Raw genomic sequence first — 57671 nt, 5'->3', positions numbered from 1 at the left:
GGAATGCAGGTAAATTAGGAATAGGTTTAAGCAGTTTAGTGAGTGAGAAGTTAAAGTTATATGGTGAGGCCCATTATATTAAAGGGCGTAAAACAAAACAGTCCCTTCAGGGAATTATAGGTGTACGCTATAGTTTCTAAGTATATGGTTATTTTTAATTGATCTCAATGTGTGTAGAAGGATTTTCAAACCAAGTGTCTAGGTTCGTCCTCTTTAAAGAAGAAGGCTTTCAAAAAGATATATTTTTTGCATGTGAGTTTTTTCTTATGACTTTTTATTGCTTAAATGATAATTTTGATGGGAAGCATTTAAGATTATGAAAGAAGGTTCAATATTTATTGAGAGTCGGTAGCGCATCTTTATGATGGGATGAGCGATTGCAGGTATTTTTATTAAAGTTTTCTTTATAATTCATTCTATATTTTGAGAATTTGTGTAGATTTTTGCAGAGTCACTTGGCAAAGGGCTCCTTGCTCGCTATAGAAACAGTCAGAGAATGTTATAAATGAAATAAAGGTGAGTAAATGGCTTTAGAGCGTACTTTTTCGATGATTAAACCAGATGCAACCCGTCGTAATTTGACTGGCGCAATTACTAAAATGCTTGAGGATGCGGAGCTACGTGTTATTGCGTCTAAACGTGTTTGGATGAGCAAACGTGAGGCTGAAAAATTTTATGCTATTCATAAAGAACGCCCTTTTTTTAGTGAATTGGTTGAATTCATGTCTTCTGGTCCAACCGTTGTACAAGTTTTGGAAGGCGAAAATGCAATAGCTAAAAACCGTGAAGTAATGGGGGCTACGAATCCTAGTGATGCAGAAGAAGGGACAATTCGTAAGGTTCATGCTTTATCGATTGGCGAAAATTCTGTCCATGGATCCGATAGTGCTGAAACGGCAAAAACAGAAATCGCCTTTTGGTTTTCTGAGATAGAAATTGTTGGTTAATAAAGCGTTTATAAGAAGCAAAAATCCGAAACACTATATTTCGGTTTTTTGCTTATAAGATTATAGACTTTTTTGAAAGCATATGGAGCATTAATTGTTTTTTAGCTTTTAATATTACAGCTGCTTTTACGAAAATATAAAGCCTATTTACTCTTTTTTGAAGAGCTTTTATCTATATACCACCCTTACTTGTAATGTGCAAAAAAGTGCTTGATTGATTTATCATTAATAAAAATAAATCAATCTTATGCTATTCTTATCTCTTATTTAAGTACAAAAAGATAAATTATCATTATAAATCTCCATACTCTTCATAGGATAACGTGTTTTAAACCTGCACGAAAATAATCCCACCCTGTCCACAATGTAAGGAGGGCAGAAATCCACAGCATAGTAATGCCAAACTCTACTGTGTAAGGGAAAATTTTATTACCGGCTGGTCCAGCTAAAAGAAATACAATAGCGATCATCTGTACAAAAGTTTTCCATTTTGCAAGACGAGAGACAGGAACACTAACTTTTAACTCAGCCAAATATTCACGTAATCCTGATACAAGAATTTCTCTGCAAAGAATGATAATAGCTGCCCATAGTGTCCACCCAGCGATGGTACTGTCTGCGGCAAGCAAGAGCAAACAAGCAGAGACGAGAAGTTTATCGGCAATTGGATCTAACATGCGACCAATATTGGATGTTTGTTCCCAAATACGAGCAAGGTAACCGTCAAGAAAGTCAGTAATGGATGCAACGATAAAAATGGAAACAGCAATCCAGCGAGTGATATCACTTGATTGTAGTCGCCCTTCTAAAAAAAAGCATGCAACAACCATTGGGACTGCAACAATTCGTGCATAAGTTAAAATATTTGGAAAAGAAAAAGTATGATTTTTCATGGAGCCATTTTTAATTCTTGTGAAAGAGAATATATTTCCTTAACGTAACAAGTCGAAGGTTATGAAACAAGCCTATTTTTCATGAAAATGGTTATGAATTTTTTGTGCAATTGTCATAGAAATTCCCGTAACTTTTTTTAAATCTTCAAATGAGGCACTAGCAACAGCTTTGGCACTTCCAAAATGATGAAGCAATGCACGCTTTCTTGTCGGACCGATATTTTCGATTTCATCAAGTGGGTTTTTGAATGTTGCTTTTTTTCGTTTTATCCTATGAGTTCCAATCGCAAAACGGTGTGCTTCATCACGCAGACGTTGCAAAAAATAGAGGATAGGATCACGTGGAGGAAGTGTAAAGGGGGGGATACCTTTTATAAAAAATCGTTCACGTCCCGCATGACGGTCAACACCTTTGGCGATTCCAACAACTGTGAAGAGATCATTTAATTGTAATTCAGCAAGTATTGCATGTACGCTGTTGATTTGTCCTTCACCACCATCGATTAAGATAAGGTCAGGCCAAATGGGAAAAAGATCATCATCTTTTATGTCATGACTTCTATTTGGCAGATCATACTCTTTGATAAGGCGTGAAAATCTTCGTTTAATCACTTCTTTCATCATGCCAAAATCATCGCCAGGCGTGATATCTGTTGAGCGAATGTTGAATTTTCGATATTGATTTTTAATAAATCCCATTTGACCAGCAACAATCATAGCCCCTACAGCATTTGTTCCCATGATATGAGAATTGTCATAGACTTCTATCCGGCGTGGAGGAACAGGTAGTTGGAATGTTTTAGCAAGACCTTGAAGCAATTTTGTATGGGTGGCTGTTTCAGAAAGCTTATGTTCAAGTGCTTCATGAGCATTGAGATAGGCACGATTAACAAGAGTTTTTCGTTCACCTTGTTTAGGTAAAGAGAGGGACACTTTGTGATTTGCTTTGAGACTAAATGCCTCTGTAAGAAGTGTCTTTTCTTCAATTTCTTCAGATAAAAGGATGCTTTTAGGAAGTGGTTTATCATCGTAAAATTGGGCAAGAAAACTCGCTAAAATTTCAGTGCGGGAAAAAGAGGGATCTGCTTTAGGAAAATAGGCACGGTTTCCCCAATTTTGCCCCATGCGAAAAAAGAACACTTGAATACAGGTCATTCCTTCTTTTTGCGCAATTGCAAATACATCCGCTTCTTTTATCGTTTGAGGATTAATACCTTGATGGCTTTGTATGTGAGAAAGGGCTGATAAGCGGTCACGATAGGAAGCTGCTTGTTCAAAATCGAGATTTTCAGCGGCTTTATGCATAGCTTGAACCATATCGCTTTTAATAGATTGATCTTTTCCCGAAAGGAACGCTTTTGCTCCTTTCACCAGTTCTTTATAATCACTGTCACTAATTTCATGAGTACAAGGTGCAGAACATCGCTTAATTTGATAAAGCAAGCAGGGGCGTGTACGGTTTTCAAAAACTGAATCAGTACAGGTTCGTAATAAAAAGACGCGTTGTAAAACATGAACTGTTTGTGTCACTGCACCAGCAGAAGCAAAAGGACCAAAATAGTGAGCTTTTCGTATTCGAGCACCACGATGTTTGTAAAGTGCAGGCACTCGATGATCATCTGTAATCATAATATAAGGAAAACTTTTATCATCACGTAGGAGTACATTAAAATGTGGATGCAATCTTTTGATGAGATTGGCTTCTAAAAGGAGTGCTTCTGTTTCTGTATGGGTGACGATAAATTCCATATGATATGTTGCACGAATCATGCGGGTAATACGATTATTGTGTCCTTGTTCACGTGTATAGTTTGAAACACGTTTTTTGAGATTACGGGCTTTTCCAACATAGAGAATATCACCATTTTCACCAATCATCCGGTAAACCCCTGGCTTATGCGGAAGGTGTCTAACAAACTCTTGTATGAACTTGATACCTTGGAATTGATTTTTCTCATAGCTTTGATTAGCATTATGCCATGTAATATTAGAGAGAAAAGAAAGTTTTTCCCGTTCATTTTGCGGACAATTTGTATTATTTTTCAGGACCATTCCGTTTATTACAAATATGTTGTTTGTTTAATATATGAAATATTCTTTTTTATTAAATAATGATTATTTATGTTTTTATAATTTTTTTCTATAAATAATATCTTATAGCATAAGAGTATGATTTTAGAGAGCCGATCTTTCATAAAAAATATGAGAGTTGTTATTCTAAGACAGCTTTATGAATTTGCCTAATTTATCCATTAAAATGATTGAATAGGAAATTCATGATGATTAAGAGGATAGACTTTCTAAAAGGAAAAAAATTAATTCACGCTGATCGTTATTAGCTTACCATTATAATATGTTGGTTTTATCCAAAGAATCAAAGAACTTTATCATTTAATGCCTTTGTATTTTACAACATGATATTTGATTTAGAAAAAATATAGAGAAAAGTCTAACATAATAGATGTTCTTTTTGAAGCCACTTATGCGTTATTTGGGCATTTTCATCTTGTCCCAGACGGTTGATAAGAAAGGGGCTGAGTTTTTTCATTTCTTCTTCCAAAAGGTAGGGAGGGTTAATAATAATCATACCACTTCCATTCATTGTCGGTGGACTTGAACTTTTTCGGATACGCATTTCAAGCTGTAGAATCTTAGGAATTCCGGTTTGATAAAGCGCGTGAAGAAAACTTTCAATTTCTTTGTCATATTTAACAGGATACCATAAAGCGTAGATTCCTCCAGAAAAGCGACGATAGGCTTTCGTTAATCCATCAATAAGGCGGGAAAACTCTCCAGTTTTTTCAAAGGGAGGGTCAACAAGGATAAACCCACGTTTTTCTTTTGGTGGTACATGAGCATTTAAGGAAAGCCAACCATCTAAATGCAGAACTTTTGTCTGATAATCTCCTGCAAAGTTTTTTGCTAAAATATGATAATCTTCATTGTGCAATTCTATTGCGGTGAGGCGATCTTGTTTCCGTAATAATTGACGAATAAGAACAGGAGATCCAGGATAAAATACAATTTCTTTTTCCCCTTTATTGAGGGCATCAATGATATCACACCATGGACAAAGGAGTGTTCTTAAATCTTCTGGGATAGGAGTTGAAAAAAGTCGTTGGACACCTTCGCGCCACTCTCCTGTTTTATATGCTTCTAAAGAAGAAAGGTCATAAATACCGATTCCAGCATGCGTATCTATAACGCGAAAAGCTTTTTCTTTGCGTTTGAGATATTCTACAATGCGAGTGACAATAATGTGTTTAAAAACATCAGCAAAATTGCCAGCATGATAAATATGCCGATAATTCATGGAGTAAACTCTATCATATGTATAACTGTACCGGATTATTAGCCTAGAATAATAGAATTGATATCCATAAAAATATTCTTATAGAAATCAAACAATACCCTCACTCCCACATTATACACTACAGAAAAAATATTAATGTCATCGGAGCATTTATTCACAAGGCTATTTTTATATTATGAGATTAATCGTTAAAATTTTAAATTTTTTATATGAAAGATAGACAAGAAGAGATCAAACATTTCAATAGAGATATTTATGTTGTAAGAGATTTTTCTTTATGATCGCGGACTCTTCCAGGAAGACTATAAAAAACACTCAATTAACGAGAATATTAGTGAAGTTTGTTGAAAAATTGAAGGGTATCTTTCAAATTCATTCATAAATTTTCTTGTTTAAAGATTAAAGAATTTCAAATGCTTGATAAAAACATTGTTACATTTATAAGTTTTTTTAGCGAGCGTAAAATTATGGATAGAGCAATAAAGTGCTGGTGTTATAGTGATAGATTTTTGTAAAAGTGTGAATGAATCTCATTGCTTTAAGCGGAGCCAAAGCTTTACATTATACACGCTAAATAGCTAGGTTATTGTGTATGATGCTAAAATAAAACTTTTAAAAATTGATATGTGCTCTGCAAGCTATCTCAATCAAAATGAGGAATTTTAAACTAAAGTAAATAGGTTTATCTATCTCTAACACTGTATTATCGAGCGGCTTTATGAGGTAATCTTATAAAAAAGGCTAGGATAAGAAATTCTTTTTATATGGATTATGCTTCGATACCATGCCTTTGATTGAATGTAATTTTCTATTCCTGCCCATTCTGTTTTCAATACTGAGATAGGTTAAACACATGATATTATGAGAACGCATGCCCAGAATCCGGAGACGTGTAATAGTTAGAGCATACAGTGGCTTAGAGAGCTGGTTATATGGAGGTATTTTCTGAATAAAGGCGCAAGCTGGTACCTTTTTTATTTTTTAGCAGTATTGCCATACCTCTTGGCACTTGAGTTAGTTCATAAAGTGCATTTTTACTCTTTCCGCTAATAGTTTTTATTTACACGCCAGATATTTAACTGAACGCGATGATGGCTCATATTTCGTATTGTACATAGAATAATGAATGATAAAATTCCTACCCCAACGCAAAGAATAAATGTTGTGCGTAAGATGATAGTTTTTGAAGAGACTGATGATGTGTTAAGAAAGTTTTTTAGAGATTTTTCTTTCTGAATTTTTTAATTGAATACGTAAAGTATTTTACAACATGTTATGATCTTTATCAGTAAAGGATAATTTGACGGAAATGTTTGTAATGATACGTAAAACATTGTGTAAAAGGAGAGACATTAGTTATAGTATTTACAGGAAGATGAGTAACCTAGGAGATCAGATGAAGTTATTTTAGAAAAGTTTTTAAGTGTTTTGAATTTTGTATGAGGCGGTTTATCATTGTTGAATGGTTTGTGTTATAGTACGCTAAAAAGGGATGAGAGGATAAAAAGTTCTTTTGCAATAAAAGCGTGTAATTGTTTTTAAGTTAAGAAGAAAATATACAAGTAAGATATTATTTTGATACATTCTTCAGAGGAAGCATGAATAAATGAAATCAAATTTAAAAGCATAAGTTAGAGAGAGTAATGGGTAATATTTTTTCACCAACGCATTTAATTATAATTTTATTGATTATCTTTGTGCTTTTCGGTCGCGGTAAAATTTCTGAATTAATGGGCGATGTTGCTAAGGGAATTAAAGCCTTCAAAAAAAATATGAAGGAAGAAGATGACAGCATTGAGGATAAAGTTGAAATGGCTCCTACTTCCCAAATAATTGATGTAGAATCTCAACAATCTCAGCCGTTATCGGTAAAACATGCAACAGCGCGCAGAAAGGTTTCTTCTGCTTCTAAAAAACGCAAAACATCTGTTGCTAAAAAACAGTAACAAAAACGCAATCATCATTGTGCATTATTTTTTGATGAGAAAGTCGAATTAAGAGATGTTTGGGATTGATGGACCAGAGTTTATCGTAATCTTACTTGTTCTCATCATTGTCGTTGGACCGAAAGATTTACCTAAAATATTAAAAACAGTAGCAAAGGTAAGAGCTCGTATGTGTTCAACAGCAAATGAATTGCGTCATCAGTTTGATGATGCAATAAGACAAATCGAGCTCGATGCTTTGCAAAAAACATGTTCGAATATTAGCGATTCAAGTAAGAAGTTGACAGAGACTTTTGATCCCATTCAAAATACATTAGAAGATATCCACGATAATTTGGATGTTAAGGCAACACACCATAAATCAAAAAAAGATAAAGAAATTTTGGAATGCGATCAAAACGTAACCAATAAAGATACGACAGTATCTATTGCTTCTAAAGATAAAGAAGATATGTCATGAATGTTAAGAAAGATGAAGTTGATGCCCATATGGCACCACTTTTAGAACATTTAATTGAACTTCGTCAGCGAATTATTGCTGCCTTGGTTGCATTTATGATCGCTTTTATGATGTGTTTTCTTGTTAAAGATTATATCTTAAATTTTTTACTATGGCCATATCAGTGGGCAATGAAAATAGCAGGGGGTAATCCTGAGGGTATTCGTTTGCAATCAACGCAAGTATGGGAAACTTTTTTAACGAAGATGAAGCTTTCTGCTTTTGGGGGAATTATTTTATCTTTTCCCTATACGGCTTTTCAGTTTTATAGTTTTATTGCACCAGGGCTTTATAAAAATGAGCGGATGGCTTTTTTACCATTTCTCATTGGGGGGCCTATTTTATTTTGTATTGGGGGAGCGTTTGTTTATGGTCTATTAGCGCCAATAATACTATGGTTTAGCCTTTCTCAACAATTTCTTCCAGATGTTCATTTAAAAATAGAGTTTATAGTGCGTATTTCTGATTATTTGGGCTTTATGACATCATTTATCCTAATTTTTGGTTTGATTTTTCAATTACCTCTTGTCATCAGTCTTTTAACAAAAATTGGATTTTTAACGTCTTATGATTTGGCGTCTAAACGAAAATGGGCTATTTTGCTCTCTTTTATTATTGCGGCAATCATAACGCCGTCGGATTTTTTTACGATGTTTGCAGTGGCTTTACCAACGATAGCACTTTACGAGATTTCAATTTTAATTGCTTACAGTATAGAAAAGAGAAGAAAATCCGCTTAAGAAAAGTGTATAATCTTATGCGATAAGGAATGAATAAAACAATATAAATGAGGAATTTTTATGCTTGATATTAAGTGGATTCGTGACAATCCTGAGAAATTAGATAAAGCACTCGTAAGTAGAGGTCTTGAGCCACAAGCTGAAAGGTTAATACAACTTGATCTTGCACGTCGGTCGCATATTGCTAAGGTGCAATTGGCGCAGGAACGTCGCAATGCTGTTTCAAAGGAAATAGGACAGGCTTTAGCGGTATCGGATCAGCAAATGTCTGAACGTCTTAGAGCTGAAGTTGAAGAGATTAAAGCTTTTCTTTCCTCTGCAACAGTGGAAGAAAAACAGCTGACGGAGAGTCTTGAGAAAATTCTTTCAGCACTTCCAAATATTCCATTAGATGATGTTCCAGAAGGTAAAGATGAAAGTGATAATGTCGTCATTCGACATTTTGGTACACCTCCAACATTTAATTTTACACCAAAGGAACATTTTGATCTTGGTCAAGATCTCAAGCAGATGAATTTTGAACGAGCTAGTCGTTTGTCTGGAACACGTTTTACAGTACTTTCAGGGGCATTAGCACGGCTAGAACGAGCATTAGGCCAGTTTATGCTTGATGTGCATGTCAATGAGAATGGTTACACAGAAGTCTCAATACCTCTTCTTGTTCGTGATGAAATTGTTTACGGAGCAGCACAATTACCGAAATTTGCTGAAGACCTTTTTCGTACAACAGATGGTCGATGGCTTATTTCCACAGCAGAAGTGCCATTAACCAATTTGGTCAACGATGAAATTCTTGAAATATCAGATTTACCACTGCGATTTTCTTCTTTATCTCCCTGTTTTCGTTCAGAGGCGGGAGCAGCCGGTCGTGATACGCGCGGTATGTTGCGTCAGCATCAATTTTGGAAAGTTGAAATGGTCTCGATTACCAGTGAAGAGCAGTCTTTAATTGAATTAGAACGTATGACGGAATGTGCAGAAGATATATTAAAGCGGCTTGGTTTGCCTTTTCGCACAGTGGTTCTTTCTACGGGTGATATGGGGTTTGCAGCGCGTAAAACCTATGACATCGAGGTTTGGCTTCCTGGTCAAGAATGTTATCGTGAAATTTCTAGCTGTTCAGTTTGTGGAGATTTTCAAGGTCGCCGTATGAATGCGCGCTATCGTAAAGAAGGCGATAAAAAATTGCATTTTGTTCATAGCCTTAATGGTTCTGGTACGGCTGTTGGACGTTGTCTTATTGCCGTACTTGAAAATTATCAACAGGCTGATGGATCAATTATTATTCCAGATGTTTTACAACCTTATATGGGAGGCATGCGCTGTATTACTGCTTAATTTTACGAAAGGAGAGACAATATGCGTTTATTGCCAAGAGGTGATGATACACAGACGCAAGTTTTTGCCATTTTAAAAGAAGCAGTTTGTCAGTATGATAAAAGTGTACCTCCATTGGAGATTGAATGATACTATGGGGCAAAAGGGTATTTTACAATTTCGTGAGGAGTTAGCCGCTCTTGTACTGAAAATGCGTAGCAAAGGCATTGATGACGTGCGATTTTTTTCGGCATTAGAGAAAATTCCGCGTCAACAGTTTGTTGCTGCTCCTTGGTTCAATAGTGCTTATGATAATAAAGTTATTCCCCTTGAGTGTGGTGAATATATGGAACGTTTGGAAGAACAACTCTTAATTCTTTCGGCATTATCGTTGAAAAAAAGGCATCGTGTCTTAGAAATTGGTACAGGATCTGGTTTTTGTACTGCTCTTATGGCATGTCTGAGTGACCGCGTGACAACGATTGATCGTTATAAAACGCTTGTTGATTTAGCACGCCAAAAATTTCAAACTTTAGGAATTGAAAATATTGTTATAAGGCAGATTGATGGAAGTCATAGTGTGACAGGCTTAGGATCATTTGATCGCATTCTTATTTGGCCATCACGTTTTGATGAACCAAAGGAATTTTTAGAACTTTTAGCTGAAAATGGAATTCTCATTCAGGCGATAGGACCTGACGAAGGGGTACAAACGGTGACGCGCTATACAAAAATTGGTAGTCGATTTGAGTGTTTAGAACTATTCCAAGTGCGTTACCAACCTTTTATTAAAGGCATTGCGGAGATACTTTAATTTTTAAAAGCTAAGAAGTTTCTGCAAATTGTCTACGTTAAATTCATTTTGATCTTATATAAAGATATTTATGAATAAAACATCTCATTTTAACTCTTCGGTAATTTAAAAAAGCTTTAATGGAGTGAGTTGATTATTGATGAGTGAGCAAAACGATGTATCTAAAAGCTTTGGATAATATTTTCCAGCATAATTTTCAGAGAATAACTTTTTTAGCGGTGGTAACTATTGTTGCTGGTTGTAGTTCTGGTACACAGCGTTTTTCCAATACGTTCTCTCATCGTACGGTATCATCTCAATCAAATATATCAAGCACTATGTATACAGACCCGCGAATGCTATCATACGGTAGTGGTATGATACAAAGCACTGAATTGCCACCTGTGGAATCAGGTGATGATTCGTGGGGAGATGACAATTCTCCCTATAATTTTCCACATCAAGATAGGATAACTTCTTCTGATGGTCGCGTTATGGGCTCCCCTCCACGTAATCTTGGAACACTTTCTCGTTCACAAATGGATAAATCTCCTATTTTTCGGCGGAATTCTTATATTGTCCAGAGTGGAGATACACTGCTCAGTATTGCACGACAAGTAGGGGTTAGTGTTGAGGCATTAAAATTAGCAAATGGTATAAACAGCAATTCCATTTATATCGGTCAGGTACTGGTTGTTCCAAGCAGGCGTACATTATCAGCTTCAAATGCACACAATAATAACGATTGGGCAGTGTCAACTACAGAATCTACATCCCAATCTCAAGTGATGTCCTCTATAAAAAACAAGAAGTCCTCTCCTATATATAAAGCTCCTGTAACAACGCCACCCTCTGCAAAGATGAACAAATCAAGTTCTGAGAAAAATTTTTCTAAACAGATGACGCAATTGAAACATGAGACTGGTTTGTCAAGTACTGTTACGAATACAGATAATATGACGACTCCGCAAGCCACAGGAATTTCTAAGATGCGTTGGCCAGTACGAGGGCGTTTATTAAGCCAGTTCGGTCAAAAAAAGGGAACAGTAATGAATCGAGGAATAGATATTGCAGTGCCTGAAGGGTCTTCGGTAAAGGCGGCAGAAAATGGTGTGGTTATTTACGCGGGAGATGGATTAAAAGAGCTTGGTAATGTTGTGATGATTCGACATGAAAATGATATTATCACTATTTATGGATGTAATAGTAAGCTTGTTGTTAACAAAGGACAAAGGATAAGGCGCGGTGATGAGATTGCTAAATCTGGTGTTTCAGGAAATGTTAAAACGCCACGTGTCTATTTTGAGATGCGTAAGAATTCATTACCTGTTGATCCCCTTAAATATTTAGAAAACTAATTTATTGATGACTTTTACATTTGAATAGTCTTACAGTTTATAGAAAATTCATGAAAAACAATTGATTTTCTTAAATCAATAACATAGCAGCAAAAAATCATTGGTTTCAGGAGAGTAGTTCGTGGGGGGCGTTAGATATTACCATCTTTGTATTTATGAAAGTGTAAGAAATAGTATCATACTATTTGTCAGCTTTGAGTGTTCCAATTGCTCTTGCATTTGAGAGAAGCATGAAAAAAAATATTTCACGCCTTTCTTAAAAAGTTTTTATCTACAGGCTCATTTCATATGTGTGACGTGCAAGAAAATCGTTTTGATTAATTCAGAAGGTTTGAAATAAGAGCGTTTTATTGTATTTAGATCTGTCGTTCGATATCAGAAACGATAAATTATCTATATAAATTAAAGTTTGTTCATTAGAAAAATTATCTTGTATAATTTATTGAGTTAGTGAAAAGATTTATATTGTAGGATATACAATAGGGGAAAGTGAATCTATTTTTTAAGATTTTTCTCATTGTATTTTGGTATTCTGCCTCTTAAGGATTTATTGTATTTTTGTAAAGCTGTGATTAGATTATGTAGTTATTGCTTTTTATGATAAATTCTTTAGGAATTTTTTCTGTATCGGAATTTCATTTTAATAGAGTGGGAAATACCTGAGGTTTAACTATAGGAGATAAAAATGTTTATTACGAACGCTTATGCTCAAGTTGCAGGCGATGTTTCCGGTGGAATTTCATTTGCTAACGCTGTCCCATTCATTTTAATTTTTGCAATTATGTATTTTTTTATCATTCGTCCACAGCGTGCCCAAATGAAAAAACGCCAAGAAATGCTTAATGCAGTACGTCGTGGTGATACAGTTATAACGGGTGGTGGTATTATCGGCAAGGTTACGAAGGTTCACGACGAGAGTGGTGAATTAGAGGTTGAAATTGGTGAGAGTATAAATATTCGTGTTATTCGCTCAACATTAGCTGATGTGCGCGTTAAAGGTGAGCCGATTGCAGAAAAAAAATCAAAACTTAATGCTAAAGCAAAAACACCACAAAAGTCTAAATCTAAAACGACAACAAAAGAAGATATGAGTATCTCTAAAGAGAAAAAAGCTATATCAAAGGAAAATGCATCTTAAGGTGTAATAGCAGTTTATTACATTTTTTAAGCATTTTTGTAAAAAGCTTGGCAAGATCAAGGCAATATCATTGGAAAAGGGGCTTTATAGTGGCTACAGAAAATGGAGTTTTGGTTTTCTTTAGATTATTAAAATAGTTGCTTTATTTATAGAATATTACGCAATTTTTTTCTGTTTTTTAAATAAGATCATTGTTTTTATAAAAAGAAATTTGTGAGTAAATAAGCTGAGGAAACTTTTTAAAAGATAGATTTATTGAAGCAGGTATAGCAATTTATCGCGATTTATTACCAAATTTTCCTATATTTGTTGTATGAGAAGATTAGGGTATTATATAAAAATTTTCACTTCAGTACTAGGTTATGGTTAACATATCAATGTTTATATCAGCCTTACTTTAATTTTTATGGTGAGAAGTAGCAAAGACAATTGGATTATTCAAAAATAAAAGGTGCTTATTCATGTTCGATGCAATTCAAATTCGTGAAGCACATTTTCCAAGTCGCGCACCTATTGATGCTTATGGAAATGGTGGGTTTCGTTTTGCTGATATGTCTCATAGAGGTTCTATTATTTGTGTACCATCAGGTATTTATGGCATTGACATGGCAGGGCCTATTCCCACTCAAGGGGATATATCTCGTATTTTAGAAGAAGCTTCTGAAATCGAAGTTTTATTAATAGGTACTGGAATTGAATTATTACGATTACCTGAAGAGTTACGGGTGCTTTTAGGGGAAAAACGTATTTCATCAGATACAATGAGTACGGGAGCGGCGGTGCGTACATTTAATGTTTTATTGGCTGAAGATCGCGCTGTTGCCGCGTTATTATTTGCGGTAGAATAGAGTATTGTTTAATAAAACAAATGCTCTCGTCTAGTATGAAAGACTTGTGCGATTATTTTTCTGCGCCGTAAAGTACCGTCGTTTAAGGCGGTGATATAAGGGTATAGAATATACATAACTTAACATATTAAAGTGTTTTTAAATACAAAAGTGTTTTTAAATACAGCGGCAAGTATTTAGGACAAAGCTTGCTCGTCGTTCCTAATGAATCACATGAGTGATCAACTCTTGGCACTTGAGACAGTTCATAAGAGGCATTTTTAATTCTTTCTTATACAGTTGTTACCTACAAGCCAGTTACGCTTGGGACGTGCAAGGGAATGGTTTTTATTAATTTAACATGGAATTGGTTTGAAATGAAAGCATATCTACGATATTTGGGATTCTAATTTAACATACAAAACAACAAATTATGATTATAAATCAATGTATTGATAGTAACAGAAACTCACCGAGAGCAATTGGACTTTTTACAAATTGGTGTTGGTAAGAACCTTTGTCTTTTAGGATGGGGAGGAGGTCAATGAGTTGATGAAGTTTTTGTGATTAGTGCATTTTTATAAAATAACATTGTCATCTATCCACTGAAAAAGTGTTTTTCGTTGTTTGTTGTTCAAGTTTTACTATGCATGTTACGATTGTTTTTTAGCTTTTTTACTGCAAATGAAAACTTGAAGTCCTATAAGATAAGTTTTATCAGAAAAATTATTTATTTAATTTTTTTCTTTCTAAAACGAAAAGTGACTAGAAAAGAAACTTTAATTCACAATACAGTTAAGAGACACATTTAAAAATCTTATTTTCTGAACTGTATTTGCTTATCCTTCATTTTTTAATATGAATAAAAAGAGGATATTAATTTAATTGCTAAAAAAGGGACGTTAATAGGTTCATAGAATGATAGGCTCTCTTCCTTATTGTCTTGATATTTTACGTACCATAGATCGTGATCGCTATATATCAGTTTTATTTGCACCTAAAAAAAAGCGCCAAGCATTGGCTGCTCTTTATGTATTTAATGCTGAAGTTTCTCGTATCCGCGAAAGTGTACATGATCCACTCATAGGAGAAATACGGTTACGTTGGTGGTATGATGCTATTGCTCATGGTGAAATGCAAACGAGTGGAAACAATCCGATTTTGAATGATTTATTAAAAGCAATGACTCTTTTTAATTTACCTAAGACAGCTTTTTTACGTTATTGTGATGCGCAAATTTTAGATCTTTATCACAATCCAATAGAAACACTTCATGATCTAGAGCATTATTGTGGTGAGACAGCAGGCATAATTTTACAGCTTTCTTGTCAGATATTAGATCCTGAAACTGCACAAGAGTTTACAGATATCTATGAACATGGAGGGATTTCTCAAGGATTAAGCGGTGTATTGCGTCTTTTATCATTCATGCAATCACGATATCAATATTATTTACCTACTGATATATTAAAGGCTGTAGGAGTGAATAGGGAAGATTTGGAATCTCATCGTCTCAGTGATCAACAAAAGGGTCGTATTGTTGAAGCTATGGTAGCATTATCACGCGATCATTATACCCAATTTTACGAGTATTCTTGTACTTTACCTAGAATTCTTAAGCCAGCTTTTCTTCCATTGGTCATTGTACCGGCTTCTCTTCAAAAAGCTATACAGCTGGGGGCAGCAATTTTTCAAGAGAGTGCAACTTTGCCATTGATATATCGTTATTGGTTGATAACAAGGGCAGCAATAAGCGGCAATTTTCCAAAGATACTGTAAAAGAATATTACTACGTTGGAATGCGTAACATGGAGACTGATTTTCTCATATGAAGATAAAAGGAGCCATTGTGATTCCAAACCATTTTTTTGTTATAAAAAATGTTGATGTTTTGGTTGTTATGAACGCAAAAGAATAAGAAATTTTATGATCTTGAAAATACAGTGTATTTCTTCATCAGTAATATGTTTTATACAGTGTATTGGATGGGTGAGATACAGAGAAAGAAAAACATGAGATAAATCTTAATACATTGGTTTGTTTGATGAAGAACTTTTAAGTACTCTGAATGTATTGATTGTAGCTCATTTGCAAATGAAATAAAATTTCTATTTTATGAGAGAAGTTATCTTAGCAGTCTATAAGTCTATAAAAAACTCTTATTTTTGAGAAATTATAACATCATAATTGATGACTGTTATGATTTATGAATATATTGATTTATAATGATAATTTGTTTTTTCTCATATTGAATGAGAGTCTTGAATAGAAAAAGATTTCTCCATTTTTATAATGAATTTTAAAAATAGTTTTTTTGTATATTATAAGTTTGGTGTGTAAATGAAATCATTTAAGGAAGAAGCAATATGCTCCTTATGAATGATATTAAGAGTAGTAATATGATGAGCTATAAATGAGTGACGATAGGGATGATATTTATAGCTTAATGGGCGACAACCTTTACAACCTTTGGATGAATAATATTTTTTAATGCGTTGCAAAAACGACTCTACATTCCATTGACTATTTTCTCGCAAATCCATACATGCACTGATTTGCGAGAGAATGAATCATTATACAAATGTTTGATCCTAAGATATGCAAACAAGAGATCTATCTTACCTCTTCAACTATAGACGAAGAGCTGACGGAAACTTTATCAAATAAGTTCTTTAAATTATGTAAAATCTTTTTATTGGAGAGCGTTAAAGATCTGATTATAATTTGTGCTATTAATTTCCAAAGGATGTTCTTTATTGGCAACTTGTAGCATTTCTAGCTTGAGATCTTCTCTTATCATCATATCTATATTGGTGCGGACTTCAGTTGAAAGAGTATGAGACGTGATATCTTTAGGCATGGTTACAGTCTTTATTTGATAAATGATACGGTTTGTTGCAACCGGACCTTTTATGATGCCATAATGACCTTTGGGAGCGGAAAATAATGCTTTAATGCCTTCAACGCCAAGGGTTTCAGATGAGTCCTGACGCCGGAGGGTTGGTGTTGTTTGTTTTGTAACACCAAGGGTATGAGCAAGAGCAACAAGACTTTTTCCTTCCGTGAGCTGTTTGAGAGCATTTTGGGCTTTTCCATCAAGAAGACGTTGGATTTCCTCATTTTTCCATTGAGAAAGAACATCTAGCTTAGCCTCTTCAAGTGTCTTATCACGGGCAGGAATAATTTTATCGACCTTGTACCAGAGATATCCACCATTTTGAAAAGAGAGAGGATCAAGATCGACTCCTTCGTTTGATTGATAGATGGCATTCAGTAAAATATCTTTTTGAGGTAAATCCGTGAGTATTGCACCTTCAAGCGTTTTTCCTGTTTTATCAATGGTAATTGTGCGCAAAGATAACTTGTATTGGTCAGCTAACTCTTTGAGAGAAGCACCCTCAAAACGAGCATTTTCAATGGCTGCATAATTGTTACGGATATCATCAGTAGCACGATTTTTGGCAAGTGTTTGGCGAATATTTTCTTCTACACTTTCAAAAGGAAGAGAGCTTGAGGGTTCAATATGCGTGACGCGAATGATAACAGGTCCTTGTAAGTCATTTATCACAGAACTGACTTGGCCTTGTTGAAGTTCAAAAATTTCAGATGTCAGATGATTAGGAAGTTCATTTTCTGCGAGAGGCCCTTTTTTTATTTCATTAAGAGTCTTTTTTTCAGCTTTTACCAGTTCATCAAAACTCAATCCATCAGCTATTTTTTTTGCTGCATTATCGGCTTCTTCGCGTGAGGGGAATCGCAGTTCTTCGAATGTACGCTTTTCAGGCGTTACAAAACGTGAAGCATTTTGTGTATAATAGGCTTTCGCCTCATCTGTTGAGATATCTTGAGGTTTTACAAAATCATTAAGTTCCATAGATAGCAAAGAGACAGTGCGGTATTCTGGAGCACGAAATTGACTTTGATGTGTTTCAAACCATTTTTGTAATGTTGCGTAATCAGGATCAGCAATTGTTTTCTTTTCTTTTAGATCAATAACAAGATAATCAGCAATACGCATTTCTTCTTGATAAAGAGCAAGTGCTTTATAAAAGAGATTTGGTGCCTTCATATTAGAAAGTAAAGCAGCAATAAGCTGATTACGCTTTTCTTGTTTGGTGTAATAATTAAGAAAAGCACTTTCACTAATACGTAAATGCTGAAGATAGTTATAAAACAAGTTTTTATCAAAAGTGCCATTTACCTGGAACATCTTATCAGAACCAATCGTATGAGCTATTGTATCTTTTGAAAGACTTATTTTCATTTTACGTGCTTGTTCATCAAGAAGTACATTTTGTTGTAATTGATTAAATACAAAAGCAGGAATTTGGTATTGCTGCATTTCATTTGCTGTAAACATTCGTCCAAGATGAGCTGCATATGCTAAACGTGCGCTTTGATCGGCGAGTGCAAGACGATAATCATCGATAGTTACTGTGGACTTTCCAGATGTAATAAGATCTCTTTCACTTTTTTTGTGTAACTGCGGTACCCCCCATAAAAGAATGAAGCATAAGAGTAAAATAGCAAGGAAAATTCTAAAAATCCAAGAATTTGTAGCATTTCTTATGATGTCAAGCATTGTTCAGGTCCATTTTTAATGTGAGTTATTATCAAAGCTGTAATGGAATTTGCAATAAAGAGATGAAAGATGCAAGCTTTAAAGACTTGCTTTCATTTTATAATTTGGTAACTACAGATAAACAATGTATTGTAAGAGCTCTTGAGGTGAAAATATGTCTCAAAATATTCGGCCTTTTCTTGCTGGAAATTGGAAAATGAATGGAACGAGTGAATCGCTTGGAGAGTTGCGTGCTATTGCTACAGGCGTTAGCTCTGATCTAGGTCATCTTTTTGAGGCGCTTATTTGTGTTCCAGCAACGCTTTTATCGCGTGCTTCTAATACGCTGAATGGTGAAAATCTCCTTTTAGGAGGACAAAATTGTCACTTTGATGATCATGGTCCTTATACTGGAGATGTTTCAGCTTTTATGCTTAAAGAAGCGGGAGCAAGTCATGTTATTATTGGGCATTCAGAACGTCGTACAGTGTACCAAGAAAATGATGCGATTGTCTGTGCCAAAGTACAAGCTGCGTGGCGAGCAGGTCTTGTGGCTCTTGTGTGTATTGGTGAAACATTGGAGGAGCGTAAGAATAATAAAGTACTGGATATTCTCACGCAGCAGCTTGAAGAATCTTTACCAGATGATGCAACAGAAGAGAATACCATTATCGCTTATGAACCAGTTTGGGCGATAGGCACCGGCAATACAGCGACTCCAGAAGATATTGCAAAAGTACATCATTTCATTCGTGATAAGGTGCGCTCTCGTTTTGGTGATGAAGGCAATAAGATTCGTTTGCTTTACGGTGGATCCGTAAAGCCATCCAATGCATTTGAGCTTTTAAGCATTGCTCATGTTAATGGTGCTTTGATAGGTGGAGCAAGCTTAAAAGCGATTGATTTTTTAACTATTTGCGATGTTTGTCGTAAACTATAGCAGAGAAATTTGAGTTTCCCCTTGGATTGTGCGTTATTTATGTGTAAATAGCTATTAAAGAGTTATTTGAAGAGCAGGGTTTATGCAAACAGTACTTATAGTTATTCATTTTTTGATTGTGATTACTTTGGTTGGTGTTATATTAATTCAACCTTCAGAAGGTGGTGGGCTAGGTGTGAGTAATAGCTCAGGGTTGATGAAAACTCGTGGATCTCGAAACCCTTTAACACGTTTGACTGCTATTTTAGCCTGTTGTTTTTTTGTTGTGTCTATTGGACTTACCGTGGTGGGTAATATATCAAATTCTAGTTCTGATATCTTAAAGCGTATACCGGTTAATTCAGAACAGAATTCTACCGATAAAGGCTCAGGCTCAGTTCCATCATCAAATGATGAGTCTTCCCCTTCTGTTCTTGAACAGCTAGGAGGCACTTCGAATTCTCCGCAGGAACAGAAACAGTCCACAAATCCTGAAGCAGAAAGTCCAGTTCCACAGGTTCTTGAAAACACAGTTCCGGATAACAGTACAAAATAGTTTTTTAAGAAAATATAGACTTTTTAAAAAGGTGATTTTTTCACCTTTTTTATTTTAGAAGAAAAATTGTTTCTTTTTGCATTTTTTGCTGGAAAAATCATTATAAATTGCTTATCACCATAAGCCCATGGCACGTTATGTTTTTATTACTGGTGGTGTGGTTTCTTCCCTTGGAAAAGGCATCGCAGCGGCGGCGTTAGCAGCGTTATTACAGGCTCGTGGTTATCGCGTACGTCTTCGCAAACTTGATCCTTATTTAAATGTTGATCCAGGTACGATGTCACCTTATCAACATGGTGAAGTATTTGTGACCGATGATGGTGCAGAAACGGATCTTGATCTTGGTCATTATGAGCGTTTTACTGGGCGTTCTGCAAATAGCCAAGATAGTATTACAACAGGGCGTATTTATCGCAATATCATTGAACGAGAGCGGCGTGGTGATTATTTGGGGGCAACAGTCCAAGTTATTCCTCATGTTACGGATGAAATTAAGAGATTCATTACGATGGGAAATGAAGAATTTGATTTTGTTTTGTGTGAGATAGGTGGAACGGTTGGTGATATTGAAGCAATGCCTTTTCTAGAAGCGATTCGTCAGCTTCGCAATGAGCTACCGAGACAAAATGTCGTTTATGTCCATCTCACATTAATGCCTTATATTCCTTCAGCAGGTGAATTAAAAACGAAACCAACACAACATTCTGTCAAAGAATTGCAAGCAGTTGGTATTTCTCCTGATATTTTGCTTGTACGTGCAGATAGATCTATTCCAGAAACAGAACGGTGCAAATTATCACTTTTTTGCAATGTTCGCTCCAATGCAGTCATTCAGGCATTAGATATGCCAACGATTTATGATGTTCCTATGGCATACCATAAGGAAGGTTTGGACTCTGAAGTTCTTTGCGCTTTTGGAATTGATTCGGCACCTTCCCCCAAGATGGATCGTTGGGAGGATATTACGCATCGTATTCACAATCCTGAAGGAGAAGTCACGATTGCTATTGTAGGAAAATATACGGGCTTAAAGGATGCTTATAAATCTCTTATTGAAGCGATTGCGCATGGTGGTTTAGCGAATAGAGTGAAAGTTAATATTGAGTGGATTGATTCGGAACTTTTTGAAAAAGAAGATTCTGTTTCAGCTTTACAAAAAGCCCATGGAATTTTGGTTCCAGGTGCTTTTGGGGCACGTGGGGCAGAAGGGAAGATTCGAGCAATTCAATTTGCACGAGAGCGTAAAGTTCCATTTTTAGGGATTTGTTTTGGGATGCAATTAGCTTGTATAGAAGCTGCGCGCAATATTGCACAGATTAAGAATGCTTCATCGAGTGAGTTTTGCGAAACAGACAATCCAATTGTAGGTTTAATGACAGAATGGCTTAAAGGAGACGTCCTTGAAAAACGTACAAGAAATGGTGATCTCGGCGGTTCGATGCGCCTTGGTGCTTTTGCTGCTGAATTAAAAGAAGAGAGTCATATTGCTCAAATTTATGGGATGACCAAGATTGTCGAGCGACATCGTCATCGTTATGAGGTTAATATTGATTATAAGGATAAGTTAGAACAGTGTGGTTTGATTTTTTCTGGGATGTCTCCTGATGGTATTTTACCAGAAACGATAGAATATGTAGATCATCCATGGTTTATTGGTGTTCAATATCATCCAGAATTAAAATCCCGTCCTTTTGATCCACATCCGCTTTTTTCTTCTTTTATTGAAGCTGCTGTAGAACAAAGTCGATTAGTTTAATGCATAAATTGGGTTACTTTGCTTTTGAGGGATAAAATGACTAAACCAAATGCCCGTGTGAAAGTTGGAAATATGATTTTTTCAAATGAAATGCCTCTTTCATTAATTGCAGGGCCGTGTCAGATGGAAAGTCGTGATCATGCTTTTGAAATGGCTGGTCGTATTAAAACAATTACCGATCAGCTTGGTATCGGGTTTGTTTATAAATCAAGTTACGATAAAGCCAACAGAACCTCTTTAGGGGCGGCACGTGGTATTGGTCTTGAAAAAGCAATGTCCATTTTTTCTGATTTAAAAAAAGAGTTTAATTGTCCCATATTAACTGATGTGCATACAGAAGAGCAATGTACAATTGTTTCTTCTACAGTTGATATTTTACAAATACCGGCTTTTTTATGTCGTCAAACAGATCTTTTGGTAGCAGCCGCCAAAACAGAATGTGTTATTAACATTAAAAAAGGTCAGTTTTTAGCGCCGTGGGACATGGAGAATGTTTTAAAAAAGGTTGTTTACAGTGGTAATCCGAATGTTATGCTTTGTGAGCGAGGCACGTCATTTGGTTACAACCGACTTATTTCTGATATGCGTTCGTTGCCTATTTTACGTTCATTTGGTGCTCCTGTTATTTTTGATGCAACGCATTCTGTTCAAGAACCTGGGGGGCAGGGGGCTTCATCTGGTGGGCAGCGTCAATTTGTTGAAATTTTAGCGCGTGCAGCTGTCTCTGTTGGGGTAGCTGGTATTTTTTTAGAAACACATCAAGATCCAGATAATGCACCTTCTGATGGACCCAATATGGTTAAAGTTGATGATTTACAAAGATTGCTTGAGACTTTAATGGAATTTGATTATCTGTCAAAAAAGTTGAGTTGAGAAGAGAAAAAATATTTCATTAATAGGGCATTATAAATGAATCGAGACTTTTATTGGATAAGGAAACACATATGACTATAATTGTCGATATCATTGGGCGTGAAGTTCTTGATAGCCGTGGTAATCCAACGGTAGAAGTTGATGTTCATTTGGAGAATGGAGCTTTTGGTCGCGCTCTGGTTCCTTCGGGAGCTTCAACAGGAGCACACGAGGCTATAGAGCTTCGTGATGGTGGTTTGCGCTATCAAGGGAAAGGTGTTGAAAAAGCGGTTGCTGCAGTTAATGGCGAAATTCTTGAAGAACTTGGTGGGCGGGATGCAACAAATCAAATTGCTATTGATCAAGCAATGATTGCTTTGGATGGAACGCCAAACAAAGCCCGTCTTGGTGCCAATGCACTTCTTGGTGTTTCATTAGCTGTTGCAAAAGCAGCTGCGGATTCATTAAATTTACCTTTGTATCGTTATATTGGTGGTACACAAGCGCATATTCTTCCAACCCCCATGATGAATATTATTAATGGTGGCGTTCATGCTGATAATTTGATTGATTTTCAAGAGTTTATGATTATCCCTATAGGAGCTCCTACTGTAAGAGAAGCTATCCGTTATGGCGCTGAGATTTTCCATGCATTGAAAAAGCGTTTAAAAGATGCGGGTTATAATACCAATGTTGGTGATGAAGGTGGTTTTGCACCTCAATTTAAAAGTGCTGATCAAGCAATTGATTTTATTATGGAATCTATCATGATATGTGGCTATAAACCAGGTGAACAAATTGCCATTGGTTTAGACTGTGCTTCAACCGAATTTTATAAAAATGGTTCGTATTTTTATAAAGGTGAGGGGAAATGCCGAGACATCCAAGAGCAGGTAGATTATTTAGCACATCTTGTGAAAAATTATCCTATTATTACAATTGAAGATGGAATGGCAGAGGATGATTGGGAAGGTTGGAAGTTACTCACTGACACAATTGGAGAAAAATGTCAGCTTGTTGGCGATGATTTGTTTGTAACGAATTCAGCACGTTTGCGTGATGGTATCAAAATGGGGGTAGGCAATTCTATTCTCATAAAAGTTAATCAAATTGGTACATTGAGTGAAACACTTGATGCTGTAGAAGTAGCACATAAAGCAGGTTATCGTGCCATTATATCTCATCGTTCAGGCGAAACAGAGGATTCTTTCATTGCAGATCTTGCGGTTGCAACGAATTGTGGACAAATTAAAACAGGTTCTCTTGCACGTTCGGATAGATTAGCCAAATACAATCAACTTATTCGTATTGAAGAAATGCTAGGAGCCCAAGCGCGTTATGCTGGTGATTTAGTGTATAGTTCTGAGCACAAAATATGAAAGTATAAGATCATTTAGATTATGAAATTGAGATTTCTTATCAAAGGCATATACGCAATAATTTTTAAGTGTTTAAATTTATAGGGATTAAGATGAGAGGTATAATTATTAGTCAAGATCAAGGAACTTATCTCGTTGCTGGTGATGATGGTAAACGTTATCAGTTTGCGACTTGGGATTGGTTGGGAAAGAATCCACCAAGGATTGGTAATGCTGTTGATTTTGTCTGTGAAGGGGGGGTTGTCAGTTCTGTTTTTCCATTGTTGAGATCAGGTACAGAGAACACAAAGATAATGTTCGCACTGCTTTGTTGGGTTGCAGGTATTTTTGGTGTCCATCGCTTTATGGTTGGTAAAGTTAGGACTGGTGCTTTAATGCTAGTTCTATCTTTATCATTGTTTGGATTGATAATTACCGGCATTTGGGCAATTGTTGATTTTATAGTCATTCTTGGTGGAAGATTTACGGATAAAGATGGAAATCAGATTACAGATTTGTGAAAATCTTATAATAAAAAAAGGTAATTTAGCTCGCTTTTTATTTTTATAAATATATTAAGTTGCATCATGCGAAATTATTGTACTACATTTATTTAATATGAGATATTAAAAAACATGTACAGCTAAGTAAACGTATTGAAAAAGACAATGCTATTTTATATGGGTAAAGCAAAGATATAAATCAACTAAAGCATGTTTTTTGTTACTGCTTATAGCAGGGGGAAATATTAGATTATTGGGGAGTTACGAACTATTTTAATTTCATGTTTATCATGGTGAGTACGAATTGTATTTACACCGTGAGGTTAATCCGCATATTATCGAATTAGAAATAATCTCTTTATGAATAACACATGAGGAGCAGCTTTATAGGTGGGCAAGAATGAAAGGTAAGATTATTGGTCAGGATCAAGGAGATTATTTTGTTTCAGGGGCTGACGGTAAGCGTTATCAATTTACGAGTTGGGATTGGTTAGGAAAAAAAACACCAAAAGTGGGTGATACCGTTGATTTTGTATATGAAGATAATGTTGTTAAATCTGTTCTCCCTCTCGTGAGTAAAACTCAGTCAGAAAAATCAAGATTGGCGATAGCACTTGTTTGTTGGTTTTTTGGATGGTTGGGAATTCATCGCTTTATGGCAGGTAAAGTTGGAACGGGTATTGTAATGCTTCTTATAAGCCTACTAAGTATACCATTTACTTTTGGGGTAGGGATACTTTTAGTAACTGGTCCTTGGTCATTCATTGATTTTATAGTTATTTTATCCGGATATTTTAGGGATGAAAATGGGGATAAAATTATAAATTGGTAGAAATTTTAGAATAATATAAAAAGTTAAAGAGTGAGGCACTTTCTTTACTTTTAATGTTGTCAATATATTAATTTAATAATGTAAATTATTTTAATATATGTCTTTAAATGTGAAATATTAAAGAAAATTATGAATATTTAAATAAAACTATTGAAAAAGACTGTACTATTTCATATGAAAAAAGCAAAGGTGCAAATCGAACAGCGTGCTTTGTATTACCACTTGTAATTGCGGGAATTTTAAGTTGTTGGGGAATTTTTAGCTTTTTAAATTGTCATATATCACGGTGAATACAGACTGTATTCATGCTGTGAGGTTTATTCAACATATTATCATATTAGAAGAAAAGCTTCTTTATGAATAACAATTTTATAGGTGGTGAAGATGAAAGGTAAGATTATTGGTCATGATCAAGGAGATTATTTCATTTCAGGGGCTGATGGTAAGCGCTATCAGTTTGCGAATTGGGATTGGTCAGGAAAAACGCCGCCGAAAGTTGGTGACGTCGTTGATTTTGTGTGTGAAGGGGATACCATTAAATCTATTTTCCCTATCTTGACTGAAGGTCAGTCACAGCAATCAAAAGTGACGTTAGCGGTCGTTTGTTTTTTTCTAGGTGGACTAGGACTTCATCGTTTTATGGTTGGTAAAGTTGGAACGGGCATTGCAATGCTTCTTATAAATATAATAAGTGTAATACTTATAATAAGTGTAATACTTATGCCGGTAGGGCTTATAGGAATTTTTTTGATAATTACACCTTGGGTATTGATTGATTTTATAGTCATTTTAACAGGAAGTTTTAAGGACAAAGATGGGTGTAAAATCACAACTTAGAGGATATCCAATATTTATAATATAAAAAGTGGGTTATTCAGCTTACTTTAATTGTATTAAGGGGGGGACTTTGATGATAACAAATTATTTTGGTGTAGATTTGGTAATGAGGTATTAATCAAAATCATGCATAGTTGGGCAAAATATTAAAAAATTTGTGCTGTAAAGACTGTGCTATTTTATGTGGACAAAGCAGAAACGTCGATCAATCAAAGTACGCTTTGTACTACCTCTTATGACGGTGGGAGTCTTAAGCTATTTCAGTTATCACATTTATCATGGTGAGTATGGATTGTATTCACGCAGTGAAGTTAATCAGCATATTAGCGAATTAGAAAAGGAGCTTCATAAAATAGAAGCTGAGCGGATATTCATGGAAAAGCGTATTTCTCTTTTACGCAATGGGCATATAGAAAAAGATATGTTGGATGAGTATGTCCGAAAGAATTTGAACTTCTCTAAGCCAAATGAACTGACAATCTTAATACCTTGAAATGATACCAAAGGTAAATGAAAAATCGCTTAATTTAAACAACAATCAGCAATGATATTGTTTAAGCCGATTGATAAGGCTTGTAACTTTTGTTCGTAAAGGTTATTCCTAAATAATCATAAAAGGGAGTTTAATATGGCAGAACGACTTAAAAAAAATTCTGCGTCGGCGGCGCGCACTGCATTATCAAGCACCACAAAGAAAGCACCAATAGCAGATTTTACAAAAGAAGAAGAAATTGATGCTTATCGTGAAATGCTTTTAATTCGCCGTTTTGAAGAAAAAGCAGGACAACTTTATGGTATGGGGCTTATAGGGGGATTTTGTCACCTTTATATTGGTCAGGAAGCCGTTGTTATAGGAACATTGAAAGCGGCAAAAGAAGGTGATCAGGTTATTACGTCTTACCGTGATCATGGTCATATGTTAGCGGTTGGGATGAGTCCGCGTGGGGTTATGGCAGAATTAACGGGGCGCCAAGGTGGCTTTTCCAAAGGGAAAGGTGGCTCGATGCATATGTTCTCTAAAGAAAAGAACTTTTATGGGGGACATGGTATTGTTGGTGCGCAGGTTCCCATTGGTTCAGGTTTGGCATTTTCGAATCAGTACCTTGATAAAGATAATGTGACATTGGTTTATTTTGGTGATGGTGCTGCAAATCAGGGGCAGGTTTACGAGAGTTTTAATATGGCTTCACTTTGGAAGCTTCCCGTTGTTTATATTATTGAAAACAATCAGTATGCTATGGGAACGTCAGTTTCACGTGCATCTGCAGAAACTGATTTTTCCCGACGTGGTCTTTCTTTTGAAATTCCAGGTATTGTTGTTGACGGTATGGATGTTCGATCAGTAAAAGGAGCTGCTGATGAAGCTATTTCTTGGGCACGCTCAGGTAAAGGACCGATCATTCTTGATATGCAGACCTATCGCTATCGTGGTCATTCCATGTCTGACCCAGCAAAATATCGTTCAAAGGAAGAAGTCCAAAAAATAAAAGAGGAGCACGATCCGATTGATCAAGTAAAAAGTCGGATTCTTAAAAAAAATTGGGCGAGCGAAGACGATTTAAAATCTATTGAGAAAGAGGTCCGTGCAATTGTTGCTGATGCGGTAGATTTTGCACAAAGTGATCAAGAGCCAGATGCTTCTGAGCTCTATACTGATATTTTAGTTTGATGCGAGGGAAGCAAGTATGTCTATTGATATTTTGATGCCGGCGCTTTCACCAACTATGGAAGAAGGTAAACTGTCTAAATGGCTCAAGAAAGAAGGTGATAAGGTTAGCTCTGGCGATGTTATTGCTGAAATTGAAACGGATAAGGCTACAATGGAAGTAGAGGCCGTTGATGAAGGTACTCTTGGTAAAATTTTTGTGCCTGAAGGTTCAGAAGGCGTAAGGGTTAACACTGTTATTGCAATTTTGTTAGAAGAAGGTGAGCGTGCTGAGGATATTTCGCAACCTACTGATATAGCACAAAAACCTAAGGAATCTGCTCTTTCTCTACCTTTGTCAGTTCCGCAGGCTGCTCCTACTTTTGATACATCTCTTAATTTTGATATTCCAGCGGGAACACAAATGGTTACAATGACAGTTCGTGAAGCGCTTAATCAGGCTTTGGCTGAAGAAATGCGGCGTGATGAAACAGTTTTTCTTATGGGGGAAGAAGTCGCGCAATATCAAGGTGCCTATAAGGTTAGTCAGGGTTTGTTGGAAGAGTTCGGGGAACGCCGAGTTATTGATACCCCAATTACAGAGCACGGCTTTGCTGGGCTGGCTGTTGGGGCTGCTTTTGGTGGGTTACGTCCTATTGTCGAGTTTATGACCTTTAATTTTGCGATGCAGGCGATGGACCAAATTATTAACTCAGCAGCCAAAACACGTTATATGTCTGGTGGACAAATGACCGCTCCTATGGTTTTCCGAGGTCCCAATGGTGCGGCTGCCCGTGTTGGTGCTCAACATTCTCAATGCTATGCTGCATGGTATAGTCATGTACCAGGTCTGAAAGTTGTCATGCCTTATAGTGCTGCAGATGCAAAAGGTTTGCTGAAAGCTGCTATTCGTGATGATAATCCTGTTATTTTCCTTGAAAATGAGATTTTGTATGGGCATCAATTTGATGTTCCTCAACTGGATGACTTTCTTTTGCCTATTGGTAAGGCGCGTATTCATAAGTCTGGACAAGATGTGACGATTGTTGCATGTGGAATTGGGATGCATTATGCTGTTCAAGCGTTACCAGAAATTGAAAAACTTGGTATTGATGTTGAATTGATTGATTTACGAACCATTCGCCCTATGGATCTTCCAACAATTCTTTCGTCAGTTAAAAAAACAGGTCGTTTGGTAACAATTGAAGAGGGATTTCCTCAGTCATCCGTGGGAACTGAAATAGCAACGCGTGTTATGCAGCAGGCTTTTGACTATCTTGATGCGCCAATTGCTACGATTTCTGGCAAAGATGTTCCGATGCCTTATGCCGCTAATCTTGAGAAGTTGGCTTTGCCTAATACTGCTGAAATTATTGAGGCAGTTCAGGCTGTGACATACAGAGCATAACGGAGGAAAGCATAATGCCCATTAAAATTACAATGCCAGCGCTTTCCCCTACGATGGAAGAGGGAAATTTAACAAAATGGAATATTAAGGAGGGAGATAAGGTTTCCTCTGGTGATGTTATTGCTGAAATTGAGACGGATAAAGCGACAATGGAAGTCGAAGCCGTTGATGAAGGTAGGGTTGCTAAAATTGTTGTTCCTGCTGGAACACAAGGCGTTAAAGTAAATGCTTTAATTGTTGTTTTAGCAGAAGAAGGTGAAGATTTAGCTGAAGCTGCAAAAGTTACAGAAGAAATCTCTTCTTCTACAAGACAAGAATCAGAGGGCATAAAACAGACAGATTCTCTGAAACAGACGGACTCAAAGGGAATAAAAATGTCTCATGAATCATCAACTGGGCAATTAATACAGCAAGATAAAAAAGAAGCTCGTCTTTTTGCCTCTCCCTTAGCGCGGCGATTAGCATCTCAGGCAGGTCTTGATTTATCCCTTATTTCTGGAAGTGGTCCGCATGGGCGTATTATTAAGCGCGATGTGGAAAAAGCTGTGAGCAGCGATATTTCTAAAGTGTCTTATTCATCACAGATAGGGGAGCTAACAGCTACAGGTGCTTCAGACAAACAGATATTGAAACTCTTCAAAGAGGATGAATATAGCTTCGTTCCCCATAATAATATGCGTAAAACAATCGCGACACGTTTGGTGGAATCAAAACAGAAAGTCCCACATTTCTATGTAACGGTAGATTGTGAACTTGATGCGCTATTAGCACTGCGTACACAACTGAATGCTGCTGCACCAATGGTTAAAAGGCAGGAAGAAACTCAGCCTACTTATAAGCTTTCTGTTAATGACATGGTGATCAAAGCTGTCGCACTTTCTTTGAAAGCGGTTCCTGATGCGAATGTCTCTTGGCTTGAAGGTGGGATGATTCATCATAAACATTGTGATGTTGGGGTTGCTGTTTCTATTCCCAATGGATTAATTACACCGATTATTCGCCATGCAGAGGAAAAGCCGTTATCACTTATTTCCAAAGAGATGAAGGATTTTGCAAAGCGTGCGCGCGAGGGCAAGTTAAAAATGGAAGAATATCAGGGTGGAACAACAGCTGTATCAAATATGGGGATGTATGGTATAAAAAGTTTTTCTGCTATTCTTAATCCACCGCATGCGACGATTTTTGCGATTGGTGCAGGGGAGCAGCGTGCCGTTGTTAAAAATGATGCATTAGTCGTTGCGACAGTTATGTCAGTTACGATTTCTGCTGATCATCGTGCTGTCGATGGTGCTTTAGCAGCAGAGATCGCGCGGACTTTTAAGAAGATGATTGAAAATCCATTAGCAATGTTGGTTTGAACTGTTTAACAGTTCTTCACGTAAATTGTGAGAGAGTGTATTAAGAGAATAAAAGCAAATTTAACGAGTTTGAAGAGCAATGTTATTGCTATTTCTGGTTTGGGTAAAGCATTTACGTAAGCAAAAGACATAAGATGATTCTGTCATGTTATTTTGCAGACTTAAGTTCAAAAAGTGCATATCCGTTTTATATATATCCATGGAGGAATTACTGTGGCAAATCTTTATGATGTAATTGTGATTGGATCAGGTCCAGGCGGATATGTAACCGCAATTCGTGCAGCACAATGTGGCTTTAAGACTGCGATTGTTGAACGTGAACATTTGGGAGGGATCTGTTTAAATTGGGGATGTATTCCCACAAAGACCCTTCTACGTTCAGCGGAAATGAAACATTTTGCTGAACATGCGAAAAATTATGGACTAAAAATTAATGGTTCAATTGAGGCAAACATCAAAGATGTTGTGGCACGTTCACGCGGTGTTTCAGCACGTTTAAATGCTGGTGTTGATTTTCTAATGAAAAAAAACAAAATTGATATTATTTGGGGTGAAGCAAAGCTTACTAAAGAAGCAAAGGGAAGCCATCCTGCGGAAATTATGGTTTCTTCATCCTCAAAACCGATTATGCAACCGCAAAATCCAGTCCCTAAAGGAACGTTAGGGGAGGGAACTTATCAAGCAAAGCATATCATTATTGCAACGGGCGCACGTCCTCGTGTTCTTCCTGGTATTGAACCAGATGGAAAACTCATTTGGACTTATTTTGAAGCTATGATACCGCCAGCAATGCCAAAATCGCTTTTGGTTATAGGGTCTGGGGCTATTGGCATTGAATTTGCCTCTTTTTATCGTGATATGGGGGCGACAGTAACTGTTGTTGAAATGATGCCTCATATCATGCCTGCTGAAGATATTGAAATTTCAACGTTTGCTCGTAAACAGTTAGAGAAAAGAGGTTTACGCATTCTTCGTCAAGCAAAAGTAACAAAGGTTGAAAAGTCTTCCGATTCTGTGACTGTACATATTGATGTTCAAGGTAAAATAGAGACAATAACTGTTGACCGGTTAATTTCCGCTGTAGGGGTGCAAGGTAATATTGAGAATCTTGGTTTAGAATCTTTGGGAATAAAAACCGATCGCGGGTGCATTGTAACTGATGAATGGAGTTGGACGGGGGTGGAAGGCATTTATGCTATTGGTGATGTAGCAGGTCCTCCTATGTTGGCCCATAAAGCAGAAGAAGAAGGAGTGATATGTATTGAGCATCTTGCAGGTTTGAAGAGTGCTCATCCGCTTGATAAAAGAAAAATTCCAGGGTGTACATATTGTACACCACAGGTTGCTTCTGTAGGGCTTTCAGAAGCGGCTGCAAAAGAAGCAGGTTATGATATACGTATTGGTCGTTATTCTTTTGCTGCGAATGGTAAGGCGATTGCTTTGGGTGAAGATCAGGGGTTAGTAAAAACGATTTTTGATAAAAAAACAGGACAGCTTCTCGGGGCCCATATGGTAGGGGCTGAGGTAACAGAATTGATACAGGGTTTTGTTATTGCTATGAATCTTGAAACAACAGAAGAAGAATTAATGCATACTGTCTTTCCACATCCGACCTTATCGGAAATGATGAAAGAAAGTGTATTAGATGCTTATGGTCAAGTTTTAAACGCTTGATGACTGGATTGTATGAAAAATTTTATATTTTTGATTGTTACTTCGTATTTATAAGGCAAAGGCTTAAATGGTTACGGTTGTTGATAGAGTTACAAATAGACGTTTGCGTCATCCTGAAAAGGCACATCGTCCTGATACAAGCGTTCAAAAAAAGCCAGATTGGATTCGTGTAAAAGCGCCAACATCACCAATTTATAAGGAAACACATGGTATTGTACGTACGCATAAGTTAGTGACTGTATGCGAAGAAGCTGGTTGCCCTAATATTGGCGAATGTTGGAGCCAGAGGCATGCTAGCTTTATGATTTTAGGTGAAATATGTACGCGTGCTTGTGCTTTTTGTAACGTTGCAACAGGTATTCCACTTGCCGTTGATGATAATGAGCCAGAACGTGTCGCCGATGCTGTTGCACGGATGGAATTAAAACATGTTGTCATTACATCTGTTGATCGTGATGATCTTGCTGATGGTGGTGCTGAGCATTTTGCAAAAGTTATTTATGCGATTCGTCAAAAAACTCCTAAAACAACAATTGAAGTTCTTACACCTGATTTTCGTCATAAGGATGGCGCTTTAGAAGTTGTTGTTGCTGCTAAGCCTGATGTTTTTAATCATAACTTAGAAACAGTTCCTTCTAAATATTTGAAGGTCCGTCCAGGGGCGCGTTATTTTCATTCAATTCGTTTATTACAACGCGTTAAAGAACTTGATCCAACAATTTTTACAAAATCGGGAATTATGGTTGGCCTTGGGGAGGAGCGAAATGAGATTTTGCAATTGATGGATGATTTGCGCGCTGCTGATGTTGACTTTATGACAATTGGACAATATTTGCAGCCTACACGAAAACATCATCCAGTTATTCGTTTTGTGCCTCCTGAAGAATTTGAGTCTTTTGCCAAGATTGGTAAAGTAAAAGGATTTTTACATATGGCTTCCAATCCTCTGACGCGTTCATCTCATCACGCTGGAGATGATTTTGCCATTTTGCAAAAAGCGCGTGATGAAAAATTTTCCTTACAGAGATAATTATGCCGATTTTTACAATACATCGGCAGATCACCCATAGTGCCAGTGAAATGTTTGATCTGGTTTCAGATATTGAGCGTTATCCTGAATTTTTACCAATGTGTGAGTCTTTAATAATACGTTCTCGAAAAGAATATGGAAAAAAAATATTGCTTCTTGCGGATATGACCGTTGGCTATAAGATTATTCGTGAAACTTTTACGACTCAAGTATTTCTTCAGCCGGAAAAAAGTCTTATAGAAGTTAAATATATTGATGGTCCATTCAAATATCTTGAAAATCGTTGGGCCTTTCATGATATTGAAAATACCAATGCATGTAATGTAGAGTTTTTTATTGATTATGAATTTAAAAGTAAAACGCTTGGATTAGTGATGGGCTCAATGTTTGATATTGCGTTTCGTAAATTTACCGAGGCTTTTGAGAAGCGTGCGCATCAGATTTATGGCTCTACGGTAACATAGTCTATTCTGTTATTTTTTAACAATACGTATTGCTTATAACAGCGTGAAGGTGAAAACCGGTTTCCATCTTTACTATTTGTTTTTAATTCAGCTTTCAAAAGCATATTGAAGGAACATCATTTTAAATGATGAAGATGATGTACAGCTTCACTCTTTTGTTTCTCTCTTTTTTAATGGATACATATCCGTTAAACAGAACGCCCAAATAGAACATGCTTGCGTCATACCCATTTCATAATAGTGCTCATAATAAATAGTATAGATCCTTCGTAAAAGCATATAAACTCCACATCTGTACGTTTATGAACAAGTCAGCCTGCACCATTTATTTGCCATCTCTCAAGATGTTGCGCCAGCTCTTAGCACTTGAGAGAGAGGTACAAGTGTCCCTTTCTTTAATCATTTTATTTACTACAGTTTTTTTCTCTTGTGGCGTGCAAGTGAATAAATTTGATTAATTCAACCTACACAGGGCTGAAGTGAGATAACTTTACGCTATTCAGGTCTTTCATTTTCAAGGTGTGGGCGACTATAGACTCAATGTGGAATAGAGAATTTTGAAATTAGTATGGGGAATTCAGTGAAGTAATTCCAGAATCATTTTAAAAACATTTTCAACAGTTGCATGGCGGATAGCATTGCGATTAAGATGAGCAAAGTGCATTTCTTTGTGCAGGGGGGGGGGATTTTTATAAGCTACTGCGCAATGCACAAGTCCTACAGGTTTATCAAGACTTGCACCTCCTGGACCAGCAATCCCTGTTACAGAAACTGCAATGTCAGCTTGTGAATGTTTTAATCCACCCTCCGCCATTGCAAGAGCAACTTCTTTTGAAACGGCACCATAGGTTCTTATAAGTTCAGCACAAACGCCAACAAGGCGTGTTTTGGATTCATTTGAATAAACAACAAATCCACAGTCGAGAACATCTGACGATCCTGCAATATTTGTGAGGCTTGCAGCAATGAGTCCCCCTGTACAAGACTCTACAGTTGTTAACAGTAAACCTTTTTGGCGAAAGGTATTAAGGACTTCATGTGCTTGTTTTTCACAAAGATATGTCATTGGGGAATTTCTCCTGAATAAAGAACGCTCGCTGTTGCAAGAGCAGCAATTCCCTCACCACGACCAATAAATCCAAGCTTTTCATTTGTTGTTGCTTTGATAGAGATTCGATCAGGTGTCATTGCAAGTATTGTCATAAGATTTTCTGTCATAGCATGACGATAGGGACCAATTTTAGGATTTTCAGCGATAATTGTGATATCAACATTGGCGATACGACCATCTGCTTGTTTTATAATATCGAGAGCATGACGGAGAAAAATTTCTGATGATACATTTTTCCATTGAGGATCAGAGGGAGGAAAATGTGTACCGATATCTCCAGCACCTTGAGTTGCAAGAAGGGCATCTGTTAATGCATGAAGAGCAACATCCGCATCGGAGTGTCCATTTAATTTTTTATGAAAAGGGATTTTTATACCACATAATATAAGAAAATCACCATCTTCAAAAGAGTGAACATCATAACCATTGCCGGTACGGATATCAGGAAACATTTGCATTTTCTTTTGGAGATATAAATGTGCAGTATTAAAATCTTCATGCCATGTAATTTTTATGTTGTTAGGATCCCCAGGAACGGTACGCATAGGAATTCCAAACCATTCGGCAATTGCAGAATCGTCAGTGAATTCTTGTTTGCAAGCTTGTTTTGCTTGTTTATGGGCCGCTAAGATATGTTCAAAGGGAAAACACTGTGGAGTTTGTGCACTATAAAGATGGGTACGGGGAATTGTTTCTAAAACATGCTGATTATTTATACGTTTAAGGGTATCAGAGATGGGCAGAACAGGAAGAACACCTTCTTGAGGCGTGATAGTGTTGTGAATGTTATTAAAAAGCTTGTTTTCAATAAAAGGGCGTGCACCATCATGAATATGCACATATTGGGGGAAAAATTTTTTAAGTGCCTGAAGTCCATGTAAGGTAGAGATTTGACGTGTATTGCCTCCTTCAACGATAATAAGGCGCTCTTTAAAATCGCCAATAGCTTGTTCACAGATTTGACGATCTTCTGGATGAATAACAAGGATAATTGTTGTGATAGCTGGATGCTGCAAAAAACAATGCACGGTATGATAAATAATCGGCTTTTGTCCTAGAAGCCGATATTGTTTTGGAATTTTATAGGGAGATCCTGCTCTTTCACCCCGTCCAGCGGCTAATATTATTGCTGCAATAGAAATACTTAATCTCCTTGTATTATAATCTTAGTTTTCTTTTTTGTCATTAATTTTAAAATGATTTTGAAAGGATGGTTGTTGTAGATCAGCAAGGGATATCATGGACAACACCTCAAAAAAAGCATTTAATGCTTTTTGAAGTGCGGTATTTAAACCACAAAAATCAAACAAGGGGCAAGTTGGTTCTGCAGTATCGAAACATTCTGCTAGGGAAAAGTTGTCTTCTGTTACTTTCACAACATCAGCGACTGAAATCTCTGCTGCGGGTTTAGCCAATCTAACTCCACCATTGCGTCCACGCACTGTTTGTATAAAACCTGCTTGAACAAGCAGCTGAAGGATTTTAAATAAAAAAAGTTCTGAAACGGCATATGCTTTAGCAATTTCTGGAACACGACTGAGAGTTCCCTGATTATCTGCACAATACATGAGCATTCGAAGAGCATAATTTGTTTGTTTTGTTAATCGCATCTCATTTCCTTCGTAAAGTATCGTCGAACACAGTCTATTTTAAAGATATTTTGCAAAATATAGAAGCTTTTCCTCATTGACTATATTTGCCCTATTTTAAATGTAGTATTAGTATTGTCAATTTTTGCTACAAAAGGTTATATGAGAATAATGGGATAAGGGTATGTAAGCTCATGACGAATATAACATCTGTGACGAATCTTCAAGACATAGATAAAAATACTTATAACGATGAGTTGTATCGTTTAAGTAAGGTATATATTTTTTTAGGGATTACAATTATTGTATTGGCTTTACTTACGGCCTCTGTTTCGTTTATTATTCTTATTGGATTAACTCCTGTTGTTCCCAGTAGAACAGTAACCCTTATTCTTATAGGGATTAATAGTTTTTGGGTTTTAGGGCTTATTGTCATCGTTTTTTATGAGATGATTCCGATCATTCGTGCTTGGCGTTCAAGGCGTGCAGGATCGCGTCTTCATGTGCGCCTTATTTCATTGTTTGCACTTGTTGCGACAATGCCAGCTGTTGCTGTAGCTCTTGTATCGGGTCCAGCACTAAATTTGGGACTTGATCGATGGTTTGATACAACAACGCGGCAAATTGTGGGCTCTTCTATTGATTTAGCAAATGCTTATGCAGATGAAATGCTTCAAAATTTAAAAAATTTATCCTACGCGATGGCATTTGCACTTGATAACAAAAAACTCTTAGAACGTAATCCAGCTGAATATAGGATGCAATTGACGCGTCATGCTATAGGACGCAATTTGCGTGGTGCATTTTTGTTAAGTTCTAGCGGAGCTATTTTTGTATCGAGTGCTCTTGGTGATGAAGATAAACTGCCAATTCCTCCTTCTCATCTTATTGAACGTGCAACCAGTGCGAGACCTTTTTCTTTTCAACCAGGCGTTCATGATTATTTTGGTATTATTTTAAAATTTACCAACATTCCAAACACATTTTTATATTTGGTGCGTGACGTTGATAAAGGTGTTTTATCTGCTTTGCGTTTGACAGAAGTTAATACAGATCGTTATCGTGATTTAAATGAAAATCGCCTGCTGACACAGATTGCATTTGGTATGCTTTATTTGTGTCTTTTTTTTAGTTTATTCTTATCAGCTATTTGGGCTGCTATTGCTGTTGCTGATCGTTTAGTGCGTCCTATTCGTCTTCTCATTAGTGCTGCCGATGATGTTGCTTCTGGAAATATGGAAATTTTCGTGCCAGTACGAGCAAAAGATGGAGATATTGGGCAATTATCCAAAACTTTTAATTACATGGTCAGTGAATTGAAAAGTCGGCGTAATGAGTTGATTGCAGTGCGTGATCAAATTGATGAAAGACGGCGTTTTTCTGAAGCTGTGTTATCGGGTGTAACAGCGGGAGTAGCAGGTATAGATGATAATGGTGATATCACCATTATCAATCGGTCTATTGAAGCGATGTTTGATATTCGCTCTGAGCACGTTGTTGGACAAAGTCTTTTATCTTTAAGCGCTGAAATTTGGCAGGTTTTTCAGTTTGTGCGTTCATTAGATCGTAAAAACCATCGTGAACAGGTCACTTTAAACGTTGCAGGAAAAGAGCGTGTCTGTAATGTTCAAGTTACGATGGAGGAGGATGATGGACAGGGGCAATCTTGGGTTCTAACAATTGATGATATTACTGACCTTGTTGCAGCGCAACGTACAGCAGCGTGGGCGGATATTGCGCGGCGTATTGCGCACGAAATTAAAAATCCTCTTACACCTATTCAGTTATCCGCTGAACGCATTCGTAAACGTTATAACAAAGCTATTACACAAGATAGAGAGGTTTTTGAGCGGTGTATTGACACGATTATTCGGCAGGTTGGAGATATTGGGCGTATGGTTGATGAGTTTTCCTCTTTTGCACGTATGCCCAAACCCAAAATGCATATTTTAGATATACGAGAATTGTTGCGCGAAGCATGTTTCTTGATAGAGGTGACGCGACATGATATTCATTTTGAGCAAGATTTAGGAACTCTACCACTTATGGGTGCATTTGATAACCGTCTCATTGTACAGGCTTTCTGCAATGTTATCAAAAATGCGAGCGAATCCATAGATTCAGTTATGCGAGAGGAAAATATTCACGGTCATATTCTTGTCCGTTCTTATCGACAGAAAGAATGGGTGGTTGTGGATGTTGTTGATAACGGGAAAGGACTTCCTAAAGAGCAAAGACAAAAGTTATTAGAACCCTATATAACAACGCGGGAAAAAGGAACAGGACTGGGGTTAGCCATTGTGCGCAAAGTTATTGAAGATCACGGTGGTTTCATGGAGCTTCATGATGCACCGGAGAGTTTTTATGAAGGTCGTGGTGCGATGATCCGTTTGATATTTCCTGCGGATGGGGGTAAGCAGGGTAATATTATACAAGCCATAAATCATAAGATAGGGGAATAGTATGGTATCAGATATCTTGATTGTTGATGATGAAGCAGATATTCGTGAGCTTGTTGCTGGTATTTTAGAGGATGAAGGTTATGAAACGCGCGTTGCTTGTAACTCTGATGAAGCATTGGCTCAAATTAGTGAGCGTATTCCAAAGCTCATTTTTTTGGATATTTGGCTACAGGGTAGTCGTCTCGATGGTTTAGCACTGCTTGATGAAATTAAAACACAATATCCGGCTCTTCCGGTCGTTATGATCTCTGGTCATGGTAATATTGAGACGGCTGTTTCCGCTATAAAGCGAGGGGCATATGATTTCATTGAAAAACCTTTTAAAGCTGATAGACTTGTATTGGTTGCAGAGAGAACACTTGAAAATTCAAATTTAAAACGTGAGCTTTTAGAATTACGAAAGCGTTCGAACGAGACATTAGAGTTGCTCGGAAAATCGACAGTTATAAAAAATTTGCGTCAAATCATAGAAAAAGTAGCACCAACCAATAGTCGCATCATGATAACAGGTCCTTCAGGGGCAGGAAAAGAGACTGTTGCACGAACTATTCATGCGCTCTCAACGCGTTCGAATGGGCCATTTGTTACAATAAATGCTGCAACGATTACTTCGGAAAGAATGGAAATAGAGCTGTTTGGCAGCGAAATGGAGGGAAGAGAGCGTAAAATCGGTGCCTTAGAGGAAGCTCATGGCGGTATATTATATCTTGATGAAATTGCTGACATGCCACGTGAGACTCAAGGGAAGATTCTTCGGGTTTTAACGGGGCAAACATTTGAGAGAATTGGCGGCACAAAACGTGTTAAGGTGGATGTCCGTATCATTTCTTCGACAGCGCAAAATCTTGAAAACCTCATTTCTGATGGGCGCTTTAGGGAGGATCTTTTTCACCGTCTTTCCGTTGTTCCTATTGTTGTTCCGCCCCTTTCAGCGCGTCGTGAAGATATTCCAGAACTTGTACATCATTTTGTAAAAACAATATCACAGCAGGTTGGGATTAAGCCGCGTGCAATCAGTGATGATGTGATTGCTATTTTGCAAACGCACGCTTGGCCGGGTAATGTGCGGCAATTACGTAATAATATTGAGCGTCTTCTTATTCTTGTGCGGGATGGTGATGGTCCTATAACAGCGGACTTTCTTCCCAGTGAAGTAAGTGATTCTTTGCCACGCCTTCAAATGGATTCAGATGAAAGTATAATGGATTTGCCGTTACGTGAAGCTCGAGAATTGTTTGAAAAGAGATATTTAGTGGCGCAGATTGGGCGTTTGGGTGGAAATATATCACGTACTGCTGAATTTATAGGCATGGAGCGTTCAGCTTTGCACCGTAAACTTAAAGCGCTTGGAGTTTCTTAAGCGATGCGTGTTATTATTTGTGGAGCAGGACAGGTTGGTTATGGGATAGCAGAGCGTCTTGCTGCTGAAAATCATGATGTTACTGTTATTGATATCGAAACGAGATTAATTGAAAAGATTCGCGATACATTGGATGTGAGAGGTTTTGTTGGTCACGGTTCACGGCCTGAAGTTCTTTTGGCAGCGGATGCAGACAAAGCTGATATGTTGATTGCTGTTACTTTGTTTGATGAAGTCAATATGGTAGCTTGCCAAGTAGCACATTCATTATTTAATGTGCCCACAAAAATTGCTCGTATTCGCTCACAATCTTATTTAGAGCCACGTTATAAGACGCTTTTTTCCAGAGAGAATATTCCCATTGATGTGGTTATTTCGCCAGAAGTTGAAGTTGGGGAAATGGTTTTGCGCCGTATTGCTTTACCTGGTGCAATAGATGTTCTTTATTTTTGTAATGATGATATTGTTGCGCTAGCCTTGGAATGTATGGAAGATTGTCCAGTTATTAATACACCTTTGCGTCAATTAACAGAGCTTTTTCCAGATCTTCATACGACGGTTACCGCTATTAAACGTGGCGCGGAATTATTGGTTGCACATTCAGAAACGCAATTACGCGTTGGTGATATAACCTATCTTGTTGTTTCTCGTGAACAGATGCGTCGTGCTGTTGGGCTTTTTGGTCATAAAGAACAAGATGCACACCGCATGATTATTGCAGGGGGTGGTCACATTGGCCTTTATGTTGCACAGGCGATTGAAAAGCGTTTCCATAAATTAAAATTGAAGATTATAGAATCGCATAGAGAAAGAGCTCTTACAATTGCTGATCAGCTTGAAAAAACGACAGTCTTATACGGTAACGTGTTAGATCCAGTGATTCTTCAAGATGCGGGAATTGATCAGTCCGATTTAATGATTACATTGACCAATCAAGATCAGGTTAATCTCTTAAGCGCTATTATTGCTAAAAGATTGGGCTGCAAAGCCAATATGGTATTGATTAATAATGTTGCCTATCAAGAATTTAGTCGTGCTGTTGGTGTGGATGCATATCTTAATCCCCATAGCGTTACAATATCGAGAATTTTGCAACAAATGCGCCGTGGGCGTATTCGTTCTGTTCATTCAGTTTTTAATGGCCGAGCAGAAATTATTGAAGCTGAAGTGATGCAAACATCTTCATTAGTTGGTAAGTCATTATCAGAGCTCAATTTATCAGATGGTTTGAGAATTGGTGCAATTTATCGCAATAAGACAATAATACAGCTTTCGGCAGATACGCGTATTTTGTCTGGTGATAGAATAGTGATTTTTGCTCTTGCTGATAGGGTTCGTGATGTTGAACAACTCTTTCGCGTAAGTTTAGAATATTTTTGATGTATTATCTATGGATATTTGTACTTTTTGGTATAGTGGACAATTAAGATTGGTGGATAGGCTTTGTTTGTCTTCAATGGTTAAAACTGGACAGCGCGTTAAGCTTTTTAGTTATGATAAAAAAATAGATAATCTCCCTGCTGGTGTTGAGCTGCATGAAGCCGAATCAATTTTACCACGCTCAGCAATTTATCGCCTTGATCCCGATTTTTCTGATGATAAACTAGGGTGTACAATTGTTCAGTTCTCGGATTTTTTTCGTGTTATGCTGATGAAATATCAACAAGGTGTTTGGTTAGATACAGATGTTTACCTTGTTAAACAATTTCATCCAGATGCCGATAAGGTTTGGTTGGCAAGAGAAAATAATACAAGAGTAGGCGTTTCTGCACTTTATTTTCCGCCCAATAACCCTATTATAAAAATATTTGAAGATTATTGGGCAGGCACAGAAATTATTCCTCATTGGCTTGGGTTTAAGCGTCGTGTTTGGAGACCGTTCTGGTTAAAGAGGAAAAAAATGCCGATTTTACCGGGAAATCTTGGCGTTACAATATTTGGCAATGATGGTATTTCACGATTAGCAAAACGATATGGTTTTTTTCATGAAGCAAGGGAAAAGGAAACTTTTTATTATTGGACTGGGCGAAAAACTGAACGTATTTTTGAACCAGCTTTTGGCGTAAAGCCGCTTACAGATTCACGCTTGATAGGCTTTCATATTCACAGAAAGACAAAGACCACGAAAAGACCTCAGGAAGGAAGTTTTTACCATTGGGCGGTATCTCGCATTCCTGATGTTCATCATTTGTTTAGGTAGAGTTATTATTGCTATTTTAACTATTGAGATTTTAATCTATCTTATACATCTCTTGATTGTAGCTTGCACAAGAGAGTAATGTTAGCATATGGATAAAAACATTGAATGTGTAAAGAGCGGTTGTTATATGAACGGAAAGTAAAAATATGAGTGATCCAATGAAAACAGCATTAAGCCTTGTTCCTATGGTTATTGAACAAACCAATCGTGGTGAGCGGGCCTATGATATTTTTTCCCGTCTTTTAAAGGAGCGGATTATTTTTATTAATGGTCCTGTTGAAGATGGTATGGCAATGCTTGTTTGTGCACAATTGCTTTTCTTAGAAGCGGAAAATCCTAAAAAAGAAATTAGTCTTTATATTAATTCTCCAGGTGGTGTCGTAACATCTGGTATGGCTATTTATGATACTATGCAGTTTATTCGCCCTCCTGTTTCTACGCTTTGCATGGGGCAAGCGGCATCTATGGGGTCTTTATTGTTAACAGCTGGAGCAAAAGGTCATCGTTTTACATTGCCAAACGCACGCATTATGGTGCATCAACCATCTGGAGGTTTTCAAGGTCAAGCTTCAGATATTGAGCGACATGCGCAAGATATTATAAAGATGAAACGGCGTTTAAATGAAATTTATGTCCAACATACGGGGCAAGATTATGAGGTTATAGAGAAAACTCTCGATCGCGATCATTTTATGACAGCAGAAGAAGCCAAAGCGTTTGGCTTAGTTGATGATGTTATACAATATCGTGCAGAAACTGAAAAAGAAGAAAAAGATTAAGAATTTTTATAGAAAAAACAGCTACTTTAAATCAAAGAGTTTTATAAAAAATATCGCAAAATAAGAGAAACACCTAAAAATATTGAGACATGCATGGTTTTCTATATGTCTTTTAGTTTTCATGATGAAAAGCTTCCTTTGAAAAGGCAAAGTGTTCATATATCGTGGTGAAAGGAAAGAAAAATGAGCAAAATTAGCAATAGCGGGAACGAATCAAAAAATACTCTCTATTGCTCGTTCTGCGGCAAGAGTCAGCATGAGGTGCGTAAGCTCATTGCGGGGCCTACTGTATTTATCTGTGATGAATGTGTAGAGCTTTGCATGGATATTATTCGGGAAGAAAATAAGTCTTCTGGGGTTAAGGTGCGTGATGGTGTTCCTACGCCACAGGAAATTATAACAGTTCTTGATGATTATGTTATTGGTCAGCAGCATGCGAAGCGTGTTCTTTCTGTTGCTGTGCATAATCATTATAAACGGTTGGCGCATCAGTCTAAAAGCAATGATATTGAGTTGGCAAAATCAAATATTCTTCTTGTTGGTCCAACGGGCTGCGGTAAAACTTATCTCGCACAAACATTAGCACGTATTATTGATGTACCTTTTACGATGGCGGATGCGACCACTTTGACTGAAGCAGGTTATGTGGGGGAAGATGTTGAAAATATTATTCTTAAGCTTCTTCAGGCAGCAGATTATAATGTTGAACGTGCACAGCGTGGTATTGTTTATATCGATGAGGTTGATAAGATTTCTCGTAAAGCAGATAATCCTTCTATTACAAGAGATGTTTCGGGGGAAGGAGTTCAGCAAGCGTTATTAAAAATTATGGAAGGAACGATTGCTTCTGTTCCTCCTCAAGGTGGACGTAAGCATCCGCAACAAGAGTTTCTTCAGGTTGACACCACAAACATCTTATTCATTTGTGGGGGAGCTTTTGCAGGTTTAGAACGGATTATTTCAGGGCGTGGTGAAAAAACTTCTATTGGTTTTTCTGCGACCGTTAAGGCTCCTGATGAGCGTTGTGTCGGTGAAATTTTTCGTGATTTAGAGCCTGAAGATCTTATAAAATTTGGTTTAATACCAGAATTTATTGGACGCCTTCCTATAGTCGCTACCTTAGAGGATTTAGATGTTAACGCCCTCATGCAAATTTTATCACAACCTAAAAATGCATTAGTAAAGCAATATCAGCGTCTTTTTGAAATGGAGAATGTCGAGTTAGCATTTCATGAAGATGCTTTACGTGTTATTGCAAAGAAAGCAATTGAACGTAAAACTGGTGCTCGTGGTTTGCGTTCAATTATGGAGAAGATCCTTCTTGAGACGATGTTTGAGCTACCGGCTCTTGAAGGCGTTCAAAAAGTGGTTATTTCGAGTGATGTCGTTGATGGGAAAGCGCGTCCTCTTTATATTTACTCAGAACGTGCAGAAGATAAAGAAAATGTATCAGCATGACATTGTGCGATGCACAATATAAAAGGTGGTAATGAATGGTATTTGATGGGTGTTTCTAATAATATCATTATAATGCTTGATTTATGTATGAGTAATTACCACTTCATGTACAGTGAAGAGCTGAGGTTTTCTAAAGGTGAGCTGGTTGTTGTAGGTAGCTCATAGGCTCCAGAAAGGAGAGTTATGCAATATATTGATGAAAAGACAGATGAAGTAAGAGATGGGGTTTATGCTGTTTTACCTCTTCGTGATATTGTTGTCTTCCCCCATATGATTGTTCCACTTTTTGTGGGCCGCGAAAAATCAATTCGTGCTCTTGAAGAAACGATGGCGGTTGATAAGCAAATACTATTGGTGACACAAAAAAATGCTTCTGATGACGATCCAAAATCAGAGGATATTTATCATATTGGTACATTTGCTAATATTCTTCAACTTTTAAAGCTTCCTGATGGTACTGTAAAGGTTTTGGTTGAAGGAACTGCACGTGCAAAAATTAGTCAATTTGCTTTAAGTGAAGGTTATCATCAGGCTTTTGCAACTGTTACAGAAGAACCTAGAGAGAGTGATGTTGAGATTGAAGCTCTTTCAAGGTCAGTGATTGCTTATTTTGAAAACTATGTAAAGCTTAATAAAAAAATCTCTCCTGAAGTTGTGAATGCGATTGGCCAGCTTGATAATCCTTCTAAGCTTGCCGATACGATTGCTTCTCATTTGATGATTAAACTTGCAGAAAAGCAAGAAATATTAGAGCTCTTACCTGTGCGGGCCCGTCTTGAACGTGTTTTGTCCTTCATGGAAGGAGAAATTTCTGTTTTGCAGGTTGAAAAACGTATTCGTTCGCATGTTAAACGGCAAATGGAAAAAAACCAACGAGAATATTATCTCAATGAGCAGATGAAGGCTATTCAAAAAGAGTTAGGAGCAGGTGATGATAGCCGAGATGAACTCTCTGAATTAGAAGAACGTATCAAGAATACAAAACTATCCAAGGAAGCGCAGGAAAAAGCTGGAGCAGAATTGAGAAAATTACGGAATATGTCTCCTATGTCTGCAGAAGCGACAGTTGTACGTAACTATCTTGATTGGTTATTAGCAATGCCTTGGGGTAAAAAATCTAAGATTAAAAACAATTTAGATTTTGCTGAAAAGGTCATGAATAATGAACATTTTGGTCTTGAAAAAGTTAAGGAGCGAATTATTGAATATTTGGCCGTACAAAGTCGCGCGTCAAAGATAAAAGGCCCCATTATTTGTTTGTTAGGTCCTCCAGGTGTTGGGAAAACATCATTAGCGCGCTCTATTGCAAAGGCAACGGGGCGTGAGTATGTTCGTATCTCATTGGGAGGTGTCCGGGATGAAGCAGAAATTCGTGGACATCGCCGAACATATATTGGCTCGATGCCTGGAAAAATTATCCAGTCTATGAAAAAAGCAAAAAAATCTAATCCGCTTTTCTTGCTTGATGAAATTGATAAAATGGGACAAGATTTTCGTGGCGATCCTTCATCTGCTTTATTAGAAGTTCTTGATCCTGAACAAAATGGTACGTTCATTGATCACTATTTGGAAGTTGAATATGATCTTTCTGATGTCATGTTTATCACAACTGCCAATACGCTTAATATTCCAGGTCCGTTAATGGATCGTATGGAAATTATTCGTATTGCTGGTTATACTGAATGTGAGAAAATGGAAATTGTTAAACAGCATCTTTTTCCAAAGGCACTAAAAGATCACTGTTTGTCTAAAAAAGAACTCAGTATTTCTGATGGAGCACTAAGGTCAATTATTCAGTTTTACACACGTGAGGCAGGCGTTCGTAACCTTGAGCGTGAACTCATGAAAATTTCCCGCAAATCCGTTACAAAAATTCTCAAAACGCATCAAAAATCTGTAAAAGTTACAGAAAGTAATATTCATGATTTCTTGGGTGTTAAACGTTATCATTACAATCAGATTGAAGGCGAAAATCAAATTGGTGTTGTGACAGGCCTTGCGTGGACAGAAGTCGGCGGAGAGTTATTGACCATTGAAGGAGTTATGATGCCCGGCAAAGGTAAGATGACTGTAACTGGAAATTTACGTGATATTATGAAAGAGTCCATTTCAGCGGCCGCATCTTATGTGCGTTCTCGTGCTGTTGATTTTGGTATTGAGCCTCCACTTTTTGAAAAACGCGATATCCATGTTCATGTTCCAGAGGGGGCGACACCAAAAGATGGTCCCTCTGCTGGGATTGCAATGGTGACAGCAATTGTGTCGGTCCTTACAGGAGTAGCTGTGCATAAAGATATTGCAATGACTGGTGAAATTACTTTACGTGGACGCGTTTTACCCATTGGTGGATTAAAAGAAAAACTCTTAGCAGCTCTTCGAGGAGGGATAAAAAAAGTACTTATTCCTGAAGAAAATGCAAAAGATTTGGTTGATATTCCTGATGATGTCAAAAATAATATGGAAATTATTCCGGTAAATCATGTGAGTGAAGTTTTGAAACACGCTTTGGTTCGTTTTCCAGATACTATTGAATGGAAAGAACCCTCTACAGTGGCTGTCCCAATCCGGTCAGAGAGCAGTGATAGTGACGGAATACAGATTGCGCACTGATTCACTTATCTCATTTATAACGGCATTTTTTAGGTGGCAGAAGGCGTTGTTGAGGTTATTATTTTGTTTTTTGTTGGAAAAAGTGAAAAATTCCGTGAATAACTGTGATTATTGCTAAAAAAACAATGTTTTGGATAAAAATAAGACTTCTGTTTGCTGTACTTTTCAATAAACTGACCAATAACATGATTAAGTCATGTTCAGGTAATATAGGGAAAGGAAATATTTTATGAATAAAAGTGAATTGGTTAGCTCCGTTGCTGAAAAGGCAGGTGTTTCGAAAGCGCAAGCTGGTGCTGTTGTTGATGCTTTTATGGCTTCTGTAACAGAAGCTTTAGCTTCAGGGGGAGATGTTCGTCTTCCAGGTTTTGGCACTTTTGAAGTTTCTCATCGTGCTGCAACAAAGGGGCGTAATCCTTCAACTGGTGCTGAAATCGATATTCCAGCACGTTCTGTACCCAAATTTTCTGCAGGAAAAAGCCTTAAAGAAGCAGTTAATAAAAAATAATTTAAGCTACATTAAAAAAACCCGATTTATTTATAAGCGGGTTTTTTTAACACATGTGTTATGTGCATTTTTCATATAAAACTTTGAGATCTTTGCGATATTTTTTATTTTCATGTATTGCTGGAAATATATTTTTTTAGTCATTTTCAATGAAATATTGCACTGTATTAATTGAGCACGGGTATGGCTTATAAAATGTAATATTAACTTTTATTACGCTGAAGTGTTACGGTATTTATTTCAAAACAAGATCCGTAAATAATATGAGGCGGAAAACTCTGTAAAGTCCATAAAAGTTATTATATATCACCATTTACGCTTAATAAAAGTGCATGTTGGTGCCACCGTGCTATCTATTTTCTCAGTTCCTATAATGTTGCGACTAGCCCCAGATATCTGAGACGAGTGCATAAGGGATAGTTTTATTCTTTTACTCTTATACGCCAACCTTTCTTGTGACACACCAAGAGGATAATTTTATTGATTTATTAGAGAGCCTGAAATGAAAGAATCTTTTGATATTCAGATTTGGTTTTCAATATTGTGATTTTTCTTGGCATTTGAGAGGGGAGAGATAGCTCCAGCTCTATCCTACAAATATTTTTTCCATATCTTTATTTCACTTGTGATATGCAAGCGAGTATTTTTCCTTCATCATACAAGAGTTAAAATGAGAGAACATCACAAATTTTGAGGGAGGAAGTTACAAAACAGAAAAATTACTCTTATAAAATAATATACATTACGTAATATAAAAACTATTAATAAAGATAGTACAGTATTACGTGTGTATTTTTCATCTATTTTTTTGATTATTCATAATATATTTATATGATTATTTTTTTTAGTCATTAAATCATATTAAATTGTTGATAGCGGTAAAGGTTTTTTATAGCCAAAAGTTATTTTACAGCACCTACATAATTGAATAAATGATGAAATGTAGGTAGTATTTATTGATTGGAGGAGACAGTCTTTAAAAGGCTTTAGAATGATTTTTTCACGAGAGTCATAAAGATCTATTCAGTAGGTGAGAGGCGAATCGTATGTTTTTTATAAACAGGAGCTCTTTGATTCTTTATCTGCTAACCACTGAGTACAATCATTGAGAGCTCTCGCTGTTATGGCTTGTTTTTTTACTAATTTTTTTTCTTTACTTGGTAAGCGTTTCCCTGAATGTTTAATAGAAGCAATAGGGGGAAAAAGTCCGAAATTGATATTCATTGGCTGAAAAGACTGTGTTTCTGCTTTTTCATCTATGATGTGTCCCCCCGTAATATGATTCAAAAGGGCTCCGAATGCTGTAGTTTGTGGGGGGAGGCAAGGGGAAATATGATGATATTCGGCAGCAGCAAAACGTCCAGCAAGAAGCCCTATTGCCGCTGATTCTACATAACCTTCACATCCGGTAATTTGCCCTGCAAAGCGTAGTTGTCTTTTTTGTTTTAAACGAAGGGTTTGATCAAGAATAATTGGCGAGTTGAGGTAGGTATTGCGGTGAAGACCACCAAGACGCGCAAACTCTGCTTTTTCAAGACCGGGAATCATTCTAAAAATACGAATTTGTTCACCATATTTCAGTTTTGTTTGAAAGCCGACCATATTATAAAGCGTTCCAAGTTTATTATCTTGGCGTAATTGAACGACAGCATAGGGTTTAACTGTAGGGTTATGGGCATTAGTTAAGCCCATAGGTTTCATAGGACCATGTCTTAACGTTTCAAGTCCGCGCTCAGCCATAATTTCAATGGGGAGGCATCCATCAAAATAGGGCGTTTTTTCAAAGTCACGAAACTCTGTTTTTTCAGCATTTTTTAACGCTTCAACGAATGTTTCATATTGTTCTTTGTTGAGAGGACAATTAAGATAATCTTTTCCTGTTCCCTCAGGACCAATTTTATCATAGCGAGATTGATACCAACAAATGTTGATATCAATACTGTCGGTATGGATAATAGGTGCAATCGCATCAAAAAAAGAAAGAGCTTTTATACCGGTTATTGCTTGTAATTTTTGAGTAAGTGCAGGCGATGTAAGGGGGCCCGTTGCAATGACAACATGTTTCCAAGCTTTAGGAATTTCTTGAACTTCTTCACGTTTGATTGTTATAAGGGGGTGGTTTTCGAGTGCTGTCGTAACGGTTTTTGAAAATCCATCACGGTCAACAGCAAGAGCACTCCCTGCGGGAACTTTGTTGGCATCAGCAGCTTTCATAATTAACGATTTTGCTAATCGCATTTCAGCATGTAAAAGCCCTACGGCATTTGTTAATGAATCATCGCAACGAAACGAATTTGAACAAACCAATTCTGCCAATTTATCTGTTTTATGGGCATCTGATTTTTTTTCAGGCCGCATTTCATGCAAAACAACAGGAATTCCTGATTGAGCGATTTGCCAGCTCGCTTCACACCCCGCAAGACCGCCACCGATGATATGAATTGGGATATCAAATGTCTTTAACATAATTGACTTTTAGCGTAAGCAGTTATGTATGAAAAGCATAGATTTTGTTTTTTTTAATATATTTGTTTGCTTTTTTTCTGTAATTAATGGTATAGAAACGCCGCTTGTATAAGGTTATTAGCTTGTAAGTTTGAGCGGATGTGGCGAAATTGGTAGACGCACCAGATTTAGGTTCTGGCGGGAGACCGTGGGGGTTCGAGTCCCTCCATCCGCACCAAAGCAATCCCTTAGGTGCTACGGATTTCTACGTGTCTGAAATTCCGCTTCATGGTAAATGTAACACTCGAAGTGTTAGAATGTAATGATTATTAGAGTGGGTTGATCCCTCTCCTTAGAAAAATGAAGGTGTTTAATGCAGGTTACCGAGACGCTTAATGAAGGACTGAAGCGCGAAATTAAGATCGTGGTTCCAGCGAAAGATTTAGAAGAAAAGTTGAATGAACGATTGGATGATACCAAGGGAAAAATCAAGCTTAATGGTTTTCGTCCCGGTAAAGTGCCTAGTGGGCATTTGCGAAAAATGTATGGTAAATCCTTTATGGCGGAGATTCTCAATGAGATACTCAGTGATGCACCCCGTTCTATTTTAGCAGACCGCAATGAACGTGCAGCGATGCAGCCAAAAATTGATATAGATGAAGATGAAAAAATTCTAGATGGCAAAGCTGATTTTACTTTTAGTTTAAAGTATGAAGTTTTACCAAAAATTGACATTAAAGATTTTGAACACATTACGGTTATCCGTGAAATTGCAACTGTTCCTGAACAGGATATTGATGATCAAGTCAAACGCGTCCTTTCTTCTACGCGTAATTATTCCCTAAAAGAGGGGAATTCTGAAGAAGGTGATCGTATTACCATAGATTATCAAGGTAAGCTTGAAGGCGTTCCATTTGAAGGTGGGGCAGATAGTGATGCACAACTGATTCTTGGGTCAAAACAATTTATTCCTGGTTTTGAAGAGCAATTGGTTGGTGTGAAAGCTGGGGATGCAAAAACGATTTTTGTTAAATTTCCAGATAATTACAGTGCGGCACATTTGGCGGGACGGGAAGCAGAGTTTGACATTACTATCAAAGCTGTCTTTAAACCAGATGAATTAAAAATTGATGATGAAGCAGCGCAAAAAGTTGGTTTAGAGTCTCTAGATCGCTTACGTGAGGTCGTTCGTGGGCAGATTGAAAGCCAATATGGTTCAGTGACACGTCAAAAAGTTAAGCGTCAAATTCTTGATGCTTTAGATGCTGATTATAATTTTGAGATTCCTGAAGAACTTTTAGAAGTTGAGTTTAACAATATATGGGCTCAGGTTAATGATGATTTGAAAAAGGCTGGGCGCAGTTTTGAAGATGAAGGTATTACAGAAGAAAAGGCACGGGAGGAATATCGTGTCCTTGCGCAGCGTCGTGTTCGTCTTGGTTTGGTGCTTTCTGAAATTGGAATGAAGGTTGGTGTTAAAGTTAGTGAGGATGAGCTAAAAGCAGCCGTTTTTGATCAGGTTCGCCAGTATCCTGGACAAGAGAAAGAGATTATGGATTTTTTCCGTAGGACTCCGGAAGCTGTTGAAAATCTACGTGCTCCGATTTTTGAAGAAAAGGTCATTGATCATTTATTAGCACAGATAAAAGTCACAGATAAAGAAGTGACGGTTGAAGAGTTGATGAAAGAATATGACGAATCAGATGTTCCTGAAGAAAAGCCGGCAAAGAAAAAGTCTGCAGTGAAAGAAACGTCTACAGAGAAAAAACCAGCTAAGAAAAAGGCTCCTAAAAAAGCTTAATATTTATGCAAACAGAACAAGCCCGATAGAAACGGGCTTGTGTTGTAAGATTTATGTTCTGGGGTTACACTGAGAGAATGGTTTTAGATAAGCCATGAGTATATTTTAAATATTGGTAGTGGATTGGCAATGAGCATCATTGATACGCGTACTCCTGATTCTAAGCGTTTTATTTCTGGAGTTACAGGTGATTGGGAAGTCATCATTGGCATGGAAGTTCATGCGCAAATCATATCAAATTCAAAACTTTTTTCAGGAGCATCAACAAAATTTGGTGCAGAGCCGAACAATCATGTATCACTTATTGATGCAGCCATGCCAGGTATGTTGCCTGTTCTTAATCAAGAATGTGTTCGTCAAGCGGTTCGAACGGGGTTAGGATTAAAGGCGCATATTAATTTAAAGTCTGTTTTTGATCGCAAAAATTATTTTTATCCAGATTTACCGCAGGGGTATCAGATTTCTCAATTTCGCTATCCCATTGTGGGAGAGGGAAAGATTATCATATCTGTTGGTCCAGATTCGAATGGCCAATTTGAGGATATTGAAGTGGGAATTGAGAGGTTGCATCTTGAACAGGATGCTGGAAAATCGATGCACGATCAACATCCAACGATGTCTTTTGTAGATCTTAATCGTTCTGGTGTTGCTCTTATGGAAATTGTTTCCAAACCTGATATGCGCTCATCAGATGAAGCCAAAGCCTATATGACAAAATTGCGTACGATTGTTCGTTATTTGGGCACTTGCGATGGCAATATGGATGAAGGTTCTATGCGTGCAGATGTCAATGTATCTGTTCGTCGTCCTGGTGAAGATTTTGGAACGCGCTGTGAAATTAAAAATGTTAATTCTATTCGCTTTATTGGTCAAGCAATTGAGTATGAAGCGCGTCGTCAGATCGCAATTTTAGAAGATGGAGGCGTCATAGATCAAGAGACTCGGCTTTTTGATGCCGCTAAAGGTGAAACGCGTTCTATGCGCTCAAAGGAAGAAGCGCATGACTATCGTTATTTTCCTGACCCTGATCTTTTACCATTAGAATTTGATCAAGCATTTGTGGATGCTTTGGCAGCAGACTTACCAGAATTGCCTGACGCTATAAAAGCACGTTTTATTAAGGAAATGGGATTGACAGTGTATGATGCTTCCATTCTTGTGACAGAAAAGGCTATTGCTGATTATTTTGAAGAGGTAGCGCGTGGGCGTGATGGAAAAATAGTTGCCAATTGGGTGATTAACGACCTTTTAGGGGCTTTAAATAAAGATAATCGTGAGATTGAAGAGTCCCCAGTATCGCCAAATCAATTGGGAAGTATTATTGATCTCATAAAAGAAGGAGTTATTTCTGGAAAAATTGCCAAAGATCTTTTTGAGATTATTTGGAATGAGGGGGGTGATGCACGCCAAATTGTAGAAGAGCGAAATATGAAGCAGGTAACGGATACAAAGGCTATTGAAAGAGCTGTTGATGAGATCGTTGCTAATAATTCTGATAAAGTTGCGCAAGCAAAGCACAAACCTGCTTTAGCTGGTTGGTTTGTTGGACAGGTAATGAAAGCAACAGGTGGTAAGGCAAATCCCCAAGCTGTTAATGAATTGGTTAAGATGAAACTTGGCATAGATTAAATTTTTATGGGGTGGAGAAGAAGCCATACATATGATATCTTCTTGAAATTAAAGGATAGCACGTTAACCTATCAATTGGAATTGTAGTTGAATTTACGAGTAACTTTTTCGATAATTTCAATCGTTAATAATTTTATTCCAACGATTAATTTCATGAGCGCACTAAATGAATGGAATAGCAGATGGCTCGTTTTTTTAAGCAAATCTTCACATGGTGGAATGGCAATACCATTGGTACGCGTTTTTTCACATGGCGCAAAGGTAAGCGGATAGGGGAAGATCAATTTGGAAATATATATTATGAAGGAGGACTTCATAAGGATGGTTATCCGCACCGTTGGGTTATCTATAAAGACTATTCTGAGGCCTCTACTATTCCACCAGGTTGGCACGGCTGGATTCATCATCGCTGTGAGTGTCCACCAACACAGGAGGATTATCATCCTTATGAATGGGAAAAGCCTCATGTTGCAAATATGACAGGAACAAGTGAGGACTATCGACCAAAGGGGGCTATCACTTCCAATGGAGAGCGTTCTTGTGTGCATGAAGATTATGATGCGTGGTCACCTAAAAAATAACATGTTTTAATGTGCGTGTGTATTTTTGTCTTATTTGACTCTATGTTATGAAAAGAATTATTTTTTTAAGGTGCGATTGATTTTGATATGATGAGATTTTTTTTATTGTTAGGGGTGAGGCATTTTTTATATATTTTTTTAATGGGAATTTTAGTGTTTTTATCCTTAAATAGTGGAGTGCGGGCTGAACGTATTAGCAATGGAATTGCTGTTTTTGCGGGTCTTGACAAAATCACGGGGCGGACTACACGTTTTGAAGTTACTCTTGGTAAAATTTATCAGTACGGTGCATTACAGGTAACTCCACGTGCGTGTTATACGAGCTCTAAAGATGAACCCACGCGTACAACAGGTTTTGTTGAAGTCAATGAAGTGACATTAGATAAAAAAATACGGCGTATTTTTACAGGATGGATGTTTGCGGATAGTCCTGGTTTGAACGCTGTTGAGCATCCTATTTATGATGTATGGTTAAAGGATTGCAAGCAGAATTCTCAAGATCTTCCTCTTCAATGATTAGTGTATTATCTATTTATAATACATTGATTTATAATGGTTATTTATCATTTTACAACTTAATAGGAGGTTCAAATTCCTATGATTACCTCATTTAAAATTTTTTATATTGAATTGATCCAAACTATTCTCTTGCGCGTTAAAAGTGACGGATGTGTAAATAAGACTGTCTAAGAAAGGAATAAAAAACTCCGTCATGAACTGTTTAAATTCAAAGATGCATCATTAGAATAAACATATTTTTTCAGTGTTTCATAAGAGACAGTTCTTGAATTATATCTGTAAAAGGTTGAAATGAAAGGCTTGTTTATATTTGTTAAAGAGATGAACTGACGCTTTTGCATTTATGAGGGAAACAGACTATCAAGTAAGTAATTCATCATGAAACACTAATTATTATATCTAGAGAACGCTGTATTGGTATTTTTTCTCATAGAGATGTCGCTTTTCGTTCAAAGCGTAGAAGCAATGCAGGCTATATTAATGGAAAAATTGAGATTTAAGATTCTTTAAAGTTTATCAATCGAAGTATAGCTTGGTTAAAAAATGCAATAATCAATATATTTCTAGTAAGAAAATAATGTTTATATATTTTTATTATATACCACACTCATAAGTGAGTTTGTCTATTTGTAAGTTCTTGTATATTGCATGATAACTTCACATTTAAGTAAGCAGAATACCATTAAGTTTGTAAATCATATTCTTGGTATCCATGTTTTTTAAAATCTTTTGTATAAAATACACGTGTTTTCATGTAGAGCTATTGAAAATTTTAAAAGAGGCCTCGAAGAGGCGTTAAAAAGATTTTGCATCACTGGGAGTGGTATATTTCTTTTGTATAAAGAATAACCCATTTTCTGAAAAATACGAGATTTTATACAATGAAAGTTTCTAGTCACCACCATAATGATGTTTCCCGATTGCCGAAACAACCTAAAGAACCTTTATTGAATGTTCCATTTATTATAGTTGTTTTGATAGCATTTTGTTTTTGTCTTTATTGCATTTCTCAGTATTTTTTTTCTCATCAGTTTTATGTTGAAAGCCTTGAGTTTTTTTCATTTATACCAGCATTGTTTAAGAGGGATCCTGTAGCATTTTGTTATACCATGGTGAGTTATTCATTTATGCATAGTAGTTTTAAACATGTTGCTCTTAATATGGTTTGGCTTTTGGTTTTTGGCTCTCCTTTAGCAAGGCATTTTGGTGTTTTACGTTTTTTAATTTTTTGGGTGTTAACGGCAGTTATTTCTGTTTTGACTTATTTTACATTTCATCAAGAAAGTACCATATCACTTATTGGGGCGTCAGGTGCCGTATCTGGAATGATGGGTGCTATTGCACGTTACGGTTTTCCTAGTGGTAATCTAGCTGTCAATGCGCAGAACGAAAAACTTTTAGGACCTTTATTATCTGTCAAAAAAGCTCTGTGTTCTAAGGGGGTTCTTGTTTATATGAGTGTATGGCTGACGACTGATTTGATCATAGGTATTTCTTCTATTTTGTTTGAAGAAAATGGCATCTCAATAGCATGGGAAGCTCATATTGGCGGGTTTTTTGCGGGTTTTTTGTTGGTTGGTTTTTTTGATGTTTCACAAAAAATTAAAAACTAGAATCTAAGATATTGATGTGCCACATAAAGAGCTATTGTTGCTGCATTTGAAACATTTAATGATTTAATATTTCCAGGCATGTCAAGGCGTGTTAAAGCGCAAACGGTTTCGCGTGTTTTTTTACGTAAACCTTTACCTTCTGCTCCTAAAACAAGAGCAATTTTATTCCCTGTTAATGCTGTTTCTAGAGGTTGGTCACCTTCTGAATCGAGACCAAAGCTTGTAAAACCTGTTTGATGAAGTTCTTGAAGAGCTTCAGCGAGGTTTCGTACGGTAATATAATGAATCATTTCCAGAGCTCCAGATGCCGCTTTCGCAAGAACACCGCTTTCGTGGGGAGAGTGACGGCAAGTTGTAATAAGTGCTTTAGCTTTCAATGCAACTGCAGAGCGCATAATAGCGCCAACATTATGTGGATCGGTAATTTGATCCATGACAATGACCAGATCAGTATTGGTTAGTTCCGACAGTTTGCATGGTTTGAGGGGGAGAGTTTCCAGAACAATACCTTGATGAACAGCCTCACTTCCAACAAGCGAATCAAGATATTTGGGGGTGCATAATGTAACAGAGCAAGGATAATCTGATTCGGATATATTTAATCGTTTTAAGGCATTTTGTGTAACGTAAAGACATTTTAAAATTCTTTTTGGGTTTTCTAAAGCAGCCTGAACAGAATGAATACCATAAAGATAGATGATCCCTTGCTGTAAAGAAGCAGCTTTCTTCTTTGGGTGTGTAAAAGATCGAGAAGGAGAGCCTTTTGTATCGCGATATCGGCGACGCAAACGAGCATAATGAGAATTTTGTGATGTTTTTTCTTTCATAGCTTCTTTATAGCGTGTTAATAAGAAAAATAGAGAGAAAAAAATCTATGATTTAAAATTATGAGCAGGAAATTTGTACAGAACTGTATTTATTCTGTTGACAGATACAATAGTAATCGTCATAACCACTTCGCAATCAGATTGAATTGAATGGGTATTCAAGATGGTTGTCGTGATGTCTCATTGCGTGACTTTATCGGTGTAATGGAGGGGTGCCCGAGTGGTTAAAGGGGGCGGACTGTAAATCCGTTGCGTATGCTACGTTGGTTCGAATCCAACCCCCTCCACCATTCATCGAAGGAGAGTTAGTACGTGGGTCATGCGGGTATAGCTCAATGGTAGAGCAGCAGCCTTCCAAGCTGAATATGCGGGTTCGATTCCCGCTACCCGCTCCAAATGGTTGTTGATGATTGGGCAAATAGGTATGATGGAGGATATTCCATTTATAGATTGGGTGGGGTTTTGCCTCTAAGAGTTGTGGTTATTGGGCTGTTTACAGTCTGGTCAGACTCATTTTTGCAGGACTGACCCTAGGTGCTAACAAAAATAGGGAATAAAACAAGAGATTAATAGCAATGGCGAAGAGCAAGTTTGAACGAACAAAACCGCATGTTAATATTGGTACGATTGGTCACGTTGATCATGGGAAGACCTC

At 37.1% G+C, this 57671-nt stretch carries 48 protein-coding genes, 3 tRNA genes and 1 pseudogene (1 of these 52 running past the window's edge); 43 read left to right on the top strand and 9 right to left on the bottom strand.

Annotation, left to right across the window (positions count from 1 at the left end; translation table 11 throughout):
• On the top strand, window positions 1-140 hold part of the coding region annotated (locus tag ACFILD_RS05640) for an autotransporter outer membrane beta-barrel domain-containing protein (RefSeq protein WP_375664874.1) (this coding region is incomplete at its 5' end). The annotated region extends 575 nt beyond the left edge of the window; 140 of 715 annotated nt are visible.
• A 384-nt stretch (window positions 141-524) separates the two neighbouring features.
• Window positions 525-947, top strand: coding sequence for a nucleoside-diphosphate kinase (ndk, locus tag ACFILD_RS05635; protein ID WP_375631370.1), 423 nt, complete (start codon window positions 525-527; stop codon window positions 945-947).
• Window positions 948-1258: 311 nt separating this feature from the next.
• Here ndk and pgsA read toward each other — a convergent pair whose 3' ends face one another.
• From pgsA to ACFILD_RS05620, 3 genes are all read right to left on the bottom strand, one after another.
• A complete protein-coding gene (pgsA, locus tag ACFILD_RS05630) occupies window positions 1259-1840 on the bottom strand; it encodes a CDP-diacylglycerol--glycerol-3-phosphate 3-phosphatidyltransferase (RefSeq protein WP_273723320.1) in 582 nt (193 codons plus the stop codon).
• A gap of 72 nt (window positions 1841-1912) precedes the next feature.
• The gene (uvrC, locus tag ACFILD_RS05625; protein WP_375664873.1) at window positions 1913-3892 is read right to left on the bottom strand and encodes an excinuclease ABC subunit UvrC; all 1980 of its coding nucleotides are present in this window, start codon (window positions 3890-3892) and stop codon (window positions 1913-1915) included.
• Between the two features lie 397 nt (window positions 3893-4289).
• The gene (locus ACFILD_RS05620) at window positions 4290-5153 is read right to left on the bottom strand and encodes a 23S rRNA (adenine(2030)-N(6))-methyltransferase RlmJ (RefSeq protein WP_273791128.1); all 864 of its coding nucleotides are present in this window, start codon (window positions 5151-5153) and stop codon (window positions 4290-4292) included.
• A 1643-nt stretch (window positions 5154-6796) separates the two neighbouring features.
• Here ACFILD_RS05620 and tatA point away from each other — a divergent pair.
• The 9 genes from tatA to ACFILD_RS05575 all read left to right on the top strand — a co-directional run bounded on the left by tatA (window position 6797) and on the right by ACFILD_RS05575 (window position 15550).
• The gene (gene tatA / locus ACFILD_RS05615) at window positions 6797-7099 is read left to right on the top strand and encodes a twin-arginine translocase TatA/TatE family subunit (RefSeq protein WP_375637381.1); all 303 of its coding nucleotides are present in this window, start codon (window positions 6797-6799) and stop codon (window positions 7097-7099) included.
• A gap of 55 nt (window positions 7100-7154) precedes the next feature.
• Window positions 7155-7559, top strand: coding sequence for a Sec-independent protein translocase protein TatB (gene tatB / locus ACFILD_RS05610; protein ID WP_375631369.1), 405 nt, complete (start codon window positions 7155-7157; stop codon window positions 7557-7559).
• Window positions 7556-8338: a twin-arginine translocase subunit TatC gene (tatC, locus tag ACFILD_RS05605; RefSeq protein ID WP_273791131.1), complete on the top strand. Its 783-nt coding sequence runs from the start codon at window positions 7556-7558 to the stop codon at window positions 8336-8338. The genes tatB and tatC overlap by 4 nt, the downstream gene beginning before the upstream one ends.
• Before the next feature lie 60 nt (window positions 8339-8398).
• Complete coding sequence (gene serS / locus ACFILD_RS05600) at window positions 8399-9676, top strand: serine--tRNA ligase (protein WP_375664872.1); 1278 nt, start codon at window positions 8399-8401, stop codon at window positions 9674-9676.
• Between the two features lie 133 nt (window positions 9677-9809).
• Complete coding sequence (locus tag ACFILD_RS05595; RefSeq protein WP_273791164.1) at window positions 9810-10469, top strand: protein-L-isoaspartate(D-aspartate) O-methyltransferase; 660 nt, start codon at window positions 9810-9812, stop codon at window positions 10467-10469.
• A 155-nt stretch (window positions 10470-10624) separates the two neighbouring features.
• On the top strand, window positions 10625-11806 hold the full coding sequence (locus ACFILD_RS05590) for a peptidoglycan DD-metalloendopeptidase family protein (RefSeq protein WP_375664871.1): 1182 nt from the start codon (window positions 10625-10627) through the stop codon (window positions 11804-11806).
• 685 nt (window positions 11807-12491) lie between these two features.
• Window positions 12492-12944, top strand: a complete 453-nt coding sequence (gene yajC, locus ACFILD_RS05585; RefSeq protein WP_375654540.1) for a preprotein translocase subunit YajC — start codon at window positions 12492-12494, stop codon at window positions 12942-12944.
• A 461-nt stretch (window positions 12945-13405) separates the two neighbouring features.
• On the top strand, window positions 13406-13792 hold the full coding sequence (locus ACFILD_RS05580) for an Mth938-like domain-containing protein (protein WP_375643084.1): 387 nt from the start codon (window positions 13406-13408) through the stop codon (window positions 13790-13792).
• Window positions 13793-14689: 897 nt separating this feature from the next.
• Complete coding sequence (locus ACFILD_RS05575; RefSeq protein ID WP_375637376.1) at window positions 14690-15550, top strand: phytoene/squalene synthase family protein; 861 nt, start codon at window positions 14690-14692, stop codon at window positions 15548-15550.
• Window positions 15551-16463: 913 nt separating this feature from the next.
• Here the strand turns inward: ACFILD_RS05575 and ACFILD_RS05570 are convergent.
• Window positions 16464-18353 (bottom strand): peptidyl-prolyl cis-trans isomerase, encoded by a 1890-nt coding sequence (locus tag ACFILD_RS05570; protein WP_375658304.1) that lies wholly within the window; start codon window positions 18351-18353, stop codon window positions 16464-16466.
• A 154-nt stretch (window positions 18354-18507) separates the two neighbouring features.
• Between ACFILD_RS05570 and tpiA the strand changes: the two genes are divergently transcribed.
• The 15 genes from tpiA to ACFILD_RS05495 all read left to right on the top strand — a co-directional run bounded on the left by tpiA (window position 18508) and on the right by ACFILD_RS05495 (window position 33524).
• A complete protein-coding gene (gene tpiA, locus ACFILD_RS05565) occupies window positions 18508-19272 on the top strand; it encodes a triose-phosphate isomerase (protein WP_273791138.1) in 765 nt (254 codons plus the stop codon).
• Between the two features lie 82 nt (window positions 19273-19354).
• Entirely contained in the window at window positions 19355-19807 is a 453-nt protein-coding gene (gene secG, locus ACFILD_RS05560) for a preprotein translocase subunit SecG (protein ID WP_273791139.1), read from the top strand.
• Window positions 19808-19934: 127 nt separating this feature from the next.
• The gene (locus tag ACFILD_RS05555; protein WP_375664870.1) at window positions 19935-21563 is read left to right on the top strand and encodes a CTP synthase; all 1629 of its coding nucleotides are present in this window, start codon (window positions 19935-19937) and stop codon (window positions 21561-21563) included.
• A 36-nt stretch (window positions 21564-21599) separates the two neighbouring features.
• Window positions 21600-22436, top strand: coding sequence for a 3-deoxy-8-phosphooctulonate synthase (gene kdsA / locus ACFILD_RS05550; protein WP_273791141.1), 837 nt, complete (start codon window positions 21600-21602; stop codon window positions 22434-22436).
• A gap of 71 nt (window positions 22437-22507) precedes the next feature.
• Window positions 22508-23794 carry a phosphopyruvate hydratase gene (gene eno / locus ACFILD_RS05545; protein WP_375631360.1) on the top strand — a complete coding sequence of 429 codons (1287 nt, stop codon included), beginning with the start codon at window positions 22508-22510 and terminating at the stop codon, window positions 23792-23794.
• Window positions 23795-23886: 92 nt separating this feature from the next.
• Window positions 23887-24294, top strand: coding sequence for a TM2 domain-containing protein (locus ACFILD_RS05540; protein WP_375631359.1), 408 nt, complete (start codon window positions 23887-23889; stop codon window positions 24292-24294).
• Window positions 24295-24676: 382 nt separating this feature from the next.
• A complete protein-coding gene (locus ACFILD_RS05535; protein ID WP_375643078.1) occupies window positions 24677-25108 on the top strand; it encodes a TM2 domain-containing protein in 432 nt (143 codons plus the stop codon).
• 384 nt (window positions 25109-25492) lie between these two features.
• A complete protein-coding gene (locus ACFILD_RS05530; RefSeq protein WP_375643076.1) occupies window positions 25493-25945 on the top strand; it encodes a TM2 domain-containing protein in 453 nt (150 codons plus the stop codon).
• A gap of 181 nt (window positions 25946-26126) precedes the next feature.
• A complete protein-coding gene (locus ACFILD_RS05525) occupies window positions 26127-26438 on the top strand; it encodes a septum formation initiator family protein (protein WP_012754998.1) in 312 nt (103 codons plus the stop codon).
• Window positions 26439-26573: 135 nt separating this feature from the next.
• Window positions 26574-27614, top strand: coding sequence for a pyruvate dehydrogenase (acetyl-transferring) E1 component subunit alpha (gene pdhA, locus ACFILD_RS05520; protein WP_375643075.1), 1041 nt, complete (start codon window positions 26574-26576; stop codon window positions 27612-27614).
• Window positions 27615-27630: 16 nt separating this feature from the next.
• Window positions 27631-28998 carry a pyruvate dehydrogenase complex E1 component subunit beta gene (locus ACFILD_RS05515; protein WP_375631357.1) on the top strand — a complete coding sequence of 456 codons (1368 nt, stop codon included), beginning with the start codon at window positions 27631-27633 and terminating at the stop codon, window positions 28996-28998.
• 14 nt (window positions 28999-29012) lie between these two features.
• Entirely contained in the window at window positions 29013-30356 is a 1344-nt protein-coding gene (locus ACFILD_RS05510) for a pyruvate dehydrogenase complex dihydrolipoamide acetyltransferase (protein ID WP_273791146.1), read from the top strand.
• Window positions 30357-30569: 213 nt separating this feature from the next.
• Window positions 30570-32030, top strand: coding sequence for a dihydrolipoyl dehydrogenase (gene lpdA, locus ACFILD_RS05505; protein WP_375643074.1), 1461 nt, complete (start codon window positions 30570-30572; stop codon window positions 32028-32030).
• A gap of 67 nt (window positions 32031-32097) precedes the next feature.
• Window positions 32098-33060, top strand: coding sequence for a lipoyl synthase (gene lipA / locus ACFILD_RS05500; RefSeq protein ID WP_375631354.1), 963 nt, complete (start codon window positions 32098-32100; stop codon window positions 33058-33060).
• Between the two features lie 2 nt (window positions 33061-33062).
• Window positions 33063-33524: a type II toxin-antitoxin system RatA family toxin gene (locus tag ACFILD_RS05495; protein WP_273791149.1), complete on the top strand. Its 462-nt coding sequence runs from the start codon at window positions 33063-33065 to the stop codon at window positions 33522-33524.
• Between the two features lie 577 nt (window positions 33525-34101).
• On the opposite strand, the gene ACFILD_RS05490 is transcribed toward ACFILD_RS05495, so the two are convergent.
• The 3 genes from ACFILD_RS05490 to rirA are packed head-to-tail and all read right to left on the bottom strand — an operon-like array spanning window position 34102 to window position 36245.
• Window positions 34102-34590, bottom strand: a complete 489-nt coding sequence (locus ACFILD_RS05490) for a CinA family protein (RefSeq protein WP_375664869.1) — start codon at window positions 34588-34590, stop codon at window positions 34102-34104.
• Window positions 34587-35777: a bifunctional 2-C-methyl-D-erythritol 4-phosphate cytidylyltransferase/2-C-methyl-D-erythritol 2,4-cyclodiphosphate synthase gene (locus ACFILD_RS05485; protein WP_375664875.1), complete on the bottom strand. Its 1191-nt coding sequence runs from the start codon at window positions 35775-35777 to the stop codon at window positions 34587-34589. The genes ACFILD_RS05490 and ACFILD_RS05485 overlap by 4 nt, the downstream gene beginning before the upstream one ends.
• Window positions 35778-35801: 24 nt before the next feature.
• On the bottom strand, window positions 35802-36245 hold the full coding sequence (gene rirA, locus ACFILD_RS05480) for an iron-responsive transcriptional regulator RirA (protein ID WP_273791151.1): 444 nt from the start codon (window positions 36243-36245) through the stop codon (window positions 35802-35804).
• A gap of 173 nt (window positions 36246-36418) precedes the next feature.
• On the opposite strand from rirA, the gene ACFILD_RS05475 reads away from it, so the two are divergent.
• The 8 genes from ACFILD_RS05475 to ACFILD_RS05440 all read left to right on the top strand — a co-directional run bounded on the left by ACFILD_RS05475 (window position 36419) and on the right by ACFILD_RS05440 (window position 47601).
• On the top strand, window positions 36419-38686 hold the full coding sequence (locus ACFILD_RS05475) for a PAS domain-containing sensor histidine kinase (protein WP_273791152.1): 2268 nt from the start codon (window positions 36419-36421) through the stop codon (window positions 38684-38686).
• 1 nt (window position 38687) lies between these two features.
• Complete coding sequence (locus tag ACFILD_RS05470) at window positions 38688-40046, top strand: sigma-54-dependent transcriptional regulator (protein ID WP_375664868.1); 1359 nt, start codon at window positions 38688-38690, stop codon at window positions 40044-40046.
• A gap of 3 nt (window positions 40047-40049) precedes the next feature.
• Window positions 40050-41426, top strand: coding sequence for a Trk system potassium transporter TrkA (gene trkA / locus ACFILD_RS05465; protein ID WP_273791154.1), 1377 nt, complete (start codon window positions 40050-40052; stop codon window positions 41424-41426).
• A 10-nt stretch (window positions 41427-41436) separates the two neighbouring features.
• The gene (locus ACFILD_RS05460; protein WP_273791155.1) at window positions 41437-42246 is read left to right on the top strand and encodes a hypothetical protein; all 810 of its coding nucleotides are present in this window, start codon (window positions 41437-41439) and stop codon (window positions 42244-42246) included.
• 146 nt (window positions 42247-42392) lie between these two features.
• Window positions 42393-43025: an ATP-dependent Clp endopeptidase proteolytic subunit ClpP gene (clpP, locus tag ACFILD_RS05455; RefSeq protein ID WP_273791156.1), complete on the top strand. Its 633-nt coding sequence runs from the start codon at window positions 42393-42395 to the stop codon at window positions 43023-43025.
• A gap of 183 nt (window positions 43026-43208) precedes the next feature.
• Window positions 43209-44483 (top strand): ATP-dependent Clp protease ATP-binding subunit ClpX, encoded by a 1275-nt coding sequence (gene clpX / locus ACFILD_RS05450; RefSeq protein WP_273723371.1) that lies wholly within the window; start codon window positions 43209-43211, stop codon window positions 44481-44483.
• A gap of 183 nt (window positions 44484-44666) precedes the next feature.
• Window positions 44667-47093 carry an endopeptidase La gene (lon, locus tag ACFILD_RS05445; protein WP_375643071.1) on the top strand — a complete coding sequence of 809 codons (2427 nt, stop codon included), beginning with the start codon at window positions 44667-44669 and terminating at the stop codon, window positions 47091-47093.
• Between the two features lie 229 nt (window positions 47094-47322).
• Window positions 47323-47601 carry an HU family DNA-binding protein gene (locus ACFILD_RS05440; RefSeq protein WP_273791158.1) on the top strand — a complete coding sequence of 93 codons (279 nt, stop codon included), beginning with the start codon at window positions 47323-47325 and terminating at the stop codon, window positions 47599-47601.
• A 1053-nt stretch (window positions 47602-48654) separates the two neighbouring features.
• Here ACFILD_RS05440 and trmFO read toward each other — a convergent pair.
• Window positions 48655-50067: a methylenetetrahydrofolate--tRNA-(uracil(54)-C(5))-methyltransferase (FADH(2)-oxidizing) TrmFO gene (gene trmFO / locus ACFILD_RS05435; protein WP_375664867.1), complete on the bottom strand. Its 1413-nt coding sequence runs from the start codon at window positions 50065-50067 to the stop codon at window positions 48655-48657.
• Window positions 50068-50201: 134 nt separating this feature from the next.
• Between trmFO and ACFILD_RS05430 the strand changes: the two genes are divergently transcribed.
• From ACFILD_RS05430 to ACFILD_RS05405, 6 genes are all read left to right on the top strand, one after another.
• Window positions 50202-50284: transfer RNA gene (locus tag ACFILD_RS05430), tRNA-Leu, on the top strand.
• 135 nt (window positions 50285-50419) lie between these two features.
• A complete protein-coding gene (gene tig, locus ACFILD_RS05425; RefSeq protein WP_273791160.1) occupies window positions 50420-51847 on the top strand; it encodes a trigger factor in 1428 nt (475 codons plus the stop codon).
• 129 nt (window positions 51848-51976) lie between these two features.
• Entirely contained in the window at window positions 51977-53476 is a 1500-nt protein-coding gene (gene gatB, locus ACFILD_RS05420; protein ID WP_273791161.1) for an Asp-tRNA(Asn)/Glu-tRNA(Gln) amidotransferase subunit GatB, read from the top strand.
• A 182-nt stretch (window positions 53477-53658) separates the two neighbouring features.
• The gene (locus tag ACFILD_RS05415; RefSeq protein WP_012755018.1) at window positions 53659-54057 is read left to right on the top strand and encodes an NADH:ubiquinone oxidoreductase subunit NDUFA12; all 399 of its coding nucleotides are present in this window, start codon (window positions 53659-53661) and stop codon (window positions 54055-54057) included.
• Window positions 54058-54147: 90 nt separating this feature from the next.
• Window positions 54148-54573 (top strand): DUF2155 domain-containing protein, encoded by a 426-nt coding sequence (locus ACFILD_RS05410; protein WP_375631374.1) that lies wholly within the window; start codon window positions 54148-54150, stop codon window positions 54571-54573.
• A gap of 884 nt (window positions 54574-55457) precedes the next feature.
• A complete protein-coding gene (locus ACFILD_RS05405; RefSeq protein WP_375658310.1) occupies window positions 55458-56189 on the top strand; it encodes a rhomboid family intramembrane serine protease in 732 nt (243 codons plus the stop codon).
• Here ACFILD_RS05405 and ACFILD_RS05400 read toward each other — a convergent pair.
• A complete protein-coding gene (locus ACFILD_RS05400) occupies window positions 56186-57016 on the bottom strand; it encodes a TrmH family RNA methyltransferase (protein ID WP_375637362.1) in 831 nt (276 codons plus the stop codon). The genes ACFILD_RS05405 and ACFILD_RS05400 overlap by 4 nt on opposite strands.
• Before the next feature lie 206 nt (window positions 57017-57222).
• Between ACFILD_RS05400 and ACFILD_RS05395 the strand changes: the two genes are divergently transcribed.
• The 3 genes and pseudogenes from ACFILD_RS05395 to ACFILD_RS05385 all read left to right on the top strand — a co-directional run.
• Window positions 57223-57306, top strand: a tRNA-Tyr gene (locus ACFILD_RS05395).
• A 31-nt stretch (window positions 57307-57337) separates the two neighbouring features.
• A tRNA-Gly gene (locus tag ACFILD_RS05390) sits at window positions 57338-57411 on the top strand.
• A gap of 180 nt (window positions 57412-57591) precedes the next feature.
• Window positions 57592-57671 (top strand): annotated as a pseudogene (locus ACFILD_RS05385) (elongation factor Tu); the annotation flags it as partial.

Source organism: Bartonella sp. CL162QHHD (assembly GCF_042195435.1).
Classification (GTDB): Bacteria; Pseudomonadota; Alphaproteobacteria; order Rhizobiales; family Rhizobiaceae; genus Bartonella.
This window is presented reverse-complemented; position numbering and strand designations above follow the sequence as displayed.

Excerpts from the sequence above, each read along its gene's own strand:
- ndk (WP_375631370.1), top strand. The coding sequence starts at position 525 with ATGGCTTTAGAGCGTACTTTTTCGATGATTAAACCAGATGCAACCCGT.
- pgsA (WP_273723320.1), bottom strand. The coding sequence starts at position 1,840 with ATGAAAAATCATACTTTTTCTTTTCCAAATATTTTAACTTATGCACGA.
- uvrC (WP_375664873.1), bottom strand. The coding sequence starts at position 3,892 with ATGGTCCTGAAAAATAATACAAATTGTCCGCAAAATGAACGGGAAAAA.
- ACFILD_RS05620 (WP_273791128.1), bottom strand. The coding sequence starts at position 5,153 with ATGAATTATCGGCATATTTATCATGCTGGCAATTTTGCTGATGTTTTT.
- tatA (WP_375637381.1), top strand. The coding sequence starts at position 6,797 with ATGGGTAATATTTTTTCACCAACGCATTTAATTATAATTTTATTGATT.
- tatB (WP_375631369.1), top strand. The coding sequence starts at position 7,155 with ATGTTTGGGATTGATGGACCAGAGTTTATCGTAATCTTACTTGTTCTC.
- tatC (WP_273791131.1), top strand. The coding sequence starts at position 7,556 with ATGAATGTTAAGAAAGATGAAGTTGATGCCCATATGGCACCACTTTTA.
- serS (WP_375664872.1), top strand. The coding sequence starts at position 8,399 with ATGCTTGATATTAAGTGGATTCGTGACAATCCTGAGAAATTAGATAAA.
- ACFILD_RS05595 (WP_273791164.1), top strand. The coding sequence starts at position 9,810 with ATGGGGCAAAAGGGTATTTTACAATTTCGTGAGGAGTTAGCCGCTCTT.
- ACFILD_RS05590 (WP_375664871.1), top strand. The coding sequence starts at position 10,625 with ATGTATCTAAAAGCTTTGGATAATATTTTCCAGCATAATTTTCAGAGA.
- yajC (WP_375654540.1), top strand. The coding sequence starts at position 12,492 with ATGTTTATTACGAACGCTTATGCTCAAGTTGCAGGCGATGTTTCCGGT.
- ACFILD_RS05580 (WP_375643084.1), top strand. The coding sequence starts at position 13,406 with ATGTTCGATGCAATTCAAATTCGTGAAGCACATTTTCCAAGTCGCGCA.
- ACFILD_RS05575 (WP_375637376.1), top strand. The coding sequence starts at position 14,690 with ATGATAGGCTCTCTTCCTTATTGTCTTGATATTTTACGTACCATAGAT.
- ACFILD_RS05570 (WP_375658304.1), bottom strand. The coding sequence starts at position 18,353 with ATGCTTGACATCATAAGAAATGCTACAAATTCTTGGATTTTTAGAATT.
- tpiA (WP_273791138.1), top strand. The coding sequence starts at position 18,508 with ATGTCTCAAAATATTCGGCCTTTTCTTGCTGGAAATTGGAAAATGAAT.
- secG (WP_273791139.1), top strand. The coding sequence starts at position 19,355 with ATGCAAACAGTACTTATAGTTATTCATTTTTTGATTGTGATTACTTTG.
- ACFILD_RS05555 (WP_375664870.1), top strand. The coding sequence starts at position 19,935 with ATGGCACGTTATGTTTTTATTACTGGTGGTGTGGTTTCTTCCCTTGGA.
- kdsA (WP_273791141.1), top strand. The coding sequence starts at position 21,600 with ATGACTAAACCAAATGCCCGTGTGAAAGTTGGAAATATGATTTTTTCA.
- eno (WP_375631360.1), top strand. The coding sequence starts at position 22,508 with ATGACTATAATTGTCGATATCATTGGGCGTGAAGTTCTTGATAGCCGT.
- ACFILD_RS05540 (WP_375631359.1), top strand. The coding sequence starts at position 23,887 with ATGAGAGGTATAATTATTAGTCAAGATCAAGGAACTTATCTCGTTGCT.
- ACFILD_RS05535 (WP_375643078.1), top strand. The coding sequence starts at position 24,677 with ATGAAAGGTAAGATTATTGGTCAGGATCAAGGAGATTATTTTGTTTCA.
- ACFILD_RS05530 (WP_375643076.1), top strand. The coding sequence starts at position 25,493 with ATGAAAGGTAAGATTATTGGTCATGATCAAGGAGATTATTTCATTTCA.
- ACFILD_RS05525 (WP_012754998.1), top strand. The coding sequence starts at position 26,127 with ATGTGGACAAAGCAGAAACGTCGATCAATCAAAGTACGCTTTGTACTA.
- pdhA (WP_375643075.1), top strand. The coding sequence starts at position 26,574 with ATGGCAGAACGACTTAAAAAAAATTCTGCGTCGGCGGCGCGCACTGCA.
- ACFILD_RS05515 (WP_375631357.1), top strand. The coding sequence starts at position 27,631 with ATGTCTATTGATATTTTGATGCCGGCGCTTTCACCAACTATGGAAGAA.
- ACFILD_RS05510 (WP_273791146.1), top strand. The coding sequence starts at position 29,013 with ATGCCCATTAAAATTACAATGCCAGCGCTTTCCCCTACGATGGAAGAG.
- lipA (WP_375631354.1), top strand. The coding sequence starts at position 32,098 with ATGGTTACGGTTGTTGATAGAGTTACAAATAGACGTTTGCGTCATCCT.
- ACFILD_RS05495 (WP_273791149.1), top strand. The coding sequence starts at position 33,063 with ATGCCGATTTTTACAATACATCGGCAGATCACCCATAGTGCCAGTGAA.
- ACFILD_RS05490 (WP_375664869.1), bottom strand. The coding sequence starts at position 34,590 with ATGACATATCTTTGTGAAAAACAAGCACATGAAGTCCTTAATACCTTT.
- rirA (WP_273791151.1), bottom strand. The coding sequence starts at position 36,245 with ATGCGATTAACAAAACAAACAAATTATGCTCTTCGAATGCTCATGTAT.
- ACFILD_RS05475 (WP_273791152.1), top strand. The coding sequence starts at position 36,419 with ATGACGAATATAACATCTGTGACGAATCTTCAAGACATAGATAAAAAT.
- ACFILD_RS05470 (WP_375664868.1), top strand. The coding sequence starts at position 38,688 with ATGGTATCAGATATCTTGATTGTTGATGATGAAGCAGATATTCGTGAG.
- trkA (WP_273791154.1), top strand. The coding sequence starts at position 40,050 with ATGCGTGTTATTATTTGTGGAGCAGGACAGGTTGGTTATGGGATAGCA.
- ACFILD_RS05460 (WP_273791155.1), top strand. The coding sequence starts at position 41,437 with ATGGATATTTGTACTTTTTGGTATAGTGGACAATTAAGATTGGTGGAT.
- clpP (WP_273791156.1), top strand. The coding sequence starts at position 42,393 with ATGAGTGATCCAATGAAAACAGCATTAAGCCTTGTTCCTATGGTTATT.
- clpX (WP_273723371.1), top strand. The coding sequence starts at position 43,209 with ATGAGCAAAATTAGCAATAGCGGGAACGAATCAAAAAATACTCTCTAT.
- lon (WP_375643071.1), top strand. The coding sequence starts at position 44,667 with ATGCAATATATTGATGAAAAGACAGATGAAGTAAGAGATGGGGTTTAT.
- ACFILD_RS05440 (WP_273791158.1), top strand. The coding sequence starts at position 47,323 with ATGAATAAAAGTGAATTGGTTAGCTCCGTTGCTGAAAAGGCAGGTGTT.
- trmFO (WP_375664867.1), bottom strand. The coding sequence starts at position 50,067 with ATGTTAAAGACATTTGATATCCCAATTCATATCATCGGTGGCGGTCTT.
- tig (WP_273791160.1), top strand. The coding sequence starts at position 50,420 with ATGCAGGTTACCGAGACGCTTAATGAAGGACTGAAGCGCGAAATTAAG.
- gatB (WP_273791161.1), top strand. The coding sequence starts at position 51,977 with ATGAGCATCATTGATACGCGTACTCCTGATTCTAAGCGTTTTATTTCT.
- ACFILD_RS05415 (WP_012755018.1), top strand. The coding sequence starts at position 53,659 with ATGGCTCGTTTTTTTAAGCAAATCTTCACATGGTGGAATGGCAATACC.
- ACFILD_RS05410 (WP_375631374.1), top strand. The coding sequence starts at position 54,148 with ATGAGATTTTTTTTATTGTTAGGGGTGAGGCATTTTTTATATATTTTT.
- ACFILD_RS05405 (WP_375658310.1), top strand. The coding sequence starts at position 55,458 with ATGAAAGTTTCTAGTCACCACCATAATGATGTTTCCCGATTGCCGAAA.
- ACFILD_RS05400 (WP_375637362.1), bottom strand. The coding sequence starts at position 57,016 with ATGAAAGAAAAAACATCACAAAATTCTCATTATGCTCGTTTGCGTCGC.